General features: G+C 41.3%; 56 protein-coding genes (2 of these 56 running past the window's edge). 6 read left to right on the top strand and 50 right to left on the bottom strand.

The genetic code is table 11. The annotated features are described in order from the left end of the window. The 3 genes from UFB30_RS06285 to UFB30_RS06275 all read right to left on the bottom strand — a co-directional run. Positions 1 to 26, bottom strand: the 5' end (the start) of a protein-coding gene (locus tag UFB30_RS06285) for an SCO family protein (RefSeq protein ID WP_322420836.1). It extends 553 nt beyond the left edge of the window; only the first 26 of its 579 coding nucleotides appear in the window; the start codon lies at positions 24 to 26; its stop codon lies beyond the left edge, outside the window. 103 nt (positions 27 to 129) lie between these two features. Next, positions 130 to 3240, bottom strand: a complete 3111-nt coding sequence (locus tag UFB30_RS06280) for an SMC family ATPase (protein ID WP_322420835.1) — start codon at positions 3238 to 3240, stop codon at positions 130 to 132. Beyond that, positions 3237 to 4373, bottom strand: a complete 1137-nt coding sequence (locus UFB30_RS06275) for an exonuclease SbcCD subunit D (RefSeq protein ID WP_322420834.1) — start codon at positions 4371 to 4373, stop codon at positions 3237 to 3239. The genes UFB30_RS06280 and UFB30_RS06275 overlap by 4 nt, the downstream gene beginning before the upstream one ends. Positions 4374 to 4545: 172 nt before the next feature. Between UFB30_RS06275 and UFB30_RS06270 the strand changes: the two genes are divergently transcribed. Next, complete coding sequence (locus UFB30_RS06270; RefSeq protein ID WP_322420833.1) at positions 4546 to 4695, top strand: hypothetical protein; 150 nt, start codon at positions 4546 to 4548, stop codon at positions 4693 to 4695. A 123-nt stretch (positions 4696 to 4818) separates the two neighbouring features. After that, the gene (locus UFB30_RS06265) at positions 4819 to 5250 is read left to right on the top strand and encodes a DUF2621 domain-containing protein (RefSeq protein ID WP_322420832.1); all 432 of its coding nucleotides are present in this window, start codon (positions 4819 to 4821) and stop codon (positions 5248 to 5250) included. Positions 5251 to 5286: 36 nt separating this feature from the next. On the opposite strand, the gene UFB30_RS06260 is transcribed toward UFB30_RS06265, so the two are convergent. From UFB30_RS06260 to UFB30_RS06250, 3 genes are all read right to left on the bottom strand, one after another. Continuing rightward, positions 5287 to 5769: a CcdC family protein gene (locus UFB30_RS06260; RefSeq protein ID WP_322420831.1), complete on the bottom strand. Its 483-nt coding sequence runs from the start codon at positions 5767 to 5769 to the stop codon at positions 5287 to 5289. Positions 5770 to 5855: 86 nt separating this feature from the next. Continuing rightward, complete coding sequence (locus UFB30_RS06255) at positions 5856 to 6218, bottom strand: response regulator (RefSeq protein WP_322420830.1); 363 nt, start codon at positions 6216 to 6218, stop codon at positions 5856 to 5858. Positions 6219 to 6363: 145 nt separating this feature from the next. Next, positions 6364 to 7071 (bottom strand): cytochrome c biogenesis protein CcdA, encoded by a 708-nt coding sequence (locus UFB30_RS06250; protein ID WP_322420829.1) that lies wholly within the window; start codon positions 7069 to 7071, stop codon positions 6364 to 6366. A 260-nt stretch (positions 7072 to 7331) separates the two neighbouring features. Here UFB30_RS06250 and UFB30_RS06245 point away from each other — a divergent pair, with 260 nt between their 5' ends. Then, the gene (locus UFB30_RS06245; RefSeq protein WP_322420828.1) at positions 7332 to 7523 is read left to right on the top strand and encodes an aspartyl-phosphate phosphatase Spo0E family protein; all 192 of its coding nucleotides are present in this window, start codon (positions 7332 to 7334) and stop codon (positions 7521 to 7523) included. Positions 7524 to 7658: 135 nt separating this feature from the next. Here the strand turns inward: UFB30_RS06245 and UFB30_RS06240 are convergent, their stop codons facing one another. The 5 genes from UFB30_RS06240 to yneA form a co-directional block, all read right to left on the bottom strand. Continuing rightward, on the bottom strand, positions 7659 to 7880 hold the full coding sequence (locus tag UFB30_RS06240) for a YneF family protein (protein WP_039809078.1): 222 nt from the start codon (positions 7878 to 7880) through the stop codon (positions 7659 to 7661). A gap of 178 nt (positions 7881 to 8058) precedes the next feature. Beyond that, on the bottom strand, positions 8059 to 10065 hold the full coding sequence (gene tkt, locus UFB30_RS06235) for a transketolase (RefSeq protein WP_322420827.1): 2007 nt from the start codon (positions 10063 to 10065) through the stop codon (positions 8059 to 8061). Between the two features lie 120 nt (positions 10066 to 10185). Next, a complete protein-coding gene (locus UFB30_RS06230) occupies positions 10186 to 10419 on the bottom strand; it encodes a DUF896 domain-containing protein (RefSeq protein ID WP_322420826.1) in 234 nt (77 codons plus the stop codon). Between the two features lie 73 nt (positions 10420 to 10492). Beyond that, the gene (locus UFB30_RS06225) at positions 10493 to 11140 is read right to left on the bottom strand and encodes a YneB family resolvase-like protein (RefSeq protein WP_322420825.1); all 648 of its coding nucleotides are present in this window, start codon (positions 11138 to 11140) and stop codon (positions 10493 to 10495) included. A 12-nt stretch (positions 11141 to 11152) separates the two neighbouring features. Continuing rightward, positions 11153 to 11485 carry a cell division suppressor protein YneA gene (yneA, locus tag UFB30_RS06220; RefSeq protein WP_322420824.1) on the bottom strand — a complete coding sequence of 111 codons (333 nt, stop codon included), beginning with the start codon at positions 11483 to 11485 and terminating at the stop codon, positions 11153 to 11155. 159 nt (positions 11486 to 11644) lie between these two features. On the opposite strand from yneA, the gene lexA reads away from it, so the two are divergent. Then, a complete protein-coding gene (gene lexA / locus UFB30_RS06215) occupies positions 11645 to 12265 on the top strand; it encodes a transcriptional repressor LexA (protein WP_134379754.1) in 621 nt (206 codons plus the stop codon). Between the two features lie 64 nt (positions 12266 to 12329). Here the strand turns inward: lexA and UFB30_RS06210 are convergent, their stop codons facing one another. The 5 genes from UFB30_RS06210 to hflX all read right to left on the bottom strand — a co-directional run bounded on the left by UFB30_RS06210 (position 12330) and on the right by hflX (position 17880). After that, positions 12330 to 13214: an alpha/beta fold hydrolase gene (locus tag UFB30_RS06210; RefSeq protein ID WP_322420823.1), complete on the bottom strand. Its 885-nt coding sequence runs from the start codon at positions 13212 to 13214 to the stop codon at positions 12330 to 12332. A 100-nt stretch (positions 13215 to 13314) separates the two neighbouring features. Then, positions 13315 to 14649, bottom strand: coding sequence for a type I glutamate--ammonia ligase (gene glnA / locus UFB30_RS06205; RefSeq protein WP_322420822.1), 1335 nt, complete (start codon positions 14647 to 14649; stop codon positions 13315 to 13317). Between the two features lie 32 nt (positions 14650 to 14681). Next, the gene (locus UFB30_RS06200; protein ID WP_322420821.1) at positions 14682 to 15068 is read right to left on the bottom strand and encodes a MerR family transcriptional regulator; all 387 of its coding nucleotides are present in this window, start codon (positions 15066 to 15068) and stop codon (positions 14682 to 14684) included. Between the two features lie 322 nt (positions 15069 to 15390). After that, entirely contained in the window at positions 15391 to 16638 is a 1248-nt protein-coding gene (locus tag UFB30_RS06195) for a methionine gamma-lyase family protein (protein ID WP_322420820.1), read from the bottom strand. Between the two features lie 15 nt (positions 16639 to 16653). Further along, positions 16654 to 17880, bottom strand: coding sequence for a GTPase HflX (gene hflX, locus UFB30_RS06190; RefSeq protein ID WP_322420819.1), 1227 nt, complete (start codon positions 17878 to 17880; stop codon positions 16654 to 16656). Between the two features lie 126 nt (positions 17881 to 18006). On the opposite strand from hflX, the gene UFB30_RS06185 reads away from it, so the two are divergent. Continuing rightward, complete coding sequence (locus UFB30_RS06185) at positions 18007 to 18618, top strand: trimeric intracellular cation channel family protein (RefSeq protein WP_322420818.1); 612 nt, start codon at positions 18007 to 18009, stop codon at positions 18616 to 18618. 6 nt (positions 18619 to 18624) lie between these two features. Here the strand turns inward: UFB30_RS06185 and UFB30_RS06180 are convergent, their stop codons facing one another. The 11 genes from UFB30_RS06180 to cotE form a co-directional block, all read right to left on the bottom strand. Beyond that, positions 18625 to 19518 carry an AAA family ATPase gene (locus UFB30_RS06180; protein WP_322420817.1) on the bottom strand — a complete coding sequence of 298 codons (894 nt, stop codon included), beginning with the start codon at positions 19516 to 19518 and terminating at the stop codon, positions 18625 to 18627. 92 nt (positions 19519 to 19610) lie between these two features. Next, complete coding sequence (hfq, locus tag UFB30_RS06175; protein ID WP_322420816.1) at positions 19611 to 19841, bottom strand: RNA chaperone Hfq; 231 nt, start codon at positions 19839 to 19841, stop codon at positions 19611 to 19613. Positions 19842 to 19890: 49 nt separating this feature from the next. After that, the gene (gene miaA / locus UFB30_RS06170) at positions 19891 to 20805 is read right to left on the bottom strand and encodes a tRNA (adenosine(37)-N6)-dimethylallyltransferase MiaA (RefSeq protein ID WP_322420815.1); all 915 of its coding nucleotides are present in this window, start codon (positions 20803 to 20805) and stop codon (positions 19891 to 19893) included. A 1-nt stretch (position 20806) separates the two neighbouring features. Then, positions 20807 to 21721, bottom strand: coding sequence for an alpha/beta hydrolase (locus UFB30_RS06165; protein ID WP_322420814.1), 915 nt, complete (start codon positions 21719 to 21721; stop codon positions 20807 to 20809). A 19-nt stretch (positions 21722 to 21740) separates the two neighbouring features. After that, the gene (locus UFB30_RS06160; RefSeq protein WP_322420813.1) at positions 21741 to 23402 is read right to left on the bottom strand and encodes a glycerol-3-phosphate dehydrogenase/oxidase; all 1662 of its coding nucleotides are present in this window, start codon (positions 23400 to 23402) and stop codon (positions 21741 to 21743) included. Positions 23403 to 23566: 164 nt separating this feature from the next. Then, a complete protein-coding gene (glpK, locus tag UFB30_RS06155; RefSeq protein WP_322420812.1) occupies positions 23567 to 25057 on the bottom strand; it encodes a glycerol kinase GlpK in 1491 nt (496 codons plus the stop codon). 13 nt (positions 25058 to 25070) lie between these two features. Then, the gene (locus tag UFB30_RS06150; protein ID WP_322420811.1) at positions 25071 to 25877 is read right to left on the bottom strand and encodes an MIP/aquaporin family protein; all 807 of its coding nucleotides are present in this window, start codon (positions 25875 to 25877) and stop codon (positions 25071 to 25073) included. A 143-nt stretch (positions 25878 to 26020) separates the two neighbouring features. Then, positions 26021 to 26578, bottom strand: a complete 558-nt coding sequence (locus UFB30_RS06145; protein ID WP_322420810.1) for a glycerol-3-phosphate responsive antiterminator — start codon at positions 26576 to 26578, stop codon at positions 26021 to 26023. Between the two features lie 88 nt (positions 26579 to 26666). Next, complete coding sequence (gene mutL / locus UFB30_RS06140) at positions 26667 to 28487, bottom strand: DNA mismatch repair endonuclease MutL (protein WP_322420809.1); 1821 nt, start codon at positions 28485 to 28487, stop codon at positions 26667 to 26669. Positions 28488 to 28505: 18 nt separating this feature from the next. Then, positions 28506 to 31058, bottom strand: a complete 2553-nt coding sequence (mutS, locus tag UFB30_RS06135; protein ID WP_322420808.1) for a DNA mismatch repair protein MutS — start codon at positions 31056 to 31058, stop codon at positions 28506 to 28508. Positions 31059 to 31175: 117 nt separating this feature from the next. After that, entirely contained in the window at positions 31176 to 31706 is a 531-nt protein-coding gene (gene cotE, locus UFB30_RS06130) for an outer spore coat protein CotE (RefSeq protein WP_322420807.1), read from the bottom strand. Positions 31707 to 31887: 181 nt separating this feature from the next. Here cotE and UFB30_RS06125 point away from each other — a divergent pair, with 181 nt between their 5' ends. Then, positions 31888 to 32811, top strand: coding sequence for a LacI family DNA-binding transcriptional regulator (locus tag UFB30_RS06125; RefSeq protein ID WP_322420806.1), 924 nt, complete (start codon positions 31888 to 31890; stop codon positions 32809 to 32811). A 29-nt stretch (positions 32812 to 32840) separates the two neighbouring features. On the opposite strand, the gene UFB30_RS06120 is transcribed toward UFB30_RS06125, so the two are convergent. From UFB30_RS06120 to UFB30_RS06010, 23 genes are all read right to left on the bottom strand, one after another. Further along, positions 32841 to 33185 (bottom strand): hypothetical protein, encoded by a 345-nt coding sequence (locus UFB30_RS06120; RefSeq protein ID WP_322420805.1) that lies wholly within the window; start codon positions 33183 to 33185, stop codon positions 32841 to 32843. Between the two features lie 228 nt (positions 33186 to 33413). Then, positions 33414 to 34934, bottom strand: a complete 1521-nt coding sequence (gene adh, locus UFB30_RS06115; protein ID WP_322420804.1) for an aldehyde dehydrogenase — start codon at positions 34932 to 34934, stop codon at positions 33414 to 33416. A gap of 203 nt (positions 34935 to 35137) precedes the next feature. Beyond that, the gene (locus tag UFB30_RS06110; RefSeq protein ID WP_322420803.1) at positions 35138 to 35572 is read right to left on the bottom strand and encodes a YlbF/YmcA family competence regulator; all 435 of its coding nucleotides are present in this window, start codon (positions 35570 to 35572) and stop codon (positions 35138 to 35140) included. Continuing rightward, positions 35572 to 37116, bottom strand: a complete 1545-nt coding sequence (gene miaB, locus UFB30_RS06105; RefSeq protein WP_322420802.1) for a tRNA (N6-isopentenyl adenosine(37)-C2)-methylthiotransferase MiaB — start codon at positions 37114 to 37116, stop codon at positions 35572 to 35574. Before miaB ends, UFB30_RS06110 begins: the two co-directional genes overlap by 1 nt. Before the next feature lie 187 nt (positions 37117 to 37303). Continuing rightward, a complete protein-coding gene (locus UFB30_RS06100) occupies positions 37304 to 38170 on the bottom strand; it encodes a 2-oxoacid:ferredoxin oxidoreductase subunit beta (protein WP_322420801.1) in 867 nt (288 codons plus the stop codon). Continuing rightward, a complete protein-coding gene (locus UFB30_RS06095) occupies positions 38171 to 39916 on the bottom strand; it encodes a 2-oxoacid:acceptor oxidoreductase subunit alpha (protein ID WP_322420800.1) in 1746 nt (581 codons plus the stop codon). Positions 39917 to 40276: 360 nt separating this feature from the next. Next, on the bottom strand, positions 40277 to 40537 hold the full coding sequence (locus UFB30_RS06090) for a stage V sporulation protein S (protein WP_041122465.1): 261 nt from the start codon (positions 40535 to 40537) through the stop codon (positions 40277 to 40279). A gap of 96 nt (positions 40538 to 40633) precedes the next feature. Next, on the bottom strand, positions 40634 to 41425 hold the full coding sequence (locus tag UFB30_RS06085) for a TIGR00282 family metallophosphoesterase (RefSeq protein ID WP_322420799.1): 792 nt from the start codon (positions 41423 to 41425) through the stop codon (positions 40634 to 40636). 136 nt (positions 41426 to 41561) lie between these two features. Next, positions 41562 to 43121: a ribonuclease Y gene (rny, locus tag UFB30_RS06080; RefSeq protein WP_322420798.1), complete on the bottom strand. Its 1560-nt coding sequence runs from the start codon at positions 43119 to 43121 to the stop codon at positions 41562 to 41564. Positions 43122 to 43351: 230 nt separating this feature from the next. Continuing rightward, on the bottom strand, positions 43352 to 44410 hold the full coding sequence (gene recA, locus UFB30_RS06075; RefSeq protein ID WP_322420797.1) for a recombinase RecA: 1059 nt from the start codon (positions 44408 to 44410) through the stop codon (positions 43352 to 43354). Between the two features lie 203 nt (positions 44411 to 44613). After that, complete coding sequence (locus tag UFB30_RS06070; protein ID WP_322420796.1) at positions 44614 to 45882, bottom strand: competence/damage-inducible protein A; 1269 nt, start codon at positions 45880 to 45882, stop codon at positions 44614 to 44616. 12 nt (positions 45883 to 45894) lie between these two features. Then, complete coding sequence (gene pgsA / locus UFB30_RS06065) at positions 45895 to 46473, bottom strand: CDP-diacylglycerol--glycerol-3-phosphate 3-phosphatidyltransferase (RefSeq protein ID WP_322420795.1); 579 nt, start codon at positions 46471 to 46473, stop codon at positions 45895 to 45897. 113 nt (positions 46474 to 46586) lie between these two features. Continuing rightward, entirely contained in the window at positions 46587 to 47480 is an 894-nt protein-coding gene (locus UFB30_RS06060; protein WP_322420794.1) for a helix-turn-helix domain-containing protein, read from the bottom strand. A 19-nt stretch (positions 47481 to 47499) separates the two neighbouring features. Further along, positions 47500 to 48291 carry a YmfK family protein gene (locus tag UFB30_RS06055; RefSeq protein WP_322420793.1) on the bottom strand — a complete coding sequence of 264 codons (792 nt, stop codon included), beginning with the start codon at positions 48289 to 48291 and terminating at the stop codon, positions 47500 to 47502. A gap of 145 nt (positions 48292 to 48436) precedes the next feature. After that, a complete protein-coding gene (locus UFB30_RS06050) occupies positions 48437 to 48694 on the bottom strand; it encodes a DUF3243 domain-containing protein (protein WP_322420792.1) in 258 nt (85 codons plus the stop codon). A gap of 75 nt (positions 48695 to 48769) precedes the next feature. Continuing rightward, positions 48770 to 49489: an elongation factor P 5-aminopentanone reductase gene (gene ymfI, locus UFB30_RS06045; RefSeq protein ID WP_322420791.1), complete on the bottom strand. Its 720-nt coding sequence runs from the start codon at positions 49487 to 49489 to the stop codon at positions 48770 to 48772. After that, positions 49482 to 50777, bottom strand: coding sequence for an EF-P 5-aminopentanol modification-associated protein YfmH (gene yfmH, locus UFB30_RS06040; RefSeq protein ID WP_322420790.1), 1296 nt, complete (start codon positions 50775 to 50777; stop codon positions 49482 to 49484). The genes ymfI and yfmH overlap by 8 nt, the downstream gene beginning before the upstream one ends. Next, positions 50770 to 52050 carry an EF-P 5-aminopentanol modification-associated protein YfmF gene (gene yfmF / locus UFB30_RS06035; protein ID WP_322420789.1) on the bottom strand — a complete coding sequence of 427 codons (1281 nt, stop codon included), beginning with the start codon at positions 52048 to 52050 and terminating at the stop codon, positions 50770 to 50772. Before yfmF ends, yfmH begins: the two co-directional genes overlap by 8 nt. 140 nt (positions 52051 to 52190) lie before the next feature. Beyond that, positions 52191 to 53147, bottom strand: a complete 957-nt coding sequence (locus UFB30_RS06030) for an ABC transporter permease (RefSeq protein ID WP_322420788.1) — start codon at positions 53145 to 53147, stop codon at positions 52191 to 52193. Beyond that, positions 53148 to 54200 (bottom strand): ABC transporter permease, encoded by a 1053-nt coding sequence (locus UFB30_RS06025; RefSeq protein WP_322420787.1) that lies wholly within the window; start codon positions 54198 to 54200, stop codon positions 53148 to 53150. It abuts the gene before it with no gap. Next, positions 54193 to 55725: an ABC transporter ATP-binding protein gene (locus UFB30_RS06020; protein ID WP_322420786.1), complete on the bottom strand. Its 1533-nt coding sequence runs from the start codon at positions 55723 to 55725 to the stop codon at positions 54193 to 54195. The genes UFB30_RS06025 and UFB30_RS06020 overlap by 8 nt, the downstream gene beginning before the upstream one ends. 186 nt (positions 55726 to 55911) lie before the next feature. Next, complete coding sequence (locus UFB30_RS06015) at positions 55912 to 56991, bottom strand: BMP family lipoprotein (protein WP_322420785.1); 1080 nt, start codon at positions 56989 to 56991, stop codon at positions 55912 to 55914. Between the two features lie 51 nt (positions 56992 to 57042). Next, a protein-coding gene (locus UFB30_RS06010) for a GntR family transcriptional regulator (protein WP_322420784.1) crosses the window boundary here: on the bottom strand, positions 57043 to 57671 show its 3' portion. Its footprint extends 97 nt past the window's final position; the window shows 629 of its 726 coding nt (coding positions 98-726); its start codon lies beyond the right edge, outside the window; its stop codon occupies positions 57043 to 57045.

Below are 57671 nucleotides of genomic sequence, written 5' to 3'. Positions count from 1 at the left end.
CCGGCAGTCATCATTCTTTTATTCATGTTAAAGCTCCTTTATCTCTTTACTCATCTGCACTCAATCGTACATAAATGAGTAAGTCGTTACAAGGCAGTCTGTTGTATTATGTTGTATATATTGTGACACTTAGAGCGTTTCAAAAATAAATTTCGTTGAGCTGCCGCCTTTCGTTGAAAACACTTCTAACCTAGCATCGATCCGTTCTTTTAATTCAGGTACATGGGATATGACACCTACAAGCCTTCCACCTGACTGAATATCCATTAAGGATTCGATAGCCTGATCAAGAGATTCAGGATCAAGTGTTCCGAAACCTTCATCGATAAACATGGTCTCCAGTGACACCCCGCCTGCATATGACTGTACAACATCAGCCAATCCGAGCGCGAGCGCCAGTGATGCTTTAAATGCTTCACCACCTGACAGCGTTTTAACATGTCTTTGCTGTCCTGTATAGTGATCCATTACTAATAGCTCTAGCCCCCCCTGCTTATTACCTTTTGAACGGTCTTCTTTTCTGTGCAGTTCGTACCGCCCTGATGTCATTTTCAGCAGTCTTTCATTTGCAACGATTAAAATGTCTTCGAGATAATATGCCAGCACAAACCGTTCAAACGTCAGCTTCAATTCATTTTGACCATTAGCGATTTCTGATAACTGCCCAGTTAGCAGATACCGTTTTTCGGTCTCTGCAGAAGCTGCCAGGTTTTCATCAAGATTTTTTAGTATTTGTTCATGTTGCTGAATATAAGCAGAGAGCCATGAATGTTCTTCCTCAAGCTTGGTGAGTTCAGTTTCAACTGCTGTTTTTTCTGATTCCAGTAACTTCATATCAGGTTTCGAAACATCTTCTAGATCAATTTTCAGTTTTTCAGCGTATTCATTTAATGAAAATAGTTTCTTCTCGTAAGATGAAACACTTTGATCGAGTTCTTCCCGTTCTGTATCAGAAAGCTTCCCTTCGACCAGTTCACCCATTTGATCAAATAAAGACTTTTCAAGCGCATCCTGAAGATGATCTGATGCTTCTTTTAGTGATTTTTCTGTATTTAAAACTTCATTTTCCGCCTGCTTCAATCTTTCTGACAGTCTGTTAAACTCTTTATCAGCATGCAGGAATTTTGCTTCAGATTGTTCATATTGCATTTTAAAATGCTGAATATTTTTTTCTAGCGCACTGATTTCACTGCTCAAAAATTCCTTATTAAGATACTTCTCCGGAATCTCTTCTTTTAGTTGATTTACCTGACTCCTGATAGAAATATAATCATCGCGCTTTTTCTGTACAAGTGCTTCAAGCTGTTGAATATCCTGATGAAGTTTCAGAATTTTTTGTTCTGCAGTCTTTATTTCTGCTGAGGGTTCACCGTCTTTTAACTGGATAGACAGCACATGTTGCTCCTGTTCATAGGCACCCTTCATTTCAATATAATGATTCATGCTGTAACGCTCATTAAAATACTTTGAGGATTCTTTTTCCCCGTTCAGTTTCTTTAATTCCAGATCTATTTGATTCATTCTGTTTTCAGCATGCTCAATAGCTGATTCGTTTCTGATTTTTTCCGAATGAAAAGATTGAATATTTTGTTGGATCACCTCAGTATCGATTGTTTCCCCTTCTCTGACAGCAGGACTCGGATGATGTGTAGAGCCGCATACAGGGCATGCCTCACCTTGTTTTAACTGTCCGGATAATTCAAATGCATGCTGAATAAATTGCTCATTCTGTGCTTTATCCAGTTCAGTCTGCTCTTTTATCAGCTCTCTGTTAATCTTCAAGAGGTTGTCATTCTTTACTTTTAAATCATTTTCCAGATGATTCCTGGCAGACTTAATTTCCTCAAGCTCCCTGCATATTTTTAAAAAACTGGTCAGTTCACTTATCTCAACTTTTAAATCTGCTGACTTCGCCTGTTGTTCATACCATTTCTGCTGTTTAACTGACAGATCCGTTTTTAACTTTTCATATTCAGCAAGTTGCTCTTTTAATTTGTCCAGCTTTTCTTTATCAGCTTTTCCTGATTGAGCATGACGTGTCAGCTCTTCTGTTTTAAATAAATACCGTTCAAGCTTTTGTTTTAATAAATATAAATCATTTAATTTTTTTTCATCAGAAGCAATTTCTTCTTTTTGTTGATTTAAATGTTCCATTTTCTGTTTCAACTGGTTGTACTCCTGCTGAATGACAGATAATTGAGCATGTGTTTCTTCTTTAAAACGCGTTCTTTGTTCAGATTCTTTTTCTTTTGTCAGAACTTCTTTATAAAACGGCCAGATCTGATCTGCTTCTCTGGCAATGCGCAATCTATCTTTCCACCCGGCAATTTCTTTCTGCCTTTCTTTTAATTGAGCCAGATCTTCATGCGTTTTTTGCAGCTCTTTGAAAGCCCGCTCAATATAAAGGGCGTTTTCAATTTTCTTTAAAATATCTTTATATTGTTCTTTTTTATTTTGAATGATGTGCTTTTGACTTTCGAATTTTTCTTTCTGAGTTGCTACTAAGTTATTTACTAGTGTTAGAATTAGCTTGTCATGTTTCACCTCCTGATTTAACGCGTCGGTTAATTCTAGGTGATCAAGAGGGTTAAGCAAATCATAAAATCTGGTGCGATCCTTTAAGAAGCCTGCAGCCTCTTCTCTGAGCTCTTTTGATTTGGATTTTAGATACTCTTGGAAGTAACGGTAAGATTCAGTATGGAATAATTTTTGAAGAATTCTCTCTTTATCGGTACTATCCGACGTTAGCAGCGTTCTGAACTCACCCTGTGGAATCATCAGAATTTGTTTGAACTGATGGAAATCCAGCTGCATCAGCCTGTTGATCTGATCATCTGATTCACTTAATGTTGACCCAAGAAGTTTTTCCTCTCCATCTGTAACCTCATATATTTCCGCCTTGGCGCTGACTGTGGTAAAACCTTCACCTCTTGCTTTTCTTCTGCTCTGAATTGGTGAACGTACAATACGATAGGTTCTGTTTTTCAGTGAAAATGTAAAATCAACGCTGGTCAGCATATTCTGCTCTGCAAAATCACTTCTTAAATCCTGAGCAGACCTCTCTTCACCGCTCGTTTTACCGTAGAGTGCAAAAGCGATCGCATCGAATATTGTTGTTTTACCCGCACCCGTTTTACCGGAAATAACAAACATTGTCCTTGAACCAAGCTCTTCAAAATTTATTTCTTCTGTGTTTGCATATGGACCGAATGCACGGATGATTAATTTTTTTGGTCTCATGATTCATCACTTCCCTTAAGACTTACGTTCAGACTCTCTTTCAATTCTGCTTCTAATTCCTCTGTCCATTCTGCTTCTGTCACATACGCAAAGAACCGCCTGAATAATTCCGTATCTGACAGGTTTTCATGTTTCTCACGCACTTGGCGATCCCTTTTTTTATCACGTTCTGTTGATTCTCTTTCCAGATGAAGAACATTCGGATAAACAGATCTGAGTCTGTTGATAGGATCAATTAATGCGCCTTCATCTGTCAGAACAGCTTTTATATAGTCTTCTTTACGATCATAGAAATCCTGTTTCATCAGCTCTTCCAGTGACCCACGGAGAATCACCATATCCCTTTTTGGCTTCAGTAAAATTTCTTCCACTGAAACCTCCTGATTTTCTATCGTTACACATTTGACCATCTTTTTATGATTTGCTTCTGAAAATGAATATTTCATCAGGGAGCCGGAATAATGAACTTTTTCATCCCTGATTGCATAAGGGCTATGTAAGTGACCCAGCGCAGTGTAAGTAAATGAATCAAACAATTCTTTACCGACAGTACCGGCCCCTCCTACTGACAGGGTTCTTTCAGAGTCAGTCGTTGAGCCTCCTGTTACAAATGAATGACCAACCAGAACTTCCGGTTTCTCTCCGAAATCTTCTAGGGATGAAATTGATGCAACCACCTGCTTCATCGCATCATGATGTGAGGTGATTGAATCATCTTTTAACGTTTCCCTTATAACAGATGGTTCCGCGTATGGGACTGAATGAAACCTGACCCCTTTAATTTCAACTCCTTTTAATACAGGACTCCACTTACCTGTTACGTGAAGATCTGAATGCTTGTACCACGCTGAACCAAAGGCGATACGATCAGCACTGTCGTGATTTCCTGAGATTGCGACAACCGGTATTTTCATATCAACATTCAATTTGTATAAAGTTTCATTTAATAGATTGACAGCTTCTGCAGGTGGTACCGAACGATCATACAGATCTCCTGCTATAATAATTGCATCAGGCTTTATACGGTCAGCCAACTCGACAAATTGTTCAAGAATTTCTGACTGGTCTTCCGTCATGTACACGCCGTGGATAAGCTTTCCAAGGTGCCAGTCAGCTGTATGTAAAAATTTCATCAGATCATTCCCCTTTAAAGCATGATGACTTCATTATAACAGAACAGGCGTTTGTTATAAGCCGGCTGTTTTGAACTGGTACCAAAAACGTATAAAAATTCATACTTTTGACTGATTTATTAATTTGAATTTTCAGATATTATTGTATATACAACCGAAAGGAGGAACAAATATGCGAAAAATCGAAACAGAATATGTTGAACACCATGAGTTGGAGTCAGAAGATTACATCCGCGTTACTGCTGACAACGAAAATATTTATGAAGTCCGCCGTGAAAACCTACACCAGTTACTCTCTCTTGGCTATCGTCAGGTAAAATGATTCCCGCCACCTTCCTTATTCACACAGATGACAAACTTCATACATGTCTTTATGAACCAGTTCTTGAAGCCATTCATAAACTCCTTTATAATAATCGTAGATTAAGTGAACGGAGTGACGAATGTGCTTGAAGGCTGGTTTTTATGGTTTATACTTTTCTGGGTCGTCGTGCTTGTCTCTTTGTTTGGAATAGGCGGATTTTTTATGTTCAGGAAATTCCTGAAGAGAATGCCTAAAGAAGATGGAAAATCAGACCTGGATTGGGAAGAACATTATGTTAATAAGACGATTCATTTATGGGGAACTAAAGAAAAGGAACTTCTGAATGAACTTGTCAGCCCGGTCCCTGAATTATTCCGTGATGTGGCAAAACAAAAAATAGCAGGCAATATCGGCAAGCTTGCGATCACAGAAAATGCTGACAGAATTACGCTCGATCTGATCGTCAGGGGCTATATTGTTGCAACCCCTAAAAGAGACCACAAATTTTTAAGAAAAAAACTGAATGAATTGAATATTGATATCGCGGAGTATGAAGATTTATTCGCCTTATAAAAAAACATCACAAAAATGTGATGTTTTTTTACGTTATTACGCCATCTGAGCAGATTGCGGACCGGAGTCTTTTTGCATTCTTTTAAATTGTATCAGCATCGCAGCTCTCCAGGGTACAATCATTCCAAAAGCCAGAATCCAGAACATTCCGCTTAAAGTTCCAAGTTCAATCGTTGTACTTAAAGCAAGCTTCATTAAAATTCTCAGTACAAGGAGCCCAATCAGAATAAACGGAAAAGCTTTAGAGGCTTTAAGGTAGATACCATCAGCTTTCTGTTCAAATTTTGACGTCTTGATCAGAACAATAGAAAACAAAGCCCCAACTACTAGCGCTTCGATCGCTTCTAATGGGGTTACACGAAAATACGGAAAAATAAACATTAAAGCACCTGTACTCATAAAAATCGGAGGCAGAAAAATTTTCCTGGCTGTTACAGGCTTTTTAGCAGCCTTTAACCTGATTATAAATACAGCCGTTCCCATTATGACAGCGGCAATTGTTGAAAGATAAACAAGCATAAGCACCCATCCTTAATTTCTTACGTATGTAAAACCTCAATTAAGTATAATAGAGATTCCCCTGTTTGTAAAAGGCGCCTGCTGCTTTACTTATTTACCACTCTGCTTAAAGATTCTACAACCCGCGTACTGTCAAAAGGCTTAACAATAAAATCTTTAGCCCCTGCTTCAATCGCTTCAATCACCATCTTCTGCTGTCCCATTGCTGAACACATGATGATATTTGCTTTAGGATCTTCTTTTAATATTTCTTTTGCAGCGGATATACCATCCAGTACAGGCATTGTGATATCCATCGTAACAAGATCAGGATGTAAAGATTTATACATTTCTACTGCTTCTTCCCCGTTCTCAGCTTCACCGACCACCTGAAATGAGGAGTTTTCAAGCACGTTCTTTAACGTCATTCTCATAAACTTCGCATCATCCACAACAAGAACTTTTGTCATTTATATCACCCTTACTAATATAGTTAATATTAACTATACAACTAATCTAAAAGTCCTTCAACTATCATGCATAGTAAAATTTTTCTTTTAAAAAAACTGAGACGAATTCGTCTCAGTTTTTTAATGCTCATATGAATTTACTCGCCTAAAACCCTGTGAAATCACCAAAGATCGGGAGCATCAGCTCAATAATCCAGGTAAGACCATCGAAGAACAAAATGACACCCATTCCAATCATTACCCATCCACCGGTCTTCATGATCACCAGACTTTTCTTCTTTATCCAATTCGTTTTACCGATGAAGAATGAAAGAATAAAAAATGGTAGCGCAAAGCCCAGGAAGTATGCCATCATATATGGAAAGCCCGATCCAGGGTTAGAAGCGGATAGCGTAAATACTGCGCCTAAGATTGGACCCATGCACGGTGTCCAGCCAGCTGCAAAAGCAAGGCCAATTAACAATGATCCCAAATAGCCTGAAGGTCTTGATTTAAAGCTCAATCTTCTTTCCTTCATCAGGAACTCCGGAGAAAATACACCAACAATGACTAATCCAAATACGACAATTAATATTGCACCTATTTGACGGATCATGTCCTGATACTGTATGAAGACTCCTGAGATCCATGTGGAAGTAAAGGCGAGACCGATAAAGACCAGTAAAAACCCAAGCAGGAAGAACAGCGTATGAAGCAGACTAGATTTTTGTCTCATGCCCTTACCTTTAGATAAATCGTCTACAGACATTCCTGTTATATAGGACAAAAATGCAGGATAAAGCGGTAAAACACATGGAGAGATAAAGCTTAAGAATCCTGCGCCGAATGCCCATAAAATATTTAAATCTTCCATAAAAACACTCCGATCCGTATTCGCTAGATTCATTTTAGCAAATCTGCGTTGAGTTCTCATTGCCTTTACTATAATATGTATCAGTGCAATTTGCAGAAGTTATAGTTTTGTCACAAATGAACTTGTAAAATTATTGGGATTAGGGATTAATTTCTTTTCAATTTATCCTTTTTTCTGTATACTAGACCCTAAGTTAAATGAATGACAAATAATGTATAGGTTCCTTTAATAGAGGATCCTGATGAAAGGGTAGACTTTGAATGGGGGATCAACAAAAGAAGCTACTTGAAGCAATTGAAGATAAGCGTCAGGTGTTGATACGGACAGCTGCTAAAGAAGGATTATCGTCCCCTTCCGCCGTTCGTTATTCTCAGGAGCTTGACGACCTGTTAAATGAATTTGAAAAAATACACACCTTCAGACCTGCTGCGTTAGAAGTACAGACAAAATAAAAAAGGCTTCCTCTTTGTGAAGCCTTTTTTATTTTGTCTGTACAGCCTGCTGATCATCGAAAATTGTTTCAGGCTGTTAAATAGCAAATATAAAGAGGCTGGACATTTTTGATGTCACAGCCTCCTGTTCATTTATTATTTGCCTTGTTGTTTATTCATAGCGCTCATCATCTGATTGATTTTCTTCTGCGACGGTTTCATTCCCATCTGCATCATCATCATGCGAAGCATTTGCTCATTAATCGGCGGGTTCTTTTTAAGATAAGTCATCATATATTTACGTGCGATGAAGAATCCAAGTGCGACTCCGGCCAGCAAAGCAACAACAATTAATACAATTGCAAGCCATAATTCCATTTCATATTGCCTCCTATTTGTTACTTTCATATAAAAGTGTACAAGAACACTGCTTATTATACAATCATTTATTACATAATTCGTGCAGTTATATGAAATTAATTTTACATTTTACCAGCTGCACTTCCCAAAATAAAGCTGGTGGGCAAATTTGATGCCCACCAGCTTTATCATTTCATTATGACTGTAGTAATGCTTCTACACGTTTCACAACGTTTTCCACTGTAAAACCGTATTCCTCAAGTACTGTACCGCCTGGAGCTGAAGCACCAAAAGTATCGATACCAAGTACTTCACCTTCATCACCTGTATAACGTTCCCAGCCAAGTGGTGAAGCCATCTCAAGTGCGAAACGTTTCTTCACATTCTTTGGCAGGACTGATTGCTTATAATCAGCTGACTGCTGCTCAAAGCGATCCCATGATGGCATGGAAACAACAGCTGCATCGATATTTTTCTCACGAAGAGACTGCTGAGCTTCATACGCAAGTCCCACTTCAGAGCCGCTGGCAAGAAGAAGAACATCAGCTTCTCCTTTTTCAGATGGTGATAAGACATAAGCTCCTTTTTTAACACCTTCATAAGCGTTCTCTGCAGAACCAGGCATAGTAGGAAGACCCTGACGCGTCAATACAAGTGTTGTCGGATGATCCTGCGCTTCCATAGAAAGTTTCCACGCAGCAGCAACCTCATTACCATCAGCAGGACGAATGACTGATAAGCCCGGCATCGCTCTGAGTGAAGGCAGTTGTTCAATCGGTTCATGCGTTGGACCGTCTTCTCCAACTGCAATACTATCATGTGTAAATACATAAGTAACCGGAACACCCATTAAAGCTGATAGTCTGATTGCCGGTCTGACATAATCACTGAATACAAAGAATGTACCGCCGTACACACGCAGACCTCCGTGAAGCGCCATTCCATTAAGCGCAGTTCCCATTGCAAATTCACGAACACCAAACCAGATGTTTCTGCCTTCCGGTGTTTCAGGTGTGAAATCAGCTTCATCTTTCATCATTGTGTTATTTGATCCGGCAAGGTCGGCTGAGCCGCCAAACAGTGTTGGAACCGTCTTTGAAATGGCATTCAGCACTTCACCTGATGATGCACGGCTTGCAAGGGATTTTCCTTCTTCATAAACAGGTAGGTCCTTATCCCAGTTATCTGCAAGCTTTCCGTTCATTGCATCCTCAAGCTCCTGTGCAAGTTCCGGATAAGCAGATTTATAGTTTTCGAATTTCTCGTTCCACTCTTTTTCTTTTTCAGCACCATTATCTACAACCAGTTCCTCGAATCGCTTGTATACCTCGTCAGGCACATAAAATGCCTCTTCTGCTTCCCACTGATACGCTTTTTTAGCAAGAATTGATTCTTCATTACCTAGTGGAGCACCATGAGCTTTTGATGTACCTGCTCTGTTTGGTGAACCAAAACCGATCACTGTTTTAATTTCGATCATTGTCGGACGGTCAGAGTCAGCTTTTGCTGCCTTAATCGCATCTGCAACTTCCGCTACATCATTTCCATCGTCAACACGAATATACTGCCAATTGTAAGATTCAAATCTCTTTTTCACACTTTCTGAGAATGAACGGTCAAGATCCCCGTCAAGAGAAATGTCATTTGAATCATAAAGCACGATCAGCTTATCAAGCTTCAGGTGACCTGCAAGTGAAGCAGCTTCTGAGGACACACCCTCCATCAGGTCTCCATCGCCACATAATGTATAAGTATAATGATCAACTACATTAAAGTCGTCACGGTTAAATTTGGCACTTAAATGTTTTTCAGCCATCGCCATACCAACAGCCATACCAATTCCCTGACCAAGAGGACCCGTAGTTGCTTCAACGCCTTTTGTATGTTTGAACTCCGGGTGACCTGGCGTTTTAGATCCCCACTGTCTGAAGTTTTTAATCTCATCAAGCGATAAATCATATCCGGAAAGATGCAGTAAGCTATAAAGCAGCATCGAGCCGTGTCCTGCTGAAAGTACAAAGCGGTCACGGTCGAACCAGTCCGGATTCTTAGGGTTATGATTCATAAACTGAGTCCACAAAGTATATGCAAATGGAGCAGCCCCCATCGGCAGGCCCGGGTGACCCGAGTTTGCTTTATCAATTGCATCAATTGATAATGTCCTGATTGTGTTGATTGCTAAATCATCTGTCTTGTTAAACATCATCTACATCCTCTCTAACTCACGTGATACGTCCTATTGTACAAAAAAAAAAGAGAGATGTACAAACATCTCTTCTTTTTATTAAAAAAGTTCAAATCCTGCCTGCAATTCAGGAAAATATTAGTTCAGCTTATTCCTATTTTTTGCATCTTTAAGTTTTTGCGGCGTAACATCTTTACCCTCAGGATCAATAACAGTTACATTTTCAATCGTCTGTTTCATTGAACCTCTGAATGCCTCGAGATATTCCTGCCTAAGTGCCTGCTGTTCATCAGCTTCAGTTTTTGAAAGTGTATCTTCTTTAGATTTCTTTGATAACTCATTGATTCTTTTAATCTTGTCTTCAGATAACATGTTTTTCACCCTTTCTTTCAGGTAAGCTCCTATGTATGTTAAAAGAAAGGTGAAAATTTGACAAGTAATTTGTTTATTGCATCTCTGATTCCATATATTCAACATACCTTCTGTGAACGGTGGCTTTTGATACAGGATGCCCGAGACCTCTCAATACAGATGAAATCTCCTGAAAGGTCAATCCGTTACTGCGCAGCCTGACAATTTCATCCACGGGTATTTCGATTTTTTCCCGCCCTTCTTTATTACCACGGTTTTTAAGATTTCTCTGCGGTTTAAATCCCTGCTCAACCGCACGTTTCATCCCTCTTTTTATTTTCAGGTTATGTAGCTTCCTCTGGTGTTCTTCCACCATACTGACAATCTGAAGGATCATCGAATCTGATTCAGACAGCTGCAGCTCACCGTCATGGGCAATGGTATATATTTTTATTCCTTCTTTATGCAAAGTATGCAATAAAGCAATTTTTGCATTACCTCTTCCTATACGCGTTTCATCCTGAATCAGAAGGCCTTCCGCTTCATACAGCCGTATATGATCCAGTAATTCAAATACACCCTCACGGTCCAGATCAAACCCGCTTTCTCTCTTACTGATGGTTGAAACGACCTGATAATTCATTTTGACGGCAAGGTGTTTTAACTCCTCTTCCTGCCTTGCAAGTGATGTTTCCTGTGCTTCTTTTTCTGTACTGACTCTGCAATAAATAATTACTTTCAACACGATCACTCCTTATTTCTGTTCAGATGCCAGGTGTATCGCGTCTTCACTGAAATCAAAAGCTTCCTCAGGCACCGGCAGCTCAAGTTGTTCTCCCGCTACAATGACATGAGAAGAAAGCTCATTATGTTCAGTTACCCACTCAATAAACTTTTCCGGGGTCATGGATGTATGGCTTGCATATTCCTCAGCGTATGCCCAAAGCGTATCTCCATTTTTAACGGTAATTGCTGCGTATGTTGCATCACTGTTTGCTGTATTGGTAAAAACTAAAAATAAACTGAAAAACAGCGCAGTCACCACGAATAGAATAACAAATGAATATTTTCTCCACAATGCAGTCATTATTAATCGCCTCCATCGAATATGTGTTCGCTTTTATTAATCTGAGTATAATACGAACATTTGTTTTGGTCAACACAAAAACTCGAACTTATGTTTGTATTTTTAAAAACGCTATGCTATAATTTAGAAAAGTTTTAATCTGAAAAGAGGTGCTGAAGCGTGAAGAAGTTATCAAAACGACAGCTTGATATATTAAACTTTATTAAACGTGAAGTTCAGGACAAAGGTTATCCGCCTTCCGTTCGTGAAATCGGCCTTGCGGTTGGACTAGCTTCAAGTTCTACCGTTCATGGACATCTTGCAAGACTTGAAAGTAAAGGCTTAATCAGGCGTGATCCAACAAAACCGAGAGCGATTGAAGTTATATCCCTCGAGGAGGATAAAATCCCGACACAGCGCGTAGTCAACGTTCCGCTTGTGGGGAAAGTTACAGCCGGGTCGCCGATTACAGCAATTGAAAATGTTGAGGAGTATTTCCCGCTCCCTGAAAGACTGGCTTCATCTGATGATGCTGTGTTCATGTTAGAGATTATGGGAGATTCTATGATTGAAGCCGGCATTTTAGACGGAGATCTTGTCATTGTGAAACAACAAAATACTGCGAACAACGGGGACATTGTGGTAGCAATGACGGATGAAGATGAAGCAACAGTAAAACGCTTCTTTAAAGAAAAGGATTATGTCAGACTCCAGCCTGAAAATTCTTCTATGGCACCAATTATCTTAAATAACGTATCCATCCTTGGAAAAGTGGTAGGAGTATATAGACAGGTTCATTAAAAAAGCTGAACGTTTTGACAAAGTTGTCAAAGCGTCCAGCTTTTTTAATGCTTCATGATTAATATCATTTTATGTCAGCGAGCACTTTTTTTATAAATGAGGAAACCTCCCCGGGGATTTCAATTGGCAGCATATGCCCTCCTGAATCAAACATATGTGTTTTACAGCCTCTGATTTTATCTTCGGCTTTTTTAAGTAAGGTATATGGATCATAAATTACTTCATCACGTCCAACCGCGATATGGACAGGCATCATTAATGTATCGAGTTCATGATCTTTAAACAACTTAGGGGGCGTCATCACATACTCCCAGGTCACATGCTTTTGTCCAAGATAGTAAAGCTTAAACAGCCGTTCCTGCCCCTCTTCCTTCTTAACTGTGAGCCACCTGCAGAACTGGCTGATGATAACTGATTCGCTCGGAATCAGGTTTGTTAGTAGCAACCTTGAGTAGAAAGACAGATTCATTCTTTTGATTGAAGCTGCCGGTGAAAAAACAATTAATGATTTCACTCTGTCGGGCTTTAAAATAGCAAAATTAAGCGCATGCCATCCGCCGTTGGAATGACCTACTATAGTTACTTTTGCAATCTTCAATTCATTAAGAAGCTCTGTGATCCACATGATATAATCTTCCCGTTCGTTTAAATGCTCTTTTGTATTACTTTGATTAAACTCTCCCAGCACATCAACAAAATAAAGCTTAAATTCATCTGCTAATTCTTCCGCACATTTATACCATTCCGCAGAACTGAAACCAAATGCATGAAAAAAGAGGAGCGGCTCCTTATCCTGGTTCCCGCACTCAAGAACCGAAATGTCTCCAAAAGTAGTAGTAATGATACGTTCCTGATAAGGTGTTTCCCATAACTTCATCACTTTCTGATACGCAGATTGGTACAGCTCATATCCTTCTTTTGATTTAAATCCTCTATATGAATCTGCCATTACAATCCCCCCTTAGCCTTTATATACCCGGCTTTTTATATTTTGACCAGATTACATATAAAAAACCTCTGAAGCGAAATTGCTTCAGAGGTTTGAATAATTAATACATTTCTAAATACTGTTCTCTCTCCCATGGGTGAACCTGCGTACGGAACATATCCCACTCGATTTCTTTCGCTTCCACGAAGTGCTCAAAGATGTGCTCTCCTAGACCATCAATAATAACCTGGTCGTTCTTAAGCTCTTCAAGGGCTGCAAAAAGAGTACCAGGAAGATCTTTAATACCTGCAGCTTCACGCTCTTCTTTGTCCATTACATAGATGTTTCTGTCAATTGATTCAGGTGGTGTCAGACTATTTTTAATTCCATCAAGACCTGCTTTAAGCATTACAGCCATTGCAAGGTACGGGTTTGCAGATGGATCGACAGAACGAACCTCAACACGTGTACTCATTCCACGTGAAGCCGGGATTCTGACTAACGGGCTGCGGTTTCTTGCAGACCATGCAATGTAGCAAGGCGCTTCATAACCTGGTACAAGACGCTTGTATGAGTTTACAGTAGGGTTTGTCACAGCTGTAAATCCTGAAGCGTGCTTTAGAATACCAGCCATGAACTGTTTCATTGTCTCACTTAGCTGACTTTCTGCACCTTCATCAAAGAATGAGTTCTTTCCGTCTTTAAATAATGACATATTGAAGTGCATACCTGATCCGTTAACACCAAATAATGGTTTTGGCATAAATGTAGCATGCAGTCCGTGCTTTCTTGCAATTGTTTTAACAACAAGCTTAAATGTCTGGATATCATCACATGCAGAAACTGCATCAGCGTATTTGAAATCAATTTCATGCTGTCCAGGTGCAACTTCGTGGTGAGACGCTTCAATTTCAAAGCCCATTTTTTCAAGTTCAATTACGATATCACGACGGCAGTTTTCACCAAGATCTGTTGGTGCGAGGTCAAAATATCCGCCTTTATCATTTAATTCAAGTGTCGGTTCACCATTTACATCAAGTTTGAAGAGGAAAAATTCCGGCTCAGGTCCAAGGTTGAAATCAGTAAATCCAAGCTCTTCCATTTCAGTCAATACGCGCTTTAGATTGTTACGCGGATCCCCTGCAAATGGTGTACCGTCAGGGCTGTAAATATCACAGATCAGACGTGCAACTTTACCGTCTCCGGCTGTCCAAGGGAATACAACCCATGTATCAAGATCAGGGAAAAGGTACATATCGGATTCTTCAATACGCACAAAACCTTCGATAGATGATCCGTCAAACATCATTTTGTTATCAAGTGCTTTTTCTAACTGACTTACAGGAATTTCAACGTTTTTGATTGTACCAAGGATATCAGTAAATTGAAGTCTGATAAAGTTTACATTTTGTTCCTTTGCCATTTTCATAATGTCTTCTCTTGAATACTTACTCATTGTGTGATTCCTCCTGTTTTTTATGTAATTTTTTAACGAAAGAACCTTGAAAGGTCTCCCGCTCTTAAACTGTTTTTGCTGTACTTGCCATTACCCATCATTTCCTGTTTTAACAGTTTTCTTAATTCACCTTCTGATAAGTCCGGCTTTTTAGCAGGTCGATCTGATTCGGCTTCTGTGCCATCCCCCAGGATTCGCTTAATACCAGCCATATTGACCCCCTGCTCAAGCAAATCTTTAATCTCAAGCAGCTTATCAATATCATTTAATGAGAAGAGACGGCGATTACCTTCCGTTCTGGCCGGTGCGATTAACCCATGCTCTTCATAGTAGCGAATCTGACGGGCGGTTAAATCGGCCAGCTGCATGACTGTTCCAATTGGAAAGAGTGGCATGCTGCGTCTAATATCACTGCCCATCATATAACCCCTTTCTTGCCTGTCGACAATTTAACTATATAACATGTTAAATTATCTGTCAACTACATGTTAGGTTTTATTACATGATATTTACCTGACTAGTTTTTTGTTCCCTTATCTCATGCGTTTTATGCATAATTTTAAAATAAAAATTATTTTTATTCAGAATTAATGTTCAGCAGAAATACTGAATCGTTCCATACCACCGATGATCATTCATGAGACTTAGTGCGTTTAGTGGAGAAATAATCGGTCAATATAAAAAAGCCGAGACATTTAATGTCCCAGCTCTGAGTCAGATTCGTCTTTATTATACAGCCATTTATAAAGAATTCATTTTTTGCAGGGCAGCTGTAATGGCAATTTTTATATGCTCATACGTAAGCCCACCCTGAATATAAGCTGCATAAGGCGGACGCAGAGGGCCGTCTGCCGATAATTCAATACTTGATCCCTGAACAAATGTACCCGCTGCCATAATGACATCATCTTCATAACCAGGCATATAATCGGGATAAGGCGTAAAATGTGCATTAACCGGTGAAAATTCCTGTACCCCCTGACAAAAGGCTATCATTTTCTCCCTGTCGTGAAACTCCACAGCCTGAATCAGATCTGTTCTGTAGTCATTCCAGGCAGGTGAAGTTGCCATTCCCGCTTCCTCTAAGAGAGCCGAAGTATAAACCGCACCTTTTAGGGCCTGGCTGACTACATGCGGCGCCAGAAAGAAGCCCTGATACATTTCCTGCAATGCATTCAGACTGGCACCTGCTTCAGCACCAATTCCCGGGGATGTCATCCGGTAAGCGCATAAGTCAATTAATCTTTGCTGTCCGGCAAGATAACCACCTGTTTTCGCAAGACCTCCCCCGGGATTTTTAATAAGTGAGCCGGCAATTAAGTCGGCACCTGCTTCTATCGGCTCTTCAGCTTCTACAAATTCTCCGTAACAGTTATCCACAAAAACAATGACCTCCGGATAATGCTTCCTAATTTCTGAAACAGCTTTACGGATATCCTTTATTGTAAAAGACGGCCTTACCGCATAGCCCTTGGAACGTTGTATACCAATAACTTTTGTATGATCATTCATATTCTTCAGAACTGTTTCAATGTCGATCTTTCCATCTTTCAGGTCCGTCTGCTGATAGTGAATACCAAAGTCTTTTAATGAGCCATTATCAGACCCTCTTAATCCGATTATTTCTTCAAGCGTATCGTATGGTTTCCCTGTAATGTAATGCAGTTCATCACCTGGTCTTAATACTCCAAAAAGCGCGATATTAATGGCATGCGTCCCAGAAATAATCTGGGGTCTGACTAAGGCTGCATCTGCTTTGAACGTATCAGCATAAACGGCTTCAAGCGCATCCCTGCCATTATCGTCATATCCATAACCAGTGCTAGGATTAAAGTGACTGTCACTAATTTTGTTATTTTTAAAAGCCTGCAGGACCTTCAACTGATTAAGTTCCGCGATCTGTTCAATTTCCCTGTGTCTCCACGATATTTTTTCTTCGATTTTCTTACTTAGTTCTACTGCTTCTTCTGTGTAATATTGATAACTCATTTTAACGCTCCTGCACTATATTTTTGCTGCCAGCGGATGATCTTTACTGATAAACCCTTCAGCAATGTAATGTTCTTTTTCTTCATTAAAAGATAAGCTGATCAGCATACTTTCCTTTTTCAGCTGCGCCAACATCTTGCCATTATCTGAAGAGATAGTCATGGTATATGGCTTTAACACTTGCTTCACTTCTTTTTCAAGGGCTGACAGTACTTTCTGATTCTCTTTTTTTACAGCACTCATTAACACAAACGGATCGCTGCGGTCTGCCACAAACTTTTCTGACAGCAAATCTTCTTTATTATAAACGGTCATTCTCGGGATCTGGTCCATTCCAAGCTCATGCAATAGCTTCTTCACTGTTTTTTCATGGTCAGCATGATTTTGGTGAGAAGCATCTACTATGTGTAAAAGGAAATCCGCTTCCTTTACCTCTTCAAGAGTGGATCTGAATGAAGCAATCAGGGAAGTCGGCAGATCTTTAATAAACCCTACTGTATCAGTCATGATTGTTTCAAATCCGCTCGGTAAGATACACTTTCTGGACAGCGGATCCAGCGTGGCAAATAGTTGATCCTCCTCATAAGAATCTGCGTGTGTAAGTAAATTAAAAATGGTTGATTTCCCTGCATTCGTGTATCCGATCAGTGCAATCTGAAATGCCTGGTTCTGTTTACGTCTTTCTCTGTAAATTGACCTGTGTCTGACAACCTGCTCAAGCTTCCTTTTAATTTCCCTGATTTCTCTTCTGATATGTCTGCGGTCTGTTTCGAGCTTCGTCTCACCCGGACCCCTTGTACCAATTCCCCCGCCGAGTCTTGATAATTCGACGCCCTGTCCGCCAAGCCTTGGCAGCATATACTCAAGCTGGGCAAGCTGTACCTGAAGCTTGCCTTCTTTAGAGCGTGCACGCTGCGCAAAAATATCAAGAATCAGCTGCGTTCTGTCTATGACCCTTGCATTAAGCTCTTCAGACAGGTTCCGGTTTTGACTGGGAGACAGCTCACTGTTAAAAATAATGAGTTCGGGTTCAAACTCTTCAACAGCAGATGAAAGTTCTTCAAGCTTCCCTTTTCCAATATAGGTGGCAGGATGTACTTTATCCATATTCTGAAACATATTTAACACCGGTTCAGCACCAGCTGTTTCAGTGAGTGCAGCTAACTCATTCATAGATTCATTAAAATCCTGGTCAGTTCTGTCAGTATTTACCCCGACTAAAATCGCTTTCTCCATTTTCATTAAAAAACCTCACCCCTTCTGTCCGGTATCCTTTTATAAAAATATCCATTTCTAAGATTGAATTGCGTTCGATTCATGATACAATCAACTTTGGCTCAATTCAAGCGGAAGGCAGGAGGATAATCGTTGACCTGGGAAGTTTTAAGTATGATTGGCACAATTGCTTTTGCAATATCCGGCGCGATTATCGCAATGGAAGAAGAATACGATATTTTAGGTGTTTATATACTCGGTATTGTCACAGCCTTTGGTGGTGGCGCGATCAGAAATTTATTAATAGGGGTTCCAGTTTCCGCTTTATGGGAGCAGGGCATGTTTTTTCAGGTTGCACTCCTGTCGATCACAGCGGTGTTTCTTTTTCCGCATAATTTACTGAAGCACTGGAAACGCTGGGGAAACATTTTTGATGCAATGGGACTCGCAGCCTTTGCAATACAGGGCGCTCTTTATGCGGTGGAAATGAATCATCCTTTAAGTGCAGTCATCGTTGCAGCAGTTCTTACAGGAAGCGGCGGCGGAATCATCCGGGATTTACTCGCAGGCAGAAAGCCGCTCGTTCTCAGATCGGAAATTTATGCTGCATGGGCCATTCTTGCAGGGTTTGCTGTAGGTCTGGGCATCGCATCCGAACCATGGCAGCTTTATATACTATTTATCGTTACAACCACATTAAGGATTCTATCTTATATTTATAAATGGAGATTACCGTTTAAATCCATTCATACAGCACACTCTTAAGCAGGATCACTGATGATCCTGCTTATCTTTTTTGTATCCTTCAATCCCTTTCAACACATCATCCTCGGAAATGTACATACAGTCTTTTTTTGTGAGTTCTTCATATTTTAATAAACGAACAGCTTGAGCCCTGATGATAAATTCGGTTAAATTCCTGACAAAACGTCCGTTTCCTGAGATATCACCCATTTCTCTCATGCTGCGCAACAAACGGTCACCCGCAGGTTTAGACAACTTATAATCTTTAATATTAAACATGTTTACGGCAATATGATTTAAATCATTTAAAGTATAATCAGGAAAGTATAATAAATGTGCAAAACGGCTTTTCAATCCGGTATTCATCCGTAAAAAGCCGTTCATCTCTCTCTTGTATCCCGCCAGAATACAGATAAACCGGCCACTGCTGTCTTCCATATGCTTCACTAACGTGTCAATTGCTTCTCTCCCAAAGTCCTTCTCCCCACCGCGTGACAATGAATAGGCTTCATCAATAAAAAGGATTCCACCTTCTGCTTTTTTGATCAACTCTCTTGTTTTGACTGCCGTATGCCCAATATACTCACCTACCAGGTCAGCACGCTCAGCTTCAACCAGATGACCTCTTTCAAGAATATTCAATTCTTTCAACAGCGTAGCCATCACTCGCGCAGCAGTCGTTTTTCCCGTACCCGGATTTCCGTAAAAAAGCATATGATGAGACTGCTTTTCGGTTTTCAAACCGAATTCTTCGCGTTTTTGATTAATGACAGCCCACGCAGCAATCGATTTCAGCGTTTCTTTAATATGTTCCAGTCCGACAAATTGCTTAAACGCATGCTCTATTTTCTGCCATTCCTGGCTTTCAAACTGTTGAGATGAATGTTTCTGGCTGATGATAAATTTAACCTGCCCGTTCATAATTCACCCCTTAATAAAGTTCCTCCTTTATTATATGAGGGGGAAACAAGTAAATGAATAACGAAAAAAAGCACGCCACATGGCGCACCTTTTTATTCTGCTTCAGTTTGAATGACAACATTCTTCGAAGGAACAAATGTTGAAATCGCATGTTTGTATACTAATTGCTGCTTACCCTCTGATTCAAGCATTACAGTGAAACTGTCAAACGCTTTGATCTGTCCGCGGATCTGGAATCCGTTCAGCAGGAATACCGTCACAAAAGTACTTTCTTTTCTTAATTGATTTAAAACCTGATCCTGAATGTTAACAGCTTGTTTCATCTGAGCGCCTCCTAAAATTGACTGTCTCTATCATGTTCGCCTCGAATGACTAAATTCCTGCAAAATATTCGATTATTTCCTTAATCTTTTTTTCTCTGTTTTCTGTCATGTTAAACCACTTAAAGCTCATTTTGTTGCGAAACCAGGTTAATTGTCTTTTAGCATAGCGCCTTGAATTCTGTTTAATGCGATCAATCGCCTCTTCATAAGTTACTTTTCCATCAAAATAGGCATATAGTTCTTTGTATCCAATCGCCTGAACAGACGTGACGTCCCGAATACCATCCTGATAAAGCTTTCTGACCTCTTCGACCAGACCTTCTTCAATCATCTTATCAACTCTCATGTTAATCCGGTCATATAACAGGTCCCGGTCCATATCAAGACCGATGCATTCATGATCATAAACCGCTTCTGGTTTTTGAGTAGCTTTTAATTCTGCAGGCGTCATTCCGGTTGTCTCTATGATTTCAAGTGCCCTGATGACACGCCTGATATTATTCGGATGAATTTCTGAAGCAGAAACAGGATCCAATCCGCGCAGTTGAGTATGTAAATCAACACCCTGCAGGTGCGCTTCTTCTAATTTTGCCCTGACCTCTTCATTTTTCCCTTTATCAGAAAAATTGTAATCATATAAGACTGACTGAATATACAGTCCGGTTCCGCCGGTCAATACAGGTACCGCTCCACGCTTATGCACTTCACTGATTTTATTTCTTACCGTCCGCTGATATTCAGCTGCCGAGAAAGACTGGTCAGGTTCTTTTATATCAAACAGGTGATGAGGTACACCCTGCATTTCCTCCGGCCTGATCTTGGCCGTTCCGATATCCAGTCCTTTATAAACCTGCATCGCGTCTCCATTAATTACCTCACCATTAATTGCTTTTGACAATTGTATGCTGAGCTCTGTTTTCCCAACTGCTGTTGGTCCTGCAATGACAATTACTTGTTTGTTCATTTTATCCCTCTATCTTTTTAATCCACTTCAACATCTCTTCAATAACCTGATCTGAATTATGCTCATTCAGCATTTCATGTCGTCCGTTTTCATAAAGCTGTACTTCAACTGATTGAATTCCTGCGGTTTGATACATTTGAGCAGATTTAAATATTCCTTTCCCAAAGTCTCCGACCGGGTCGTCTTCCCCACTGATAAATAACATCGGAAGGTCTTTCCGGATATCAGATATTGCCTTTTTATTATAAATCATACCAATTCCATTAAATAGTATTTTATAAAATCTGTTCGTCGTTACAAATCCGCACATCGGATCATCAATATATTGCTGTACTGCTCTTTCATCTGATGAAAGCCAGTCAAATGGTGTTTTTGAATCAGGAAAAGATTGATTATAGCTGCCAAACGATAAATGATTCAGCAATTTTGCTTTAGCTGTCGGCTGATAGGTATTCATTACTGACGCGATTAAATTTGCCGGAATACTAATGATGCCCATCGGTCCATTTGATCCTGACAGAATGACACCCTTATAGGATGATGAGTATAATTGAATAACTCTCCGGCTGATAAACGAACCCATGCTGTGACCTATCAGATATACCGGACCACTTGCCATACAGCATTCTTTAATTTCGATAACATCTTCAGCCAGCCGGTTAAAATCTACTCCCTGTCCATAGTCTCCAAACGTCCCGCTTAACTCCGCTGTCTTTCCATGTCCTCTGCAATCATGACCAAATACATGATAGCCGTTTTGATTACACTTAAAGGCAAAATCCTCATAACGACCAATATGCTCTGCCATTCCATGACAGAGCTGTATTGATCCTTTTATATGAGGCTGATCAGATCTCCATACGACCGTATAGAGATCCTGACCATCTGATGTTCTGGTGTAAAATGATTCTTTCATTTGACCACCTCTGAGCGATTTATTTTACCGGCTCAACAGCATCCTGAAGCTCTTTTTCAAGTTCATTTTTATATGACTGATAAGTTGCTTCGTCCCAACCAAGCAGGTTTTGCATTAATTTTAACACAACTTCCTTCTGCTTGTGCACTGCATTAATATCAAAGAATAGACGGCCTGTTCTGCGGATGAAGAAATCTACCGGCTTAACAGTCATCTCCTCCTGGATCGCATACACGACTTCAGCATAAAGTGCCGGCGTCATCGGAGACTCGAGCTGCATTCCTTTTGCAGCATGTGCAAGTGTAAATAATTTATCTGCATTGGAGCCATAAAACGCGGCAATTCTTTTACCTTCCTGCTCAGTTAAACCATACTGGGTTGCTTCCTTTGCTTTCGCTTCAACAAACTGCTGGTAGTTCTTAGAACCGCCAAATTCAGCGCCTGATAGTGGAAGATGAACCGTTTTACATTTCGCGAATGATTTTTTTCCTTCTTTTTTCAGACGTTCTGCAGCAAGATCAACTACGTGTTCTGCCATTTTACGATAGCCTGTGAGTTTACCTCCTGCAATGGTGATCAGACCGCTATCATGCTCCCATACTTCATCTTTTCTGGAAATCTCAGAAGGATCCTTACCTTTTTCAAAAATCAGCGGACGTACACCGGCCCAGCTTGATTCAACATGCTCCTCAGTGACATTCACTCCCGGGAACATATAATTGATTGCGTCTAAGATATATCGCTGATCTTCAGCAGTCATTTTAGGATTCGCTGTGTCCTTATCACTGCCGTAAAATGTATCTGTAGTCCCGATGTAGGCTTTTCCATCACGCGGTATCGCAAACATCATTCTGCCATCCGGCGTATCGAAATAAAGCGCCTGATTCAGCGGGAATACTGATTGATCAATAACAAGGTGAACACCTTTTGTCAGCTGAAGCTCTTTATCATTTGTTGAGTAATCTTTGTTTCTGACTTTATCTACCCATGGTCCTGCTGCATTAATCACTTTTCTGCCAAGAACCGTCTGGGTAGCACCTGTCAGCTGATCCTTTACTTCAACACCGGATACTTTCTTTTTATCATAAGTGAATCTTTCTGCTTTTACATAATTAATAAAGTCAGCACCGTTTTCTACTGCTTTTTTAATGATTTCAAGTGTCAGACGTGCATCATCTGTTCGGTATTCAACGTAATACCCCGCACCTTTTAATCCATCCTGTTTGACTAATGGTTCTTTCTCGGTTGCTTCGGATGCGCTGAGCATTTTTCTGCGCTCCTGCTTTTTCACACCAGCAAGATAATCGTAGACACGCAGCCCGACTGAAGTTGAGAATTTACCAAAAGTACCGCCTTTGTGAATCGGAAGCATCATCCACTCCGGTGATGTTACGTGCGGTGCATTTTCAAATACAATCGCTCGTTCTTTCCCGACCTCAGCAACAAGCTTTACTTCAAACTGCTTAAGGTAACGCAGCCCGCCGTGAACCAGTTTAGTCGATCGGCTCGAAGTTCCCCCGGCAAAGTCCTGCATTTCAATTACAGCAACTTTCATTCCTCGGGTAACAGCATCAAGCGCAATGCCCGCACCTGTAATTCCTCCACCGATAATAACCAGGTCATACACTTCTTCTGACATCTTCTGCAGTTTCTCTAATCTGTTTGCACTTGAAAAATTCATGAAAAATCCTCCTTTAATCTATATCCGTAATGCACTTGGTAATTTTTGTCAAAGTAGAAAAAAAGAGAGACCGAATCCATATATGAAAAAACTCATAATGAATCCAGGCCTCTCTGCTCTCTACCCCGTTTATTAACTTGAATCTATCATATCATACTTGAGGTTTACTTAAAAGCCTGAGCTGCTTTTACTGCTTTTTGCCAACCGCTGTAAAGCTGGTCACTGTTTTCAGTGTCCATTACAGGATCAAATTCTTTATCCGTTTTCCACATATCCGCAATTTCATCTTTGCTTTCCCAGAAACCAACGGCAAGGCCCGCAAGATAAGCGGCGCCAAGTGCAGTTGTTTCGCTGATTACTGGACGCTCAACCGGCACATTTAATAAGTCGCTCTGGAACTGCATCAGGAAATCATTCTGAACAGCACCTCCATCAACGCGGAGTTTCTTCAGTTCAATACCCGAGTCCTTTTCCATCGCATCAAGAACGTCACGTGTCTGGTAAGCAAGACTCTCAAGTACTGCACGGACAAAATGCTCTTTAGACGTTCCGCGCGTCAGGCCGAACACTGCACCTCTGACATCACTGTCCCAGTAAGGTGTTCCGAGTCCTACAAACGCAGGTACGACATAAACACCATCAGTAGAATCCACTCTCTTTGCATAATCCTCACTGGCTGCTGCTGTTTTAAGCATACGCAAGCCGTCACGCAGCCACTGTATTGCACTTCCGGCAACAAATATGCTTCCTTCAAGCGCATATTCAACTTTTCCGTCAATACCCCAGGCGAGTGTTGTCAGAAGACCGCTGTCCGATTTAACAGCTTTATCTCCAGTATTCATCAGCATGAAGCAGCCTGTTCCATACGTATTTTTCGCCATACCTGATTTATAACACGCCTGACCAAACAGAGCAGCCTGCTGATCACCGGCAGCTCCTGCAATCGGAATCTGCTTACCAAAGAAATGGTGAGGTGCTGTTTTTGCATAAATTTCAGAGGAAGCCTTTACTTCAGGAAGCATTGATTTAGGTACCGTCAAGTGCTCCAGCAGTTCCTGATCCCATTTCAGATCATATATGTTATACATCAGTGTTCTTGAAGCATTTGAGTAATCTGTCACGTGTGCTTCTCCGCCTGATAACTTCCAGATCAGCCATGTATCGATCGTCCCAAACAGCAGATCACCCTTCTCAGCTTTTTCCCTTGCTCCATCTACATTGTCTAAAATCCACTTTACCTTTGTTCCTGAAAAATATGCATCAATTAACAAACCGGTTTTATCTCTGAATGTATCATTTAAGCCATTATCCTTCAGTTCTTTACAGATATCAGCAGTTTGTCTCGACTGCCATACAATGGCGTTATAAACAGGCATACCTGTATGCTTGTCCCATACAACTGCTGTTTCACGCTGATTTGTAATACCGATTCCTTCGATCTGATCAGGTTTCACTTCTGCTTCGGATAAAACTGAAGCGATTACTGAAAGGATTGACCCCCAGATTTCATTCGCATTATGTTCAACCCAGCCCGGCTTAGGAAAAATCTGCTCAAATTCTTTCTGGGCAACTTTCACAATTTCCCCTTTTTTATTAAAAAGAATTGCTCTGGAACTTGTCGTCCCCTGATCGAGTGATAAAATGTATTTTTCCATTTGTAACTCCTCCTTATTGAATTAATGAAGTTTGTTTTTTATCAATTAAGTACGCAGCCGCCAGACAAAGCACTGTTAACGCTGCCATGATCCAGAACATCAAGTGAAATTCACCTGAAAAGATGTACCGGTAAAATAATCCGCCAAATGAACCGCCAAGCACCGGTCCGAGAATCGGAATCCAACTGTATCCCCAGTTAGACTTACCCTTCCCGCTGATTGGTAAAACAAAATGAGCAATTCTCGGTCCAAGGTCACGCGCCGGGTTGATTGCATAACCTGTCGTACCACCTAATGATAAACCGATTGCTACAATCAGCATACCTACAATGAAAGGATTTAACCCTTCTGTAAAATCATTTGCACCAATAAACAGAATTCCTACAACCAGAATAAATGTCCCAATGAACTCACTTAACAGGTTTGAGAAATTGTGCGGAATTGCAGGCCCTGTCGAAAACACACCGAGCTTGGCACCCTGATCATCAGTAGCTTTCCAGTGAGGAAGAAAGTGCAGCCATACAAGCGTAGCACCAATAAATGCTCCAGCTACTTGCGCTGCCATATACCCTGGCACCTTCACCCATTCAAAATCACCATTAAACGCAAGTCCCAGCGTTACAGCAGGATTCAGGTGAGCCCCGCTGAATTGACCGACTGCATAGACACCCATTGCTACACCAAGTCCCCATCCAAATGCAATTGCGAACCAGCCGGCCCCTTCTGCAAGAGATTTCTTTAAGCTGACGTTGGCTACAACGCCACCTCCAAATAAGATTAGGATAGCTGTTCCTATTACCTCTGCGATGTATTCATTCATCTCTAACCCTCCCAAATTTATGAAAAGAAAAAGACTCACAGATTCCCCCCTCTATTAAAGCGATAGGATCTGTGAGTCTCTTGGTCTCTTCACATATTATTAACTTGTGAATTATATTATCAGCTTTTGAAAACGCTGTCAAACTATTTCCCGAAATATGTCCAAAGTTCTTTAGAAGATGTCGTAATGGCACTCGCGCCAGCCTGGAGCGCAGCCTGAACTTCCTCAGGATGATCAATCAGTCCTCCGGCAATAATCGGTTTACCCGTTTCTAATTTAATTCTTTCTATCATTTTCGGAACGACACCGGGTAATAATTCAATATAATCAGGATCCGACTGCCTGATCAGTTCAACACTTCTCCTGTAAGCATTGGAATCGATAACAAACGTGCGCTGAATTGCTTTGACATCCAAGTCCCGTGCTCTTTTCACAACATTTTTTCTGGTCGAAATAATACCATAGGGCTTAACAGTCTGACAGATGAACTCTGCGGCATACTCATCATTTGCCAGCCCCTGAATTAAATCCATATGCAGGAACATTTTTTTGTCTCTGCTTTTTGCGTAGTCAAACACGCTTTTAATCATTCCGACATGCAGATCAAGAAACACCCCATATTCAAAAGAATATTTCAGCATTTTATCAAAATCTTTCATAGAATGAATTGCAGGCAGTATTTTCTGGTCTCCAAAGTCCATAAGTCACCTTCTTCTTTTCTGCTATATATGTGTTTACACCGATAGCGCTTTCGCTTTCATCACCCTAGGTCTTTTATAAAGCAGATGATTACATCACTCTTTTAAACATTTTTTCCATTTCATAAGTTGAAAAATGAATGATGACCGGTCTGCCATGCGGGCAAGTAAAGGGATCTGTACAGCAGGATAATTCGTTAATTAAATGTTCCATATCTTCTTTTTTTAAATAGTGATTCGCTTTAATCGACCTTTTACAGCTCATCATAATGGCCATTTCTTCTCTGAGCTTATACCGGTCTATTTTCTTCTCTCTCAGCAGCTGCTCAATCATTTCATCAATAATCTCACTTTCCTCACCGGACGGAAACCAGGCCGGATGAGATCTGACAATTAAACTGTTTATACCGAATTCTTCAGCGATGACACCAGATTGTTCAAGCAGGTGAAGATTTTCTTTAACAATCAGAAATTGATCATTTGAAAAATCAAACGTTATGGGTACAAGAAGATCCTGAATATCACCCGTGTCATGCGCAAGCTTTTCCCTAAAATACTCATATTTAATTCTTTCCTGCGCAGCGTGCTGATCGATCATATATAAGCCATCTTCACTCTGGCAGATGATATAAGTACCATGGGCCTGCCCGATCACGGAAAGCTCAGGCATCCTCTTTTCCGGCTGTTCATGCCGTCTGACATCTTCAACAACAGGGTGAACTTTTATATTTTCTTTATTTAGTTCAGGGGTCAGATTATCTGAAGGCGCAGGTTCGATTTCATGATGCATTTCTTCTTTATCAGGAACCCGCTCCACACTGAAGTCATCCTTCTCCGGATGGTGCTCATTTGCCGTTCCCCACTGAAATGAAGTCTGTTCACTATATTTTTTCGGCTCTTTCTTTTCTTCAACACCGCTTGGAATCAACGTTTCTTTTCTGAAGGTCTTTTTTATTGTATCTGCAATCACCTGCTGCAGCTCTTTTTCTTTACTGAACCTGACCTCCTGCTTGGATGGATGAACATTTACATCCACAAGAATCGGGTCCATTTCCACCGATAATAAAATGACAGGGAACCGGCCAATCGGAAGCAGCGTGCGGTAGCCTTCAAGTACCGCCTGCGTAATTCCGTAGTTTTTTATATACCGTCCATTTACAAGCACAGATATATAACTTTTAGAGGCGCGTGTAACCTCCGGCAGCGCCGCCCATCCCGATATTTTAAAATCGAGCGATTCCCCCTCAAACGGAAGCATCTTCTTAACAGTCTGAATACCATATATAGCAGACAAAACCTGCCGGATGTCCCCCTGCCCATTTGTATGAAGAAGCGTCCGTCCATTATGAATCAGCCTGATTGAAATTTCAGGATGAGAGAGCGCAAGCCGATTAACAATATCGGTTATATTTCCAAGCTCTGTATTAATCGTTTTCATATATTTAAGTCTTGCAGGGGTATTATAAAACAGCTCTTCGACCCGGATATCAGTACCTTTTCTCGCAGAGGCTGCGACCTGATCCATCAGCTTACCGCCATGTATCACCGCTTTCGTACCCTGCTCACCGGTTGATGATGTGATTTCCACCTTAGAGACAGAAGCGATACTCGGTAAAGCTTCACCCCTGAAGCCCAGCGTTTTGATTCTGAAAAGATCATGCTCATTTTTAATTTTACTAGTAGCATGCCTTGAAAACGCAGTAAGGAGATCTTCTTCTAATATGCCATCCCCATTATCCTTTATTCTGATACTCGTTAAACCCGCTTCAACGATATCGATTTCTATAATAGTAGAATGGGCATCAATGGCATTTTCCATCAGCTCTTTTACAACTGAAGCCGGCCTCTCGACTACTTCTCCTGCAGCAATTTTATTCGCTAAAAATTCATCAAGCTGCTGAATATTTCCCATTTAAAGCCCCTCCTTCCGCTAAGATTTCGTTAACATTTTACCGGCTCTTTTCTGAAGCCTGTACAGTTCATTCATCGCTTCCATCGGCGTCATTTCAAGCACATTGATTTTCTGTATCTCTTTCAGCACTTTATTTTCAGCAGGCTCCGGTTTTTCAGGAAGATCAAACAGCGTCATCTGCTGTCTGGATTCAGCACCCGTTTCTTTTTCCGCTTCAAATAAAGAGAGTAATTCATTTGCCCTGCTGATCAGTGAGGCAGGTAACTCTGCAAGTTCAGCCACGTGAATACCATAACTTTTATCAGCCGGCCCTTCCTTAACTTTGTGCAGAAAGATCACTCTTCCATCCTGTTCAGCAGCTGCAACATGAATATTTTTCAGTCGCTTTAACTTAGATGATAATTCCACCAGTTCATGGTAGTGAGTGGAAAAAAGGGTTTTTGCCTGAATTGAATCATGCACATATTCAATAATCGCCTGCGCCAGTGACATCCCATCGTAGGTTGAAGTTCCCCTGCCAATTTCATCAAACAGAATGAGACTGTTTTCGGTTGCATGCTCAAGTGCATGTTTTGCCTCAAGCATTTCTACCATAAAGGTACTCTGTCCGCTTACCAGATCATCTGCTGCGCCGATTCTTGTAAAAATCCGATCAAATATAGGTAGCTCTGCATATTCTGCCGGAACAAAGCATCCCATTTGCGCCATTACAGATATTAAAGCGACTTGCCTCATATACGTACTCTTACCTGACATATTCGGACCGGTGATCAGGAGCATCGAACGGTCAGCATCCATTTTGCATGAATTCGGGACATATTCATTTAAATCCATCACTTTTTCAATAACAGGGTGCCTGCCTTCTTTTATATTTAAAGTCTTTTGCTCAGAAAAGACCGGCTTCACATAATGTCTCTTTTCACTGATATAGGCAAATGCCTGCAGTACGTCGATTTCACTGATATCTTTAGCAAGCTTCTGAATGCGAGGAATTTCATTTTTTACCTGTTCTTTTATTACCTGAAAAATCTGATGTTCAAGCTCAACGGATTTCTCTTCCGCTTCAAGGATGAGTGTTTCTTTTTCTTTCAGCTCCGGTGTAATATACCGCTCTGCATTCGCAAGCGTCTGGCGTCTTTCATAACGGTCGTCATTTAAAGAAGAAAGATTTGCTTTTGTCACTTCGATGTAATAGCCGAATATGCGGTTGTATCCGATTTTCAATGATTTAATACCGGTCAGTGATCTTTCCTTCTGCTCCAGTTCAGCAATCCACTTTTTCCCGTTGCGGCTGGCATCTTTATACTGATCAAGTTCTTCTGAGTAGCCATCCTTTATAAAGTTTCCGTCTTTAATTGTAATCGGCGCCTGATCATCAATTGAAGCATCCAGCAGTTCTGCTACATCAGCACAGGCATCCATTGAATCTGATCTCTTCATTAACCCTTTATCAGGAATTTCGTTCAGCTTTTCCTTAATGAAAGGAACCTGCTGAAGAGATTTTTTTAATTGCACAAGATCTCTCGGGCTGATTGACCCAAACGCAACCCTGCCGGCCAGACGCTCCAGATCATAAACATTTTGCAGCAGCTCCCGCAAAGATTCTCTCTCGAAAAAATAATGCTTAAGACTTTCAACCAAGCCAAGGCGTTCATTAATTTGTATCTGATTAATAAGCGGGCGCTCAATCCAGGATTTAAGCTGTCTGCTGCCCATTGCTGTGACCGTCTCATCAAGCAGCCAGACAAGGGACCCTTTCTTTGATCCACTCCGGTTATTTTCAGTTAATTCAAGATTTCGTTTTGAATTCGGATCAATCTGCAGATAGGAACTTACTTCATACTGCTCCGTTTTCTGCAAGTGATCAAGTGACCTTTTCTGCGTATCTGCCGTATAATGCAGCAGGAGGCTTATACCTTGTTTTACATCAGACCCTTCCAGTAAAGAAAGCAAAGATTCATCAAAAGACAATGTTTCTGAATTAACCTTTGATATCGCAGTAATCCCTCTGTCTTTAAATTTTCTGATCAGCTCTTCATCCACAGAAGCAGTCAGGATCAGCTCTTTTGCTCTGATCAGTGAAACTTCCTGTAACAATAGTTCCTCACTGTCAACTACTGACGCTTTTGATTCTCCGGTAGATAAATCCAGATAAGCAATACTGTACCTGCCGCCTGCAAGTTTCACAGCAGAACCAAGAAAATGATTTTCTTTTTCATTCACAGCATCAACAGCAGTACCGGGCGTGATCATCTGAACAATTTCCCTCTTCACGACCCCTTTTGCATGTTTCGGGTCTTCTGTCTGCTCACATAAAGCTACCTTATAGCCCCGGTCCACCAGTTTTTCTATGTATGCAGCGGCAGAATGATAGGGAACACCACACATCGGAATTTTATCTTCCTTATTACCACCGCGGGCAGTTAATGTGATTTCTAATTCTTTTGATGCTTTTAATGCGTCATCAAAAAACATTTCGTAAAAATCACCGAGTCTGAAAAACAGAAAAGCGTCCGGCACTTCTGCTTTAATTCTTAAGTACTGTTGCATCATTGGTGTATACTTCGTCAAAACAATTCTCTCCGTTCATCAACATTTTATATGTGAAGAGTATAGCATAAATGAACCTGATCCACTTACTCCTTTACTTGCCTGAAAAATTAAAAAACACTGTCCGGAGACAGTGTTTTACTCATGATCAAATACATCCTGGTTAATATGTTCCAGCTCTTCATCAAGCTCATAATCTTCCCAGTCATCATCATTCGGATGTTCATTCGTAAATGCCACGCACACCTTGGTTTCCCCGACACATTCAGCAGCAATCTCCCGTTCAGCATGAACAACAATATGCTGTCCTTTTTCAGAAATCTCCGCCTCTATACAGTTTGGCTGCTGAAGCACTCTCGCGATAACTTCATGGTCATTTCTTGCATCTTTATCCCGGTAACGGAGGCTGATTTCATCCCGGTAAGAAACACTCTCAATGATGACAGACGTTTTTGTGTTGTGATGATGCGAGTACCATACATTCAACTCATAAGACCCGTTCACTTCAATTTTGTTACCTGACTTCTTAGCAGCGTATTTATGATTGATGATCCAGCAGCCGAGTATACTTGACGGTTTATGGGGTGGCTGTACGGTATGTTTGGACTTCACGTACTTACGCCCTTTTGCCACCACAGACTTCGTAATGATCTCACGGTATTCCGTCATTAAAGCGGCCTCCTTTCATTTCTCCCTTATCTTATGCACGATTTTCTGAACATGTGCTAATAACCTAATTTATTAAAAATAACAACGTTATTATTTTTAATAAAATTAATAACAATTGTAGTTATTCAATTTTCGTATTATACTCGATTTAATAATAACGTTATTATTTCGAGGTGATTGCATGACTGTAACGATTAAAGATATCGCAAGAGAGGCCAATGTCAGTTTCTCAACTGTATCCAAAGCTTTGAATGACAGTCCATTAGTTAAAGAGCCTACTAAACAGCGTATTCTGGCTTTAGCAAAAGAGATGGGCTATGAGATTAATACATCTGCAAAAATTCTGGCAACCGGTAAATCTAATGCAGTCGGCATCTATTGTCCGGAGATCACTGATCAGCAATATGCAGTGTATGTACTTGAAGTAAGCAGAGAGTTAAGACAGCGTGGTTTCCTGCCGTGCATATCATCGTCTTCATACGATGATGCAAAAGAAATGTTCTCGAGATTAAAAGTTGCATGTGTGATTGTGGCAGACGATCAGGAAATTCAATTCCCGAACACTGACTTCGTTTATCATCCGTTTAGCGGCAATGCTGATGACCAGGAGAAAAATCATTACACGTTAAAAAGAGATGCAGCCCTGAAGGCCGCATCCCTGCTTAATCATTCCGGTCACCGGACTGCATTGATTCTCAGTGAATTTCACTCTGACTGGCTTTATCGTACCCTTAAAAGAGATAGTGAATTTAACACAATCAATCATTTGCAGGTTAACAATAACGATATTGACAGACTTTATACATCCCTTAAAAATACGCTGGATCAGACAATACCAGATGCCATTATTTGTTCAAGCCGCAACCTGGCAGAACTCACTTTCGTGGTAGGGAAAAGTCTTGGATTAAAAATCCCTGAAGACTGCTCTGTCATTGCATTTGACGGAAATGTCAGTTCAGACTCCCCTGTTTCACTTTTTGGGTACTCATCTAAAAAAATGGCAGCTGCAACAGCAGATTATGTATATGCAGTAATAAATAAACGGGAATATCATTATGTAAACCTGAACCCCGAAATGACACTCAATTACACAGTAAAGCTCTAATAATAACGTTGTTATTATTAGAGCTTTACTTAGTTATTTCTTATTTTGTCGTATGCCTCTTTATCTAAGTGTGCTTCAGTTTTACTTAAAATTGAAACAGCTTCTTCCCTGTCTTTTTCATTCACATAAAACTCCAGCAAGTAATGAAATGTGTCAGATGAATCTGCCCGACTAATGACATCACGGTCAGTGATCACTCCAGTGTTGGGTGTTGAATTGGAAGTGAAGCTTAGTGCCGGTAGTAAAAATGGGTTACTGTCGGTGTCAGGAATTGAGTCCACCCTTGCATCCCGGATTGGACACCGCTGTAATTTTGCCAGAGCGGTTTCTGCGTCACTTTCGTTTTTAAAATAAGCCTGTAAATGATGTTCCATCTTCATCCTCCTAAGCAATACGATTTACAGAATTTTACCCTTAATTATTTCCTTTAAACTAGCTGTTCAGTCAGATGCTGTAATTTTTGCTTAAGCACCCTTCCTAAGAAAAGAAAAAAGAAGCAGGGACATCATTAAAATGTCTCTGCCTCTTTGATTTTTCCGCTAAGATAAATTTTAATAAGAAGTTATTAACTCGCTTTTTTCCGTTTGTCCAACTCCTGTTTTTTAAAAGAATCCCAGCTTCTTCGGGCTGTAGCTGACAAGCATATTTTTCGTTTGCTGATAGTGGTCAAGCATCATCTTATGGTTTTCACGGCCGATACCTGACATTTTGTAGCCGCCGAATGCTGCGTGAGCCGGATACTGGTGATAGCAGTTAGTCCACACGCGTCCCGCCTGGATTCCTCTTCCGAAACGATAAGCTGTATTGACATTTCTTGTCCAGATCCCTGCACCGAGACCATATAACGTGTCATTTGCGATTTCCATTGCTTCTTCATCATTTTTAAATGTTGTCACAGAAAGAACCGGACCAAAAATTTCTTCCTGGAAGATTCTCATATTATTTGTTCCTTTAAAAATTGTAGGCTGAATATAGTAGCCTTCGGCGAACTCTCCTTCTTTTTTGTTAATATCTCCGCCTGTTACGAGCTCTGCCCCTTCTTCTTTACCAATTTGAAGGTAGGATTGGATTTTTTCCATCTGCTCAGTTGATGCCTGTGCACCCATCATCGTATTAGGATCAAGCGGATTGCCTGTGTTAATTTCTTTTACTCGTTTTACAACACGGGCCATGAATTCATCATATATGTCTTCATGAATCAGTGCTCTTGATGGACAAGTACAGACTTCCCCCTGATTAAGGGCAAACATTAAGAGACCCTCTACCGCTTTATCTACAAATTCATCATCCTGGTCCATAATGTCTTTAAAGAAAATATTTGGTGATTTACCACCAAGCTCAAGCGTAACAGGAATCAGATTTTGAGAAGCATATTCCATAATCATACGTCCAGTTGTTGTCTCTCCTGTAAAGGCGATTTTTGCAATACGCTTACTTGAAGCTAAAGGCTTTCCTGCTTCAAGACCAAAACCGTTTACTATGTTTACAACGCCATTAGGCAGAAGATCTCCAACAAGCTCCATCAGCACTAAAATTGATGAAGGAGTCTGCTCCGCAGGCTTTAATACGACACAGTTACCAGCAGCAAGAGCAGGAGCAAGCTTCCAGACTGCCATCAACAGCGGGAAGTTCCATGGAATGATCTGCCCCACGACGCCAAGCGGCTCGTGGAAGTGGTAAGCAACTGTATCATGATCAATTTCACCCAATGTACCTTCCTGAGCACGAATGACGCCAGCAAAATAGCGGAAATGATCAATTGCAAGCGGCAGATCGGCATTCAGCGTCTCACGTACTGCTTTACCATTTTCCCACGTTTCTGCAACTGCCAGCATCTCAAGGTTTTCTTCCATCCGGTCTGCAATTTTATTTAAAATTACAGATCTTTCAGTGACAGACGTTTTTCCCCACGCATCTTTAGCTGCATGCGCTGCATCAAGTGCTTTTTCGATATCCTCTTCAGTAGATCTTGCTACTTGGCAAAATACTTTTCCGTCTACCGGAGAAGGATTATCAAAGTATTGGCCTTTGACAGGCGCTACCCATTCTCCCCCTATGTAGTTATCATATTTATCTTTAAAATTTACTAGAGATCCATCAGTATTCGGATTTGAATAAGTCATTATATTTCCCCCTATTGTTCATGATATCTTTACTGAATTTCTCTCTATCCCCCTTTTATGTAATCGCTTTCATTTTACTAAAAAATATTAAGCTCTTAATTTGAGCCGTACATTATTTTTATCAAATATTGAGATCATTGTCAATTTTCAGAACATAAGCATTAAAAAAGATCCGGGTTAATACCGGATCTTTCTAAATCATTTTAAGAGCAACTGCCGCCGGATGTGTTTTTCACCTGAGCACCAGTTTCACCTTTCATGACGTCTCCGCCAGTCTGACGGATAATTTCATCAGTGACAGTATTTGATACAGTGTTGGCTACCATCTGTAGAAGGTCATTTACTTCAGTCTGTGACTGTTTGAATTCCTGAACAATTGGAATTTCGTCAATTTCGTTTTCGACTTTTTCAATTTTTGCTTCGATCATCTTCAGTGCTTCATGCTTTCCGTAGTGCTGAAAGTTAACTGCCTGTTTTTGAAGGCTTCTCAAGCTTGCAATTTTTTCTCTGATTTTCTGATTTTCCTGAATTTGAGCCTCGGCACGTTTGAAAAAGTCGACTTCTTCAGTTTCTGTAATCATTTGTGCAAGTTCCTTTGCCCGTGCTATAATTTCTTTTTTTGTATATTTCTTTTCCATTATCGATTCACTCCTGCTGGTTCTTCCGCTTCAACCAGTTCACCATTCAGGCTCCAGGTTCTAGCATCAGTAATTTTGACCATGACTCTTTTTCCGACAATATGCATGGGTCCTTTAAAGTTTACCAGTTTACTCGTTCTTGTATAACCTGAGAGCACTTCAGCGTTTTTGCGGCTTTCACCTTCAACTAGTACTTCCATTGTCTGCCCCTCAAGCTTTTTCATTGCAGCAAGGGACATTTCATTAACAAGATTATTCAGACGCTGCAATCGCTCTTTCTTCACTTCCATCGGCACATTATCTTGCATTTTCGCAGCCGGGGTACCCTCGCGCGGCGAATAAATATAAGTAAACGCTGTTTCAAACCCTACTTCTTTGTAAAGGGAAAGCGTTTCTTCAAATTGTTCCTCTGTTTCATTCGGGAAACCTACAATAATATCTGTTGTTAAGACAGCGTTAGGAATTGCTTTTCTGATCTTACCGACTAATGTAAGGAATTGTTCACGTGTGTACTTTCTGGCCATGAGCTTTAATACCTCTGAAGATCCGTGTTGTACCGGCAGATGAATATGCTCTACAAGGTTTCCACCCTTGGCCAGTACTTCGATTAAGTAATCATCAAAGTCTCTTGGATGGCTTGTTGTAAAACGTATTCTCGGAATATCAATTTTACGGAGTTCATCCATTAACTGACCGAGACCATAGTTCATATCCTTTAAATCTTTACCATAAGCGTTCACATTCTGACCGAGCAGGGTGATTTCCTGGTAGCCCTGAGCAGCAAGGTGTCTTACTTCCTGAATAATATCTTCAGGACGTCTGCTTCGCTCTTTTCCTCTTGTATAAGGAACGATGCAGTAGGTACAGAATTTATCACACCCATACATAATATTGACCCAGCCTTTAATGGCACCTTTTCTCACTTTAGGAAGGTTTTCAATGACGTCCCCTTCTTTAGACCACACTTCAATGACCATTTCCTTACTCATATAAGCTTCACTCAGAATGTTAGGCAGCCTGTGTATGTTATGTGTACCAAAGATCATATCAATATGAGGATGTGTTTTAAGTATTTTATTTACGACTGATTCTTCCTGGGACATACAACCGCAAACGCCAATCAGGAGGTCAGGCTTTTCAAGCTTTAACGGCTTCAGGTGACCAATCTCGCCAAATACCTTGTTTTCAGCATTTTCGCGAATGGCACATGTATTTAACAGAATGACATCTGCATCCTCCGTTGTATCAGTCGGCTCATAGCCAAGCTGCAGAAAAATCCCTGCCATCACTTCAGTATCGTGCTCATTCATCTGGCATCCGTATGTCCGTATATAAAATTTCCGTCCATTACCCATTCCCTGTAATGATGGATCTATTTTAAAATCTTCATGATAATTCACATCTTCTTTACCGCGTCTTTTTGCATCTTTTAAGGATGGCGGGCTGTAGACAGTTTGAAAGTATTGACTGTAATCTTTTTCTTTCTTCTGTCCCTGAGATGTCTGAGTGGCATCTTGACCTGCAAGGCGCTGCTCTTCATTCATCTTAATGTCCCCTTTCTTTCTTACCGGATATAATCAGTGCATCGTATGAGGGCATGAAAACCCCATATTATACAAGTATAAATGCTAATTTGCATACTGACAACATACCCGCTGCTGATGTCGATAAATTGACTCAATTACAACGTGTTCAGCAGAAAAGCGCACGCGGTAATCACGTGCGCTCGCTTTACATAAATTCTTTAACGAGGGTATTAAAGTAATCTTCATCAAGCTTCAGGTTCTGTCTGCTAAGTGGTGCTTCATCATACCCATCAATCAGCTCCTGATAAGATGGCTGCTCTAAATCCTGATAGATCAGCCCTGTAACAAGGCCGTCATGCTTCATCAGTGTCTGCATCGCAGCTTCTTTGTTTTGAGCGTCATAGCCTTCCATTTCTGATAGCTTTACCAGATTTTCTTTAAACCAGTCATAAGTGTTTACCTTATTATAAGTAACGCACGGACTGAAAACGTTAATTAAAGAAAAACCTTTATGATTTAATCCCTGCTCAATCAGACTTGTTAATTCTTTCAGATCTGAAGAAAAGCCCTGTGCGACAAAAGTAGCTCCCGAGGTTAATGCCATTTCCATCGGGTTAATGGATGGCTCAATTGCCCCTTTGGGAGTAGATTTTGTTTTGAATCCTGCTGAAGATCTTGGAGAAGTCTGGCCTTTTGTTAAACCATAAATCTGATTATCCATTACAATATATGTCATATCAATGTTTCTTCTGATTGCATGAATCGTATGACCAAGACCAATGGCGAAACCGTCTCCATCACCGCCTGAGGCAATGACAGTCAGATCTCTGTTTGCCATCTTAACACCTTGTGCCAGAGGCAGGGCACGTCCATGAATACTGTGGAATCCATATGAATTTATATAGCCTGAAATTCTTCCTGAACAGCCGATACCTGAAACGACTGCCAGATTTTCAGGTGTTAATCCAATATTGGCTGAGGCACGCTGGATCGCTGCCTGAACCGAGAAATCCCCACATCCCGGACACCAGTTAGGCTTTACATTATTTCTGAAATCTTTGAATGTAACCAATTAAATCAGCTCCTTCGTTAACAACTCAACCTCTGAAGGCAGAAACGGCGTACCGTCATATTTTTTCAGACTATGAATCTTAGAAGCCATTCCAACATTCATTTTTATCAATGATGCCAGCTGGCCGGTCGCATTATGTTCTGCCACTACTACTTTTTTCGTATTTTCCATTAACGGTGCCAGTTTCTCAGCCGGGAATGGATGCAGCAGTCTGATATGTGCATGATTCACTTTTAACCCTTGAGCTTCGAGTCTTTCCTGCGCCTCTTCCAATGCTCCACGGGTTGAGTTAAATCCAATGAGTAATACATCAGATTCGCCGTGCTTTGCGTTGTCTATATCAACCGATTTATGAAGTGAGACATTCTCAAGCTTTCTCATCCGCTTATCCATCTGCATCTGCCGGTTCAGTGAAGACTCTGAAGGCTTGCCGGTCTCATCATGTTCAACACCTGTTACATGGTGAATCCCATTTTTCATCCCTGGCAGCACACGCTTTGATACACCATCCTCTGTCACTTCATACCGCTTGAAATACTGTTTTGGTTCAAGTTCATCAAGCTCTGTTTCTTCAGCAACAAGCTTTCCTCTTCCCACCTGAACCTTAGCATAATTCAATGGATCAACTGACTGCTTACCAAGCGAAAGCTGCAAGTCTGAAAGAACAATAACAGGACACTGATATTGTTCAGCAAGATTAAAAGCATCAATCGTGTCATAAAATGCCTCTTCAGCTGTACTTGGCGCAAGGACAATTTTAGGGATATCACCATGTGAACCATAGATCATCTGCATCAGATCCGACTGTTCCTGCTTCGTAGGGAGTCCTGTTGAAGGTCCGCCACGCTGAGTGTCTACAATCACCAGCGGCTGTTCAGTCATACCTGACAATCCGATCGATTCCATCATCAGAGATAAACCAGGACCAGCAGAGGCTGTAAACGACCGGACGCCTGCATAATTTGAGCCGATGGCCATAGTGGCTGCTGCAATTTCATCTTCTGTCTGTATAACTGCACCGCCTAATGCAGGTAGTTTTTTAATTAAGTATTCCATAATTTCTGAAGCCGGTGTAATTGGATACGCTGCCATGAACCTGACTCCTGCTGCAATTGCGCCGAGCGCAATTGCATCATTGCCAATCATATACATGCGCTGAATGCCATCAGCTTCCGATAGTTTATGTGAGCCCAACTTGTCCGCAAGAAGCTCTGAAGCTGCTTTAAAACCCGCTTCAATTGCCTCCATGTTTTTCTGAACGACTACTTCCCCTTTACGTTTAAAGGTTTCCTGCAGCACATTAGTAAATACCTGCGTCGGAAGATCCATGATTGCACAGGTTGCACCGATTGCCACCATATTCTTCATTAAGGATGTTCCCAATTCTGAAGCAATTTCTGTAAACGGCACGATAATCAGTTCCGCCTGACAATCTTCAGGGTTTACAGGTTTAAACTTAGCATCAGCAACAATGATACCGTCTGAACCCATTTCGTGATAATTCACATCAATCGTTTCCTGATCAAACGCTACTAATATATCCAGACGGTCTTCTACCGCTCTGACTCTGGTCGTGCTTACTCTGATTTTATTATTAGTATGTCCACCTTTAATTCTGGAAGAAAAGTGCCTGTATCCATATAAAAAATAACCCAGACGGTTCATCGCCATTGAAAAGATCTCTCCGGTACTTTCGATCCCTTCCCCCTGCTGACCGCCAACTTTCCAGGAAAGCTGCTGTTTCATTCTCTATCTCTCCTTCAACTGCGCAATATGTCTAAATTCATCATTGATCATTTTATCACGTTTACAAGTGAGACACACCTTTTTGGGGGGACATCTTTGAAATTCAGTCCTTAGAATGAAAATAAGTTTACATAATATTTTTATTGTATATAAATTTGTTAAAGTTGGCTGTTGATTGCAGCGAGAGGGGGACGCTTTCCACGGCCGGGCGGTGAGCCCGCAGGTTTGCCATGCCAGGTCTCACACGTCCCTTCCTGCGAGCCGCCCCTTACGCTTCAATCACCAGCTGTGCAAAAACAACAACGGCCTTTAATAAAGCGTTGTATATAAAAAAGCCACTGCTTACGCAGCGGCTTTACTTTACCTCGGTTCAATAATCAGCTTAATGGCCGTTCTTTCTTCCCCTTCGATCTGAATATCAGTAAATGCAGGAATGCAAATCAGATCTATTCCTGATGGTGCGACAAAACCTCTTGATATTGCGACTGCTTTCACAGCCTGATTAAGCGCCCCGGCTCCAATTGCCTGTACTTCTACAAATCCTTTTTCTCTTAGTACACCTGCTAATGCACCTGCCACTGAATTTGGATTAGATTTTGACGATACTTTTAATACATTCAACTGCAGATCCCCCTTCTTCAACCGCTAACATGTGCTAGTGTCCATTCACTATATTCGTTTTAGGCTGAAGTTATGCAGGGTGATTACAGTAAGGTTTTAAAAAGGGTGGTCTTCATTAATTAAGATTCGCTCTATTGAATCAGCCTTACCTGTTTTACGGTCCAATGTGATCAGGCAGGCACTTAATATAGCGCGTCCGGATTTAGGCACTTCAAACCTTGAAGGTAATCCCGTAATGAACCTTTTTAATACCGCTTCTCTTTCCATACCTAAAATGGCATCGTATGGCCCGGTCATACCAACGTCTGATAAATAAGCCGTTCCTTCAGGAAGTATTCTGTTATCAGCAGTCTGCACGTGTGTATGTGTGCCAACCACAGCAGAAGCTTTCCCGTCAAGATACCAGCCCATTGCCTGTTTTTCACTTGTTGCTTCAGCATGGAAATCAACAAAAACAAATGGGGTCTGTCTTTTTGCTTCCGTGACAGCCTGTCTGACAGCAGGAAATGGATCATCCACCGGGTTCATAAACGTTCGGCCAAGAGCGTTTACTACCGCAACTTCAGCGCTGCCAGCCTGAAAATATCGGATACCTTTGCCCGGAGTACCTTTTGGGTAGTTTAAAGGTCTGACTAACTGATCTGCCTTATCTATAAAGTTAAACAGATCTTTATTATCCCATGTATGATTACCAAGTGTGATCATATCTGCTCCTGCATGAAGCAGCTGCTCGTATATTTTCTGCGTAATGCCCCTGCCCGAAGCGGCGTTCTCACCGTTTACGATAACGGCATCCGGCTCGTGTTTTTGTTTAAGCTTTGGCAGGTATTCCTCAACCATTTCTCTTCCGGGAGATCCAACTACATCTCCAATAAAAAGTATTTTCATTTTAGTCCTCTTTCTACTGATGTTTATTGTTCAAACTTTAGCATGAATAGATTGCACTTTCAACTTGATCAGCGACCATTAAAATTTGAAAGTTCAATATAAAAGCGATGTACCCTAAGGCACATCGCTCGCTTTATTATTTTGCGTATTCGACCGCTCTTGTTTCTCTGATCACTGTTACTTTTATGTGACCCGGATAATTCAGCTCTTCTTCGATCTGTTTGCGGATATCCCGCGCAAGTCTGTGAGCTGTGAGGTCATCAATCTGCTCAGGTCGAACCATAATACGGATTTCTCTTCCGGCCTGTATTGCAAATGATTTTTCTACACCTTCATATCCTTCAGAGATCTCTTCAAGACGCTCAAGTCTTCTGATATAGTTTTCAAGTGTTTCACTTCGGGCACCAGGTCTTGCTGCTGATAATGCATCAGCTGCTGCAACCAGGACAGCAATCACTGAAGTTGCTTCATAATCACCATGATGAGAAGCAATACTGTTAATGACTACCGGATGCTCTTTGTATTTCGTTGCAAGCTCTACACCGATTTCAACATGACTTCCTTCCACTTCATGGTCAATTGCCTTACCGATATCGTGGAGCAGCCCTGCTCTTCTCGCAAGCGCAACGTCTTCACCAAGCTCAGCTGCAAGTAATCCTGATAGATAAGCAACCTCTGTAGAATGCTTCAGCACATTCTGACCGTAGCTTGTACGGTATTTCAATCTTCCTAGAATCTTTATAAGATCCGGGTGAAGACCGTGAACGCCTACATCGAATGTAGTCTGTTCACCAATTTCACGAATGTGCTCATCTACTTCACGACGTGCCTTATCAACCATTTCCTCAATCCGTGCAGGGTGAATGCGCCCATCCTGTACAAGCTTTTCAAGCGCAATACGTGCTGTCTCTCTTCTAATCGGATCAAATCCTGAGAGAATTACTGCTTCTGGCGTATCATCGATAATTAAATCGATTCCTGTCAGCGTTTCCAACGTTCTGATGTTTCGCCCTTCCCTTCCGATGATGCGTCCTTTCATTTCATCATTCGGCAGGTTAACGACAGAAACAGTGGTTTCAGCTACATGGTCTGCCGCGCATCTCTGAATTGCGAGAGATAACAATTCTCTTGCTTTCTTCTCTGATTCTTCTTTTGCACGGTTTTCCTGCTCTTTCACCATAATTGCAATGTCCTGTGACAGTTCTTTCTCAACCTGATCCAGTATAATTGCTTTCGCTTCTTCACGCGTCAGTCCAGATACACGTTCAAGTTCGAGTTCTTGCTTTTGAACCATCTCCTCCACTTTGCTTTCCATCTCTTCAATATGTTGTTGTCTTTCATGCAGGGATTGATCTTTACGCTCCTGCATTGATTCCCGCTTATTGAGCGAGTCATCTTTACGATCCAGGTTTTCTTCCCGCTGCATCAGGCGATTTTCCTGCTTTTGCAGCTCATTTCTGCGTTCACGAAGTTCTGCTTCCATTTCTGAACGAAGCTTATGATTTTCATCTTTTGCTTCTAGCAGCGCTTCTTTCTTCAGTGCCTCTGCTTCACGCTTCCCATTTGCCAGGATTTGTTCAACAGTACCTTTTGCACCGCCGACTTTAGCGTCCATCATGAATTTGTGTATCAAATAACCAACAACCACACCGACGATAATGCCAACCAAAATGGAGATGATTTCGAATGATTCCATCGTATTCACCTCCTCTTGCTATTTCTTTTCACACTTTGTCTTTTCAGGATCCTCCAAATGACACTTGGAAGACTTCATGACATTTACTTATCAATTAGAAAAATTGAAAAATATACAATCTTAATTTTAAGTCTGCATTTTTTCATTGTCAAGTAACCTAGAATAATCTGCCTCATAACATTTCATAATAAAAGAGACAGGAATGATTTTCCTGCCTCTTTTTTACAATATTACTTATCTTCTAACAGATTAAATTCTTCCGCCTCAGCTTCGTTTTGTTCATTTTCAGGTGCAGCATGAGTCTGATCCATGCCGTAATGCTCACGGATTTTCAGAAGAATCTGCTGACGGAGATCCGTATTTTCTTTCAGGAACTGCTTAGCATTTTCTCTTCCCTGTCCCAGACGTTCACCCTCATAGGAGTACCATGAACCACTCTTTTGCACGATATCTGCTTCCGCTCCGAGGTCGATGATTTCTCCCTCTTTGGAAATACCTTCACCATACATAATATCAACTTCTGCAATACGGAACGGAGGTGCAACTTTATTTTTCACTACTTTGATACGTGTTTTATTACCTACCATATCGTTACCCTGCTTAAGCGTTTCAGCACGGCGCACATCCAGACGGACAGAAGAGTAGAACTTCAGTGCACGTCCGCCAGGTGTTGTTTCAGGGCTTCCGAACATGACACCGACTTTTTCACGAATCTGGTTAATGAAAATTGCGATTGTGTTTGATTTACTGATGGCACCGGAAAGCTTTCTGAGTGCCTGAGACATTAAACGGGCCTGAAGTCCGACATGGGAATCACCCATTTCACCCTCAATTTCCGCTTTTGGTACAAGTGCTGCTACAGAGTCAACAATGACAATTTCAACTGCTCCGCTTCGTACTAACGCTTCTGCAATCTCAAGAGCCTGTTCTCCTGTATCCGGCTGAGATAAAAGAAGTTCATCAATATTTACACCCAGCTTTTGAGCATATACAGGGTCAAGCGCGTGCTCGGCATCAATAAATGCAGCCTGACCGCCATTTGCCTGAACCTCTGCAATTGCATGAAGGGCTACAGTCGTTTTACCTGAGCTTTCAGGGCCATAGATTTCGATTACTCGACCTCTTGGATAACCGCCTACTCCAAGCGCTGCATCCAGTGAGACAGATCCGCTTGATACAGTATTGACTCTTCTGTCAGTCTGTTCTCCAAGCTTCATAATTGAACCTTTACCGAACTGTTTTTCTATTTGTTTAAGCGCCATATCCAGCGCTGCCTGACGATCACTCACATTAATTCCTCCTTTAATATAGACGTCTCAGTGACGTCTCATAACCTAACTCTACTATACTCTTTTTCGGAACAGATAACAAGCAAAAACCGAACATTTATTCGTATTTTTTTAAAAGGTCATTTTCATCATAGTTTCATTAGTAAAAGCGTGAATCTGCAGATAAACCCATCTTTTAAATCCATTGATTTTGATTGATCAATTTAAGAATCCTGCTTTACTAACGGTCCGGCGTTTTTTTCAATCAATTGTATTAAAGCATACATCCCGTGTTTTACAGCTCTGATCCTTTTGAAATTCCGATCACCCTTCAGCGTTACCTTAAAGGAAGAGACGATACCTTCTTTTACTGACACGCCGATCCACACCGTTCCCTCAGGAATACCGTTATAATCTCCGGGACCAGCAACACCAGTAAAACTGATGCCAATATGGCTGTCAAATTTTATACGGACCTGTTGTGCCATACTCTCGGCACATTCACAGCTGAATGCCCCATATTGCTCGAGCAGATCTTCAGGCACTCCCAGCACAGCCTGTTTCGCTTTATTTGAGTAGACCGTTATTCCTCCTGAAAGATAATGGCTTGCACCCGGAATGGAGGCGATCTCAGATGAAAATAATCCGCCGGTCAGGCTTTCAGCTGATGCAATTGACAATCCCTTCTGCTCTAAAAGCAGTGAGATTTTTTGAAGGAGATTGTTCTGGTCGTACCCATAACAATACTGACCGACTCTGTCTTCAATCACTGTTACCATATGATTTACAAGAGATTCCGCTTCTTTCAGATCACTGCTTCCCGCGGTAATGCGGAGCGTAACTTCCCCGTCCTCAGCAAGCGGCGCAATCGTCGGATTTGTTTGTTCACTGAGGATATCCTCAATGCGTGACTCGAGATCCGCCTCTCCTATTCCAAAGAAACGCATCACTCTTGAATGAATCGAATTGTTTTCAGTTTTTTGATCGTTTATATAAGGAAGCACCTGATTCACAAGCATCGGCTTCATTTCCCTCGGAGGACTCGGGAGCAGCAGATAGGTTGTGCCCTCAGCACTTTTCAGCATACCGGGAGCCATGCCATGAAAATTAAAGAATACAGTACTGTCTTCGAGTACCAGTGCCTGCTTTTTATTGTTCTCGGTCATCTCAGTTCCAGTTTGAAGAAAATACTGTTCAATGGCTTTCAGGGATTCCATGTCATAAGAAAGACTGCAGCTCAGATGTCTGGCTGCAGTTTCCTTTGTTAAATCGTCTTTCGTTGGTCCCAGACCACCAGTAATAATGATGAGATCAGACCTTTTTTCGGCAGTCGAGATTGTTTGAAGAAGCCGCTCTTCATTGTCACCTACTACATTATGGTAATATACATTAATTCCTGACTCTGCAAGCCTTGCAGAGATAAATTGAGCATTTGTATTAGCAATCTGGCCAAGCAGTAATTCAGAGCCTACGGCAATAATTTCTGCATTCATATCACCATCTCCTTATTTGGAGTCTTTAAAAGCTCCCCAGTTTTTAATAAAGTAGTCAACGCCTGACCATACAGTGAAAAATGCTGCGATATATAACGCAATCATGTCGAACGGGATACTGAACATTGTGAAGAAAATGTTATGAAGCAGTAAAGCCGATATCGCTACAATCTGCATCCACATTTTGATTTTACCAAGCATTGCAGCAGCATGTACTTCTCCGGTTCCCGCCAGCACCAGTCTGAGACCAGTAATTGCAAACTCTCTTGAAATAATAATGATCACAATCCATGATGGCGCCATTTGCATTTCCACCAAAATAATTAATGCAGCTGACACCAGCAGCTTATCTGCAAGCGGGTCAAGGAATTTACCCAGGTTTGTAACCTGATTGTACCTCCTTGCGTAGTAACCATCCACCCAGTCAGTTGTTGCTGCAAATATAAAGATTAAAGCTCCTACCAGGTGAGCAACAGGCATATCAGCGCCAAGCAGTGTAATCTCTCCCCAGTTGAAATCAACCAGCATGATCACCATAAATAACGGGATCAGAAAAATCCTTGAAATTGTAATCTTATTAGGTACATTCATATAATTGCTCCTTTAAATCTTAATTTTATTTATATTAATTAATAACCTTCACACTCATCTATGTAAACCCTGATCAAAAAAATAGTCATCACACAGGATGACTATTTTTAACATTATGAAGGGCTTTGAACTTCGAAAATCATATTCTGTGTAATGATGTCAGAAGAACCAAAGTCCACCTGTTCTCCATTGATCGATACCGTTGTGCCCGGTGCACTTCCTACCCGTATTCTGAACCAATCCAGTTCAGTGGCATCAAAAGTGAGCTCTTCACTTCCAGACAGCATTTGATCTACAAGCTGATTGCCGGACTGATCTGTAATACCAACCCATGTGGATTCAGAATTAATGGTTACTGTCAGCTCTTCAGAAGAGGTAATCTGGTAATTTGTTGTATCCCCTTCAGTGCCGGTAGTTTCAATTGCCAGTTCTTCATCAGCAGGCTCTTCAGCCGGTTCAGATTCAGGCTGCTCTTCTTCAGCAGGTTCTTCATTGGATTCTTCAGGATTTGCTTCTTCGCTTCCTTCTTCCTCAGCAGGTTCATCTGATTGATCAAGCGACACTGATTCCTCCTGCTGAACCTCTTCATTTCCCTGCGGCTCGTCACTGTCAGCAGACATAAATGACTGAACCAGAATCCATGCCAGCGCAACAATCCCGATTACGAATATGACCATGACTGCTGTAGGTATGAACCTGAATGCTGTTGAAGTGTTTTTACTTCCTCTTGTTTTTACCCTTGAAAGCTGAGAAGGTATCTGATCATCCTGATTTGAAGGAATGTCCGATGCATACGTTTCAAACAATTCCTCCACATTAAGATCTACTGCCTCAGCATACTGCTTGATAAATGCCCTGATGTAAAATGCACCGGGCATCATTGAATAATCCCCTTCTTCAATACCGCGGAGATATCGCTTTTGAATTTTAGTTAAACCTTGAAGCTCTTCGAGTGAGTAGCCTTTCGCTTCTCTGGCTTCTTTCAGACGGCTACCTAGTTCTGTCAATGTTTACACCTGCCAATACTTAAAAGTCAAATTCCCCAAAATCAGATCCGCTGAACATTGTGTTTTTATGCAGCATATCATATGTAATTTCTTCATCCGGATCATGTCGGAGTTCAATAATATAATCAAAATCATCAATAGAATATTCCGTGTTCTCAACAAAAATATCCGGATGTTCAATCACTTTGATTGATGGCATCCTCATGATCTCCCTCACAAGCTGCCAGTGCTTATCAGAAGAACGCTGAGTTGACACGACCCCGTCTATAATAAATAAATTATTTTCATTATACTCATCAGGTATTAATTTATCACGCACTGTCTGTTTTAATAAAGTGGATGAAACAAACAGCCATTTCTTATTCGCGCATACGCTCGCTGCAACGATTGATTCGGTTTTACCGACGCGTGGTAATCCACGGATGCCAATCAGTTTGTGACCGTCCTGCTTATAGAGTTCTGCCATAAAATCAACAAGAAGACCCAGTTCATCGCGGATAAACCTGAATGTTTTTTTATCATCGGCATCTCTTTGAATATACCGGCCATGACGGACAGCCATTCTGTCACGAAGTTTAGGTTCTCTGAGCTTTGTCATCTGGATTGTATCCATTGTACGGAGGATTAATTCGAGTCTGACAATTTGTTCATCACTCCTGGCAAGCAGGAGCATCCCTCTTCGTCCTTCATCCACACCGTTAATTGTAACGATATTGATCGAAAGCATACCAAGCAGAGATGAAATATCACCAAGCAGACCAGGACGGTTTTTTTGAATTTCATACTCCAGATACCATTCCTTTTTCTCCATGGTGTCAGCTCCTTAATATCATAACTTTCATATCTATAAGGTTAATAATAAAGCATTTGAATGGAATAGAAAAGGAAAAACAAAAAATGGATCGAAATAAGTAGAAAATTGCCTCCTCAACGATCTGAGGGGGCAATTTTCAGCTTTAATGATTGACTGATCCGCCTGATAGACGAATCATCAGATTTGCAAGAACGTGCTGTTCTTTTTCATCAGCTGCTTTCCACAAATCTGCCAGCACTCTTTCCTGTTCATTTTTTGGATCGACGTTTTTAGCTAAGTAATCTCCAATCTGAAATGCTACTTCTGACATCTTTTCTTTATCCATACCCTGCTTTTGTGCTGCAATTACCTTGTCTCCAAGAAAGTCTTTCCACTGCTGCCAGTTATCCAGAATCGACATGTTTTCTCCTCCTTTAATCATGAACCTTATACGGCTCATCACTAGTATGAACAATAGAGAAAAAAATATGCCCCTTCAGCTGTACCATCCACCATTGACAGAGAGCACCTGTGCATGAATATATGTAGATTGCTCTCCTGTTAAAAACACCACCGCATCAGCAATTTCCTCCGGACGGGCAAATCTTCCTGCAGGGATTTCGTCTTCAATTCCTGCTTTTACATCTTCATCGTAATGGGCTGTCATCGCAGTACTAACTGCACCTGGTGCTACCGCATTCACTCTGATTCCATTTGGCGCAAGCTCTTTCCCAAGTGCTTTGACAAAAGAAATCTGGGCTCCCTTAACTGCTGAATACATGACCTCATAAGAAGCGCCGGTTTCACCCCAGATTGAAGTGACAAACACGATAGACGCTCCCTGCTTACGCCGCATTCCAGGTATCAGCCTGCGAAGCATTCTGCCGGGCTGATACAAATGAACTTTCCAGAGCTTCTCCATCTCTTCATCAGGCGTTTCTTCAAATAAACCTTCATAATGATGACCGCCTGCATGAATGAAAATATCCGGCTGTATAAGACTGCTGGTGACCTGATCAACCTGCTGGCTGTTTGTCAGATCCATCTGAAGCGGAATCAGCTGATCTCTTCTTTCAGTATACTCGTATAGATCCTGAACCTTTTGACTATTGGATTGATACTGGGCAATCACAGTATGACCTGAAAGGATAAGTTTTTTACACACTTCGAATCCGATCCCCCCACTGCTGCCGAGTACTAATGCCGTCTTACCCATTGACTTTAGGCAGGATGTAGAAGCTTGTCATTCTGTCTTCTTTTACAAGGGAAGAAAATGCTTCGTGCACGTCTTCCAGTGTAATGGTTTCAAGAACCGGTACCGCTTCAAACAGGTCCATCCCGTTAAATGCATACCGCGTAAATTGATTCGCTATAAACTCAGGTGAATTCAGTGACCGGAGAAAACCGCCGATATTTTTCTTCTTCACAGACTGAAGCTGATCTTCAGTAATAGAAGGCGATTGCACTTCCTTTAAAATAATCTGTTTGATCCGCTCAGACAGCTTTTCCGGATTGGATGTGTTACTGCCGATTAATGCAAATCCGAAATTGTTTTCCTGAGTGAAATCATATGAAAAGTGGTCATCAATCAATCCTTGATCGTATAAGGAGGTATAATGGTCTGACGTTTTTCCGAACAATACATCAAGCGCTGTATTAACAGCAAGCTCTTTTTTCATTAACTGCAGACCGCTGATGTCTTTTTCAGCAGACTTGATCCCAACCATACACTTTGCCACCTGAACGTCCATATGAAGCTCGTGATGGGCTCTGTTCACTTCTTCAGGCTCATCTTCAAACTTCCTCGCGATTTTCTCTTCAGGCTCGAAATGTTTTTCCTGCTGATTTTGCCTGATGTGATTCATCACGTCTTCAGGTTCAACAGACCCCACAATAAACAGCATCATATTCGATGGATGATAAAAAGTATGATAGCACTCATAAAGGTGATCTTTTGTGATTGATGAAATGGATTCAACGGTTCCCGCTATATCCACCTTAACCGGATGATTTTTAAACATGTTTTCAATCGCTCCAAAATACAGGCGCCAATCTGCATTGTCATCATACATTGTAATTTCCTGACCAATAATCCCTTTTTCTTTTTCAACAGTCTCTTCAGTAAAATAAGGTGCCTGCACAAAATCAATCAGGACGTCCAGATTTTCACTGAAATTTGAGGTGCTTGAAAATAAATACGCTGTGCGGGTAAATGAAGTAAATGCATTTGCAGAAGCACCGTTCATGCTGAATTTCTGAAAAACATCTCCATCTTCTTTTTCAAACATTTTATGTTCAAGGAAATGTGCTACACCATCCGGCACTTGTGTAAAATCGTCTTCACCAAGCGGAATGAACCGGTTATCTATTGAACCATACTTTGTTGTAAAGGTGGCGAACGTTTTATTAAAATCTTTCTTTGGTAAAATGCACACCTGTAAACCGTTATCCATTGTTTCCATATAAATTTCTTCTTCAAGCTGAGAAAATACTTTTTTACGCACTTTCAGCCACCTCCTTTGCAGTTAACACATACGTTGTATCTTTAATCAGCTTATTAGCTGCTTTTATCACGTGCTCTTTGGACACCTGCTCAATCCCTTTAAACCATTCATTGATATGCACAGGAATTCCCGCAGTCTCCCCCTGATAGAGCACCTCAACAATGCCCCTCGGAGAGTCCAGTGTTTCAAGCATCTGGTTTGTCATAACTGCTTTAGTCTGACTGAGTTCCTGTTCAGAGATTTCTCCGTTTTTAATTGCTTCCAGCTGTTTTTCAATAATTTCCTCAGCCTGATCAATTTTACCTGGATCAACGCCTGACATAATTACAATCAGCCCTTTATGACTTTCAAGACGGCTTGCAGCATAGTAAGCAAGGCTTGCTTTTTCACGGACATTAATAAATAGCTTTGAATGCGGAAATCCTCCCAGAATCCCGTTCATAACAGCCATCGGTAGATAGTCAGGATCACCATACACAGTTTGTGATCGGTACCCGATATTCAGCTTACCCTGTTTAATATGCTGAGTTTCCACTATCTTCTTAGACTCATCCACTTGAATCTGATGATGATCAGCATAAATATTTCCACGTTCACTCAATGTAAATTTATCACTGCACAGGGACGCCATCTGCTCAACTTCTATATCTCCAACGATATACAAGTCAACTTCATCATGTTGAATCATCTGCTCATAAGTCTGATATAGACTTTCCGGTGTAACGCTTTCTAATTCTGATTCGATTCCGTTAGGATGCAGGGAATACGCTTCTTCACTGCACATCTCTTCTACAAGACGCTGAGATGCATAGCGCATTTTATCATCTTTTACAGCCTTCAGCTTCTGTTTCAGCGTACGTTTTTCCGCCTCAACCACTTTTTCGCTGAACACACCATTTTCAAGCAGAGGGTGGAAGATCATTTCATTTAACACATCCATGGCTTTTTCAGATAGAGGCGTTTTATCCTGAAGATACTTTTCATTCGGCACGTCAACAGCAAAAGTCAAAATATGATATTCACCCTTTTTATTTACATCAACAGAGGCACTTGCACCATATAAATCGTCAAGATGACTTCTGAATAAAGCAGTTGTCGGCCATTTGGCAGTACTGCTCTGAAGAACGTAAGGCAGCAGCGCTCTTGCAGTGACTGCCTCTTTGGATAAAAGCGATTTGAACTTAAAAACAAATTGATTCGTTTTAAATTTTTTTGTTTTTACCATTCTTATGTTTAAGCCGTTTTGTTGAATTTTATGTTCGTCTAAATGCATAAAGGTTCCTCCCGGATTCATGATCGCTTTATAGTATTTATATTCTCTATACTCACTATACATTTGATGATACTTGTACAACAAGCATTTATGACTAGAATAAAAAAACCGTCTGACAATTGCTCAGACGGTTTCAATATTTATCTGCTTCCTTTGATATAAGGCTTACCGATTGATTTTGGTGCATCAGCCCGTCCGATGAATCCTGCAAGTGCAAGGATTGTCAGAATATAAGGCGCTGATAATAGGATCCAGTTTGGCACGTCCGCAAGTAACGGAAAGCTTGATCCAATGATTGCAAGGGATTGAGCAAGCCCGAAGAACATTGCAGCACCCATAGCACCAAGTGGATGCCATTTACCGAAAATAACGGCAGCCAGTGCGATAAAGCCCTGTCCTGTAATGGTACCTGCGCTGAAATCCTGTGTGATGGTCTGTGCATACACACCACCGCCGAGTCCACCAAAGATACCTGACAGGAATACAGCAATGTAACGCATTCTGTATACGTTAATACCCATTGTATCTGCAGCCATCGGATGCTCACCTACTGAGCGTAAACGGAGACCGAATGGCGTTTTAAATAATACAAACCACGCACCAATTGCAACAAAAATTGCAAGATAAGACGTCACATAGTTGTTAAAGAAAATTGGACCGATTACGGGAATATCATAAAGTAATGGTATTCTTTCATAATACAAAGGCTCTGGAATCTTCGGCGTCTGTCCTGCACCGTACCAGTCTTTTATCAGATAAACACCCAGGCCCAGGGCAAGGAAGTTGATTGCAACCCCACTGACAACCTGATCAGCCCGGAATGAGATTGAGGCTACAGCGTGCAGCAGCGAGAATAAACCGCCAATGACCATTGCAACGATCAGCGCAACCCATGGTGTCCATCCTCCCATAGCTGAAGCGAATGTAATATTGAATACAACAGCAGCAAAAGCACCAATCACCATTAATCCTTCAAGACCGATATTAACAACACCAGACCGCTCAGAGAAGACACCGCCTATAGCTGTAAAGATTAGCGGGGCTGATGCAAATAGCATGGATTTAACTAAAATTTCAATTGCTGATAAAACATCCATTTATTTTGCCCCCTTTTTGAGACGCTGCAGCAGATACGCAATAATGTAGCTGGATGCAACAAAGAAAATGATAATGGCTATAACAATTTCAACCAATTCAGTTGGTACGCCCGATTGGAGCGGCATGATCAGGGCACCCTGTTTCAGGATTCCAAATAATGCAGCTGCCAGGATAACACCAATAGCAACATTTCCACCAAGAAGTGCAACGGCGATTCCATCAAATCCTACTCCTGAGAATGCACCATGGATGAATCCGTATCCGAATGTTCCGAGTCCTTCCATAGCGCCTCCAAGGCCGGCAAAAGCCCCTGAAATGACCATTGAAAGAATAATATTGCGGTTAACATTCATACCTGCATACTCTGAAGCATGCTGGTTAAACCCTACTGAACGCAGCTCGAAGCCGGTTGTTGTCTTTTCGAGAACAACAAAGTAAATAATGGCTGCTGCAAGTGCCAGGAATATACCGTAATGCATTGTAGAAAATTCAGTCAGTGTTTCAAAGAATGGAGACTTAAGTGAAGCTGACTCAGGCACGCGGTCTGTCGTATTCTGCTGATCTGAAATGACATAACGCACAAGGTAGTTACATAAGTGAAGTGCAATATAGTTCATCATGATTGTCACAATTACTTCGTGAACACGCAGCCTTGCTTTTAAAAGACCGGGAACAAAAGCCCACAGCGCACCAGCCACAGCACCGGCTAAAATCGCCATTGGCAGGTGGATGATTTTCGGCAGATCAAATGCCAGCCCTACCCAGACAGAAGCAACCCAGCCTACTAAAAGCTGACCTTCTACACCAATGTTAAACAGCCCTGTGCGGAAAGCAAACGCCACTGCAAGACCCGCAAATATATAAGGTGTAATCTGTCTGATTGTTTCACCGATATAAAAACCTTCTCCCAGGGAGCCGGCAAGAAGTGCTGAGTATCCCTCTATCGGATTATAGCCTGAAACCAGCATAACAATGGCTCCAACCAGTAAACCGAGAACAACTGAGATAACAGGAATCAGAATCTTCTGCCATCTGCTGAATTGATTAAACATTCTCTGCTTCACCCGCCTTATTCTTAGACCCTGCCATCAGTAACCCAAGCTCCTGCTCGGTTGTCGTTTTAGGATCAACAATTTCAATAATACTTCCATCATAAATGACTGCGATACGGTCACTTACATTAATAATTTCTTCAAGTTCAAATGATACGAGCAGAACTGCTTTCCCATTATCACGCTGTTCAATCAGGCGTTTATGAATAAATTCAATTGCCCCTACATCAAGTCCACGCGTCGGCTGCGCAGCAATCAGAAGATCCGGATCACGGTCAACTTCACGGCCGATGATTGCCTTTTGCTGGTTACCACCTGAAAGTGCACGTGCCGGAGTAGTTTCAGAAGGTGTACGGACATCAAATTCCTGAATCAGTTTTTTAGCCTGTTTGTTAATTTCTTTGTTATTCAGCAGGCTGTATTTTGAATATGGTTTGTGATAGTACGTCTGAAGGACCATATTATCTCCGATTGGAAAATCGAGGACAAGCCCGTGCTTATGTCTGTCCTGAGGAATATGCCCAACGCCCGCTTCAGTGATTTTTCTTGTTTTATATGAAGATAAGTCCTGATCATTTAGCTTAATGGTTCCGGACGAAATCTTTCTGAGTCCTGTAATGGCTTCGATCAGTTCAGACTGGCCGTTACCATCAACTCCTGCAATGCCGACAATTTCCCCTGCTCTGACTGTCAGGTCGAGGTTTTTCACAGCATTGACGCCACGTGAATCTTTCACATTTAATTTGGAGATTTCAAGCACATTGTGTGCAGGATTAGAGTCCGTTTTATCCGTTTTAAATGTAACTTCTCTTCCTACCATCAGACTTGCGAGCTGATCCGGCGTTGTTCCTTCTACATCAAGCGTATCAATCCCAACTCCTTTACGGATGACTGTCACGCGGTCACATACCTCAATAATCTCTTTCAGTTTATGTGTAATCAGAATAATAGATTTCCCTTCAGCAATCAGTGTTCTGAAAATCTGAATTAATTCTTTAATCTCCTGAGGTGTCAGTACTGCTGTAGGCTCATCGAAGATCAGAATTTCCGCACCGCGGTATAACGTTTTTAAGATTTCAACACGCTGCTGCATTCCTACAGAAATATCAGCAATCTTTGCTTTTGGATCTACCTTTAACCCGTAACGGTCTGAAATTTCCTGAACTTCCTTTTCAGCTTTTTTCATATCAATATTCAAGCCTTTTTTCGGTTCAAGACCAAGAACGATATTTTCAGTTACGGTAAACGTGTCTACAAGCATAAAGTGCTGGTGAACCATCCCGATCCCAAGATCATTTGCAACGTTGGGACTCGTAATCTTCACTTCCTTGCCGCGTACTTTGATTTCACCCTTCTCTGGCTGGTACAGTCCAAACAGAACATTCATTAACGTTGACTTTCCTGCCCCGTTTTCCCCTAATAGCGCATGAATTTCACCCTTCTTCAATTGAAGCGTGATATTATCATTTGCGACTATTCCCGGAAACTCTTTTCGGATGTCGAGCATCTCTATTACATAATCCATCCGTTATCACTCCTTTATTTATCATGCGGTGGTAGGTTGAATGAGGTCTGACTTCTTTTACCAGACCTTTCCTGAAAAATGCTAAATGAAGAAGGAAGAAAATTTCCCTTATTCAGTTAACATTCTTGCAAAAAAAAAGGGAATTTCAGGACTGAAACAGCCCCTCCATTCCCTATGCATTTGTTATTACTCAAGTGTAGACGGTACTTCGATTTCACCATCAACGATTTGCTGCTGGTAGTTTGCAATCTCATCAAGGATTTCCTGTGACAGGTTGTCCTGGCTTTCAGCGATCGCAATACCTTCTTCCTGAATACCGTACTCAATTACTTCTCCGCCAGGGAACTCGCCATCCATAGCACGTTTTGAGATATCCTGAACAGCAACGTCAACACGCTTAACCATTGAAGTAAGTGTTACATTGTCTTCTCCAACCTGACCTTCTTCCCACTGGTCACGGTCAACTCCAATTACCCAAACCTGACGATCCGGATCCTGTTGCTTAAGGTTTTTCGCTTCTGTGAATACGCCGTTACCAGTTCCGCCTGCTGCGTGATAGATTACGTCAACGCCTGAACCGTACATTGATGCCGCAATCTGCTGACCACGCGCTGCATCATTGAAGTCACCAGCGAATTCAATCTGAACATCTGCATCCGGATTAACTGCTTCAACACCAGCCTGGAAACCTGCTGCGAATTTGTTAATCAGGTCAGATTCAACTCCGCCTACAAATCCGATCTGGTCAGATTCAGTTGCAAGACCTGCTGCAACACCAACAAGGAAAGAACCTTCATGCTCTTTAAAAGTAATTGAAGCTACATTATCGCCTTCAGATACATCATCAATCAGAGCGAAGTTTGTATCAGCGTTTTGGCTTGCTACCTCTGTTAATGCCTGATTTAAAAGGAAACCAACACCAAAAACAAGGTTGAAGTCATTACGTACTGCTGTGTTCATGTTTGTTACATAGTCTGCATCGTTATTAGACTGGAAGTAAGTATAACCATCTGTACCTTCTTCAAGACCATTATCAGCACCGAACTGCTGAAGACCTTCCCATGCTGACTGGTTGAATGACTTATCATCAACACCGCCAGTATCAGTTACCATTGCTACTTTGAAGTCACTTGTTTCTTCAGTGCCTTCTCCGCCGCCATTGCCCTCATCTGTACCTGTGTCAGCTTCATCGCTTCCACACGCTGCAAGAACAGTACCTGCTGCAAGAATCATAGAAAGTGCTACTCCGTACTTACGCTTTTTCATTTTGTTACCCCCTAAAAATTTTTCGTGTATTAGTAGGAATGCATAAATGCATTAAACACGCTTACGTACAACATGAAAACTGAATCGATCAGCTTTAAAATAATTCAGAGAATATAAAATAGGCTGATCTTTGTCATCATAATGAAGCTGCTTTAAAACGAGTAAAGCAGTTTCTGGTTCACATCCCAGAATAGGAGATACTTTCTCGTGATAGCCTGCAGGTTCAATGTGGGTAACCGCATAAGATATGTACATACCCCCATTTTCCTCAAGCAGAGAGAAGATCGATCTGTCCTGATGTGTAAATGAAGCAGGCATCAGATCTGCAGGTATTTTATCAACGCAATAAACCACCGGGTCCCCATTTGCTGTTCTGACCCGTTCAATGATCGTCATGTCATCATCCGGCGAACAGTTGAAGCGGTTCATATCTTCATCAGTGGGCTGGTGTAATGACGAACTCAAGAATACTGTTCCCGGTTCCATCCCTGCCATACGGATCATATCAGTTACACTGTACAACTGTTCAATCCCTGATGAAAATAATGGTTTTGCATTTACAAACGTCCCTACACCATGACGTCTGACAATTCTGTTTTCTTCCTCCAGAATTCTCAATGCTTCTCTTAATGTAGCTCTGCTGATACCCAGCTGCCTCGAAAGTTCAAATTCCGAGGGTA

It is taken from the genome of Jeotgalibacillus haloalkalitolerans (genome assembly GCF_034427455.1).
Classification (GTDB): Bacteria; Bacillota; Bacilli; order Bacillales; family Jeotgalibacillaceae; genus Jeotgalibacillus; species Jeotgalibacillus haloalkalitolerans.
Note: the sequence above shows the minus strand (reverse complement) of the source record. Positions and strands in the feature narration are given on the sequence as shown.

Coding starts and splice junctions, on each gene's coding strand:
- UFB30_RS06160 (WP_322420813.1), bottom strand. CDS start 23,402: ATGAATTTTTCAAGTGCAAACAGATTAGAGAAACTGCAGAAGATGTCA.
- UFB30_RS06015 (WP_322420785.1), bottom strand. CDS start 56,991: ATGAAAAAGCGTAAGTACGGAGTAGCACTTTCTATGATTCTTGCAGCA.
- UFB30_RS06210 (WP_322420823.1), bottom strand. CDS start 13,214: ATGGCAGATTCATATAGAGGATTTAAATCAAAAGAAGGATATGAGCTG.
- UFB30_RS06025 (WP_322420787.1), bottom strand. CDS start 54,200: ATGTTTAATCAATTCAGCAGATGGCAGAAGATTCTGATTCCTGTTATC.
- UFB30_RS06125 (WP_322420806.1), top strand. CDS start 31,888: ATGACTGTAACGATTAAAGATATCGCAAGAGAGGCCAATGTCAGTTTC.
- ymfI (WP_322420791.1), bottom strand. CDS start 49,489: ATGGGTAAGACGGCATTAGTACTCGGCAGCAGTGGGGGGATCGGATTC.
- UFB30_RS06095 (WP_322420800.1), bottom strand. CDS start 39,916: ATGAAACAGCAGCTTTCCTGGAAAGTTGGCGGTCAGCAGGGGGAAGGG.
- hflX (WP_322420819.1), bottom strand. CDS start 17,880: ATGAAAATGGAGAAAGCGATTTTAGTCGGGGTAAATACTGACAGAACT.
- UFB30_RS06120 (WP_322420805.1), bottom strand. CDS start 33,185: ATGGAACATCATTTACAGGCTTATTTTAAAAACGAAAGTGACGCAGAA.
- UFB30_RS06145 (WP_322420810.1), bottom strand. CDS start 26,578: ATGGACTTTGGAGACCAGAAAATACTGCCTGCAATTCATTCTATGAAA.
- glpK (WP_322420812.1), bottom strand. CDS start 25,057: ATGGAAAAATACATTTTATCACTCGATCAGGGGACGACAAGTTCCAGA.
- UFB30_RS06270 (WP_322420833.1), top strand. CDS start 4,546: ATGCGAAAAATCGAAACAGAATATGTTGAACACCATGAGTTGGAGTCA.
- UFB30_RS06240 (WP_039809078.1), bottom strand. CDS start 7,880: ATGGAATTATGGCTTGCAATTGTATTAATTGTTGTTGCTTTGCTGGCC.
- miaA (WP_322420815.1), bottom strand. CDS start 20,805: ATGAACAAACAAGTAATTGTCATTGCAGGACCAACAGCAGTTGGGAAA.
- UFB30_RS06230 (WP_322420826.1), bottom strand. CDS start 10,419: ATGTTATCTGAAGACAAGATTAAAAGAATCAATGAGTTATCAAAGAAA.
- mutL (WP_322420809.1), bottom strand. CDS start 28,487: ATGGGAAATATTCAGCAGCTTGATGAATTTTTAGCGAATAAAATTGCT.
- UFB30_RS06280 (WP_322420835.1), bottom strand. CDS start 3,240: ATGAGACCAAAAAAATTAATCATCCGTGCATTCGGTCCATATGCAAAC.
- UFB30_RS06020 (WP_322420786.1), bottom strand. CDS start 55,725: ATGGATTATGTAATAGAGATGCTCGACATCCGAAAAGAGTTTCCGGGA.
- UFB30_RS06255 (WP_322420830.1), bottom strand. CDS start 6,218: ATGACAAAAGTTCTTGTTGTGGATGATGCGAAGTTTATGAGAATGACG.
- UFB30_RS06030 (WP_322420788.1), bottom strand. CDS start 53,147: ATGGATGTTTTATCAGCAATTGAAATTTTAGTTAAATCCATGCTATTT.
- UFB30_RS06250 (WP_322420829.1), bottom strand. CDS start 7,071: ATGGAAGATTTAAATATTTTATGGGCATTCGGCGCAGGATTCTTAAGC.
- UFB30_RS06055 (WP_322420793.1), bottom strand. CDS start 48,291: ATGGAGAAAAAGGAATGGTATCTGGAGTATGAAATTCAAAAAAACCGT.
- UFB30_RS06050 (WP_322420792.1), bottom strand. CDS start 48,694: ATGTCGATTCTGGATAACTGGCAGCAGTGGAAAGACTTTCTTGGAGAC.
- hfq (WP_322420816.1), bottom strand. CDS start 19,841: ATGAAACAAGCTGTTAACATTCAGGATCAGGTTTTAAATCAATTAAGA.
- UFB30_RS06275 (WP_322420834.1), bottom strand. CDS start 4,373: ATGAAATTTTTACATACAGCTGACTGGCACCTTGGAAAGCTTATCCAC.
- yneA (WP_322420824.1), bottom strand. CDS start 11,485: ATGACTGCATTGTGGAGAAAATATTCATTTGTTATTCTATTCGTGGTG.
- UFB30_RS06085 (WP_322420799.1), bottom strand. CDS start 41,425: ATGAAAATACTTTTTATTGGAGATGTAGTTGGATCTCCCGGAAGAGAA.
- UFB30_RS06195 (WP_322420820.1), bottom strand. CDS start 16,638: ATGAGTTATCAATATTACACAGAAGAAGCAGTAGAACTAAGTAAGAAA.
- UFB30_RS06200 (WP_322420821.1), bottom strand. CDS start 15,068: ATGGGCAGTGATATTAGACGCAGCATGCCACTCTTTCCAATTGGAACA.
- UFB30_RS06245 (WP_322420828.1), top strand. CDS start 7,332: ATGGGGGATCAACAAAAGAAGCTACTTGAAGCAATTGAAGATAAGCGT.
- UFB30_RS06165 (WP_322420814.1), bottom strand. CDS start 21,721: ATGAAAGAATCATTTTACACCAGAACATCAGATGGTCAGGATCTCTAT.
- miaB (WP_322420802.1), bottom strand. CDS start 37,116: ATGAATGAAGAGCAGCGCCTTGCAGGTCAAGATGCCACTCAGACATCT.
- rny (WP_322420798.1), bottom strand. CDS start 43,121: ATGGAATCATTCGAAATCATCTCCATTTTGGTTGGCATTATCGTCGGT.
- adh (WP_322420804.1), bottom strand. CDS start 34,934: ATGACTTATTCAAATCCGAATACTGATGGATCTCTAGTAAATTTTAAA.
- tkt (WP_322420827.1), bottom strand. CDS start 10,065: ATGTTTAACAAGACAGATGATTTAGCAATCAACACAATCAGGACATTA.
- pgsA (WP_322420795.1), bottom strand. CDS start 46,473: ATGAATGTACCTAATAAGATTACAATTTCAAGGATTTTTCTGATCCCG.
- UFB30_RS06260 (WP_322420831.1), bottom strand. CDS start 5,769: ATGCTTGTTTATCTTTCAACAATTGCCGCTGTCATAATGGGAACGGCT.
- UFB30_RS06110 (WP_322420803.1), bottom strand. CDS start 35,572: ATGGAAAAGAAATATACAAAAAAAGAAATTATAGCACGGGCAAAGGAA.
- UFB30_RS06180 (WP_322420817.1), bottom strand. CDS start 19,518: ATGAACGGGCAGGTTAAATTTATCATCAGCCAGAAACATTCATCTCAA.
- UFB30_RS06150 (WP_322420811.1), bottom strand. CDS start 25,877: ATGAATGAATACATCGCAGAGGTAATAGGAACAGCTATCCTAATCTTA.
- yfmF (WP_322420789.1), bottom strand. CDS start 52,050: ATGCATTTAGACGAACATAAAATTCAACAAAACGGCTTAAACATAAGA.
- glnA (WP_322420822.1), bottom strand. CDS start 14,649: ATGAGTAAGTATTCAAGAGAAGACATTATGAAAATGGCAAAGGAACAA.
- cotE (WP_322420807.1), bottom strand. CDS start 31,706: ATGACGGAATACCGTGAGATCATTACGAAGTCTGTGGTGGCAAAAGGG.
- UFB30_RS06070 (WP_322420796.1), bottom strand. CDS start 45,882: ATGAATGCAGAAATTATTGCCGTAGGCTCTGAATTACTGCTTGGCCAG.